General features: G+C 42.3%; 49 protein-coding genes, 3 tRNA genes, 1 rRNA gene and 1 pseudogene. 27 read left to right on the top strand and 27 right to left on the bottom strand.

The features are described from left to right. From rrf to H6G86_RS28650, 4 genes are all read left to right on the top strand, one after another. A 5S ribosomal RNA gene (gene rrf / locus H6G86_RS28635) occupies positions 1 to 102 on the top strand; the annotation flags it as partial. 149 nt (positions 103 to 251) lie between these two features. Continuing rightward, a complete protein-coding gene (locus tag H6G86_RS28640) occupies positions 252 to 1,211 on the top strand; it encodes a ribonuclease Z (protein WP_114084506.1) in 960 nt (319 codons plus the stop codon). A 561-nt stretch (positions 1,212 to 1,772) separates the two neighbouring features. Next, positions 1,773 to 3,989: a GumC family protein gene (locus H6G86_RS28645; protein WP_190937144.1), complete on the top strand. Its 2,217-nt coding sequence runs from the start codon at positions 1,773 to 1,775 to the stop codon at positions 3,987 to 3,989. A gap of 228 nt (positions 3,990 to 4,217) precedes the next feature. Continuing rightward, on the top strand, positions 4,218 to 5,363 hold the full coding sequence (locus H6G86_RS28650; protein ID WP_114084547.1) for a SpoIID/LytB domain-containing protein: 1,146 nt from the start codon (positions 4,218 to 4,220) through the stop codon (positions 5,361 to 5,363). Between the two features lie 159 nt (positions 5,364 to 5,522). On the opposite strand, the gene H6G86_RS28655 is transcribed toward H6G86_RS28650, so the two are convergent. Then, positions 5,523 to 6,821, bottom strand: coding sequence for a hypothetical protein (locus H6G86_RS28655; protein WP_190937145.1), 1,299 nt, complete (start codon positions 6,819 to 6,821; stop codon positions 5,523 to 5,525). Between the two features lie 216 nt (positions 6,822 to 7,037). Here H6G86_RS28655 and H6G86_RS28660 point away from each other — a divergent pair, with 216 nt between their 5' ends. Next, positions 7,038 to 7,517, top strand: coding sequence for a hypothetical protein (locus tag H6G86_RS28660; RefSeq protein ID WP_012411525.1), 480 nt, complete (start codon positions 7,038 to 7,040; stop codon positions 7,515 to 7,517). A gap of 90 nt (positions 7,518 to 7,607) precedes the next feature. On the opposite strand, the gene H6G86_RS28665 is transcribed toward H6G86_RS28660, so the two are convergent. The 7 genes from H6G86_RS28665 to murA all read right to left on the bottom strand — a co-directional run bounded on the left by H6G86_RS28665 (position 7,608) and on the right by murA (position 13,514). Next, positions 7,608 to 7,679: transfer RNA gene (locus H6G86_RS28665), tRNA-Gln, on the bottom strand. Positions 7,680 to 8,043: 364 nt separating this feature from the next. After that, positions 8,044 to 8,841, bottom strand: a complete 798-nt coding sequence (locus H6G86_RS28670; RefSeq protein ID WP_190937146.1) for a WecB/TagA/CpsF family glycosyltransferase — start codon at positions 8,839 to 8,841, stop codon at positions 8,044 to 8,046. Between the two features lie 350 nt (positions 8,842 to 9,191). Next, positions 9,192 to 9,461, bottom strand: coding sequence for a hypothetical protein (locus H6G86_RS28675; protein WP_242065017.1), 270 nt, complete (start codon positions 9,459 to 9,461; stop codon positions 9,192 to 9,194). Positions 9,462 to 9,500: 39 nt separating this feature from the next. Next, positions 9,501 to 9,584, bottom strand: a tRNA-Leu gene (locus H6G86_RS28680). A 109-nt stretch (positions 9,585 to 9,693) separates the two neighbouring features. Then, positions 9,694 to 10,815 carry a glycolate oxidase gene (locus H6G86_RS28685; RefSeq protein WP_190937147.1) on the bottom strand — a complete coding sequence of 374 codons (1,122 nt, stop codon included), beginning with the start codon at positions 10,813 to 10,815 and terminating at the stop codon, positions 9,694 to 9,696. Between the two features lie 116 nt (positions 10,816 to 10,931). Further along, complete coding sequence (locus tag H6G86_RS28690; protein ID WP_190937148.1) at positions 10,932 to 11,810, bottom strand: M48 family metallopeptidase; 879 nt, start codon at positions 11,808 to 11,810, stop codon at positions 10,932 to 10,934. A gap of 336 nt (positions 11,811 to 12,146) precedes the next feature. Continuing rightward, positions 12,147 to 13,514 (bottom strand): UDP-N-acetylglucosamine 1-carboxyvinyltransferase, encoded by a 1,368-nt coding sequence (gene murA, locus H6G86_RS28695; protein ID WP_114084512.1) that lies wholly within the window; start codon positions 13,512 to 13,514, stop codon positions 12,147 to 12,149. A gap of 410 nt (positions 13,515 to 13,924) precedes the next feature. Between murA and H6G86_RS28700 the strand changes: the two genes are divergently transcribed. Next, positions 13,925 to 14,006: transfer RNA gene (locus tag H6G86_RS28700), tRNA-Leu, on the top strand. Between the two features lie 95 nt (positions 14,007 to 14,101). Next, entirely contained in the window at positions 14,102 to 14,890 is a 789-nt protein-coding gene (locus H6G86_RS28705; protein WP_190937149.1) for a TrmH family RNA methyltransferase, read from the top strand. A 24-nt stretch (positions 14,891 to 14,914) separates the two neighbouring features. Here the strand turns inward: H6G86_RS28705 and H6G86_RS28710 are convergent, their stop codons facing one another. Continuing rightward, positions 14,915 to 15,295 (bottom strand): hypothetical protein, encoded by a 381-nt coding sequence (locus tag H6G86_RS28710; protein ID WP_313931478.1) that lies wholly within the window; start codon positions 15,293 to 15,295, stop codon positions 14,915 to 14,917. A 215-nt stretch (positions 15,296 to 15,510) separates the two neighbouring features. Between H6G86_RS28710 and H6G86_RS28715 the strand changes: the two genes are divergently transcribed. Beyond that, on the top strand, positions 15,511 to 16,194 hold the full coding sequence (locus H6G86_RS28715; protein ID WP_190937150.1) for a glutathione S-transferase family protein: 684 nt from the start codon (positions 15,511 to 15,513) through the stop codon (positions 16,192 to 16,194). Between the two features lie 66 nt (positions 16,195 to 16,260). Then, on the top strand, positions 16,261 to 17,112 hold the full coding sequence (locus H6G86_RS28720) for a CmcJ/NvfI family oxidoreductase (protein ID WP_190937151.1): 852 nt from the start codon (positions 16,261 to 16,263) through the stop codon (positions 17,110 to 17,112). Positions 17,113 to 17,200: 88 nt separating this feature from the next. Here H6G86_RS28720 and H6G86_RS28725 read toward each other — a convergent pair whose 3' ends face one another. Both H6G86_RS28725 and H6G86_RS28730 read right to left on the bottom strand, forming a co-directional pair. Next, entirely contained in the window at positions 17,201 to 18,604 is a 1,404-nt protein-coding gene (locus tag H6G86_RS28725; RefSeq protein ID WP_190937152.1) for a tyrosine phenol-lyase, read from the bottom strand. 92 nt (positions 18,605 to 18,696) lie between these two features. Then, positions 18,697 to 18,936, bottom strand: coding sequence for a hypothetical protein (locus tag H6G86_RS28730; RefSeq protein WP_190937153.1), 240 nt, complete (start codon positions 18,934 to 18,936; stop codon positions 18,697 to 18,699). Between the two features lie 635 nt (positions 18,937 to 19,571). On the opposite strand from H6G86_RS28730, the gene H6G86_RS28735 reads away from it, so the two are divergent. Together H6G86_RS28735 and H6G86_RS28740 are read left to right on the top strand one after the other, a co-directional pair. Beyond that, positions 19,572 to 19,886 (top strand): S-layer protein, encoded by a 315-nt coding sequence (locus H6G86_RS28735; RefSeq protein WP_190937154.1) that lies wholly within the window; start codon positions 19,572 to 19,574, stop codon positions 19,884 to 19,886. Positions 19,887 to 19,929: 43 nt separating this feature from the next. Next, the gene (locus H6G86_RS28740; RefSeq protein ID WP_190937155.1) at positions 19,930 to 20,451 is read left to right on the top strand and encodes an NUDIX hydrolase; all 522 of its coding nucleotides are present in this window, start codon (positions 19,930 to 19,932) and stop codon (positions 20,449 to 20,451) included. Here the strand turns inward: H6G86_RS28740 and H6G86_RS28745 are convergent. Beyond that, positions 20,437 to 21,015 carry a Uma2 family endonuclease gene (locus tag H6G86_RS28745; protein WP_190937156.1) on the bottom strand — a complete coding sequence of 193 codons (579 nt, stop codon included), beginning with the start codon at positions 21,013 to 21,015 and terminating at the stop codon, positions 20,437 to 20,439. The genes H6G86_RS28740 and H6G86_RS28745 overlap by 15 nt on opposite strands. A gap of 81 nt (positions 21,016 to 21,096) precedes the next feature. After that, positions 21,097 to 22,209 (bottom strand): 3-dehydroquinate synthase, encoded by a 1,113-nt coding sequence (aroB, locus tag H6G86_RS28750; RefSeq protein WP_190937157.1) that lies wholly within the window; start codon positions 22,207 to 22,209, stop codon positions 21,097 to 21,099. Positions 22,210 to 22,362: 153 nt separating this feature from the next. Between aroB and petL the strand changes: the two genes are divergently transcribed. Then, positions 22,363 to 22,458, top strand: a complete 96-nt coding sequence (gene petL, locus H6G86_RS28755; RefSeq protein WP_094332720.1) for a cytochrome b6-f complex subunit PetL — start codon at positions 22,363 to 22,365, stop codon at positions 22,456 to 22,458. Positions 22,459 to 22,540: 82 nt separating this feature from the next. Here petL and bioB read toward each other — a convergent pair whose 3' ends face one another. Further along, positions 22,541 to 23,548 carry a biotin synthase BioB gene (bioB, locus tag H6G86_RS28760; RefSeq protein ID WP_190937158.1) on the bottom strand — a complete coding sequence of 336 codons (1,008 nt, stop codon included), beginning with the start codon at positions 23,546 to 23,548 and terminating at the stop codon, positions 22,541 to 22,543. A 325-nt stretch (positions 23,549 to 23,873) separates the two neighbouring features. Here bioB and H6G86_RS28765 point away from each other — a divergent pair, with 325 nt between their 5' ends. Further along, complete coding sequence (locus tag H6G86_RS28765; protein ID WP_190937159.1) at positions 23,874 to 24,449, top strand: GNAT family N-acetyltransferase; 576 nt, start codon at positions 23,874 to 23,876, stop codon at positions 24,447 to 24,449. 244 nt (positions 24,450 to 24,693) lie between these two features. Then, complete coding sequence (locus tag H6G86_RS28770) at positions 24,694 to 25,179, top strand: hypothetical protein (RefSeq protein ID WP_190937160.1); 486 nt, start codon at positions 24,694 to 24,696, stop codon at positions 25,177 to 25,179. A gap of 24 nt (positions 25,180 to 25,203) precedes the next feature. Here the strand turns inward: H6G86_RS28770 and H6G86_RS28775 are convergent, their stop codons facing one another. Then, positions 25,204 to 25,863 carry an SMI1/KNR4 family protein gene (locus H6G86_RS28775; RefSeq protein WP_190937161.1) on the bottom strand — a complete coding sequence of 220 codons (660 nt, stop codon included), beginning with the start codon at positions 25,861 to 25,863 and terminating at the stop codon, positions 25,204 to 25,206. A 121-nt stretch (positions 25,864 to 25,984) separates the two neighbouring features. Here H6G86_RS28775 and H6G86_RS28780 point away from each other — a divergent pair, with 121 nt between their 5' ends. The 3 genes from H6G86_RS28780 (at position 25,985) to H6G86_RS39685 (ending at position 29,319) form a co-directional block, all read left to right on the top strand. Further along, entirely contained in the window at positions 25,985 to 27,442 is a 1,458-nt protein-coding gene (locus tag H6G86_RS28780) for a protein adenylyltransferase SelO (protein WP_190937162.1), read from the top strand. A 410-nt stretch (positions 27,443 to 27,852) separates the two neighbouring features. Then, positions 27,853 to 29,046, top strand: a complete 1,194-nt coding sequence (locus H6G86_RS28785; protein ID WP_242065018.1) for a TIR domain-containing protein — start codon at positions 27,853 to 27,855, stop codon at positions 29,044 to 29,046. 150 nt (positions 29,047 to 29,196) lie between these two features. Then, positions 29,197 to 29,319 (top strand): hypothetical protein, encoded by a 123-nt coding sequence (locus H6G86_RS39685; RefSeq protein WP_277883681.1) that lies wholly within the window; start codon positions 29,197 to 29,199, stop codon positions 29,317 to 29,319. Here the strand turns inward: H6G86_RS39685 and H6G86_RS28790 are convergent. Both H6G86_RS28790 and H6G86_RS28795 read right to left on the bottom strand, forming a co-directional pair. Further along, positions 29,292 to 29,930, bottom strand: a complete 639-nt coding sequence (locus tag H6G86_RS28790; protein ID WP_190937164.1) for a histidine phosphatase family protein — start codon at positions 29,928 to 29,930, stop codon at positions 29,292 to 29,294. The two genes, H6G86_RS39685 and H6G86_RS28790, sit on opposite strands and share 28 nt — an antisense overlap. A 161-nt stretch (positions 29,931 to 30,091) precedes the next feature. Further along, on the bottom strand, positions 30,092 to 31,816 hold the full coding sequence (locus tag H6G86_RS28795) for an ABC transporter ATP-binding protein (RefSeq protein ID WP_190937165.1): 1,725 nt from the start codon (positions 31,814 to 31,816) through the stop codon (positions 30,092 to 30,094). Positions 31,817 to 32,094: 278 nt separating this feature from the next. On the opposite strand from H6G86_RS28795, the gene H6G86_RS28800 reads away from it, so the two are divergent. From H6G86_RS28800 to H6G86_RS28810, 3 genes are read left to right on the top strand one after another with little or no spacing between them, the layout of a single operon-like run. Further along, positions 32,095 to 32,289 carry a type II toxin-antitoxin system Phd/YefM family antitoxin gene (locus H6G86_RS28800; protein ID WP_190937180.1) on the top strand — a complete coding sequence of 65 codons (195 nt, stop codon included), beginning with the start codon at positions 32,095 to 32,097 and terminating at the stop codon, positions 32,287 to 32,289. 31 nt (positions 32,290 to 32,320) lie between these two features. Further along, positions 32,321 to 32,560, top strand: coding sequence for a hypothetical protein (locus H6G86_RS28805; RefSeq protein ID WP_190937166.1), 240 nt, complete (start codon positions 32,321 to 32,323; stop codon positions 32,558 to 32,560). Further along, on the top strand, positions 32,557 to 32,823 hold the full coding sequence (locus tag H6G86_RS28810; protein WP_190937167.1) for a type II toxin-antitoxin system RelE family toxin: 267 nt from the start codon (positions 32,557 to 32,559) through the stop codon (positions 32,821 to 32,823). The genes H6G86_RS28805 and H6G86_RS28810 overlap by 4 nt, the downstream gene beginning before the upstream one ends. 295 nt (positions 32,824 to 33,118) lie before the next feature. On the opposite strand, the gene H6G86_RS28815 is transcribed toward H6G86_RS28810, so the two are convergent. The 3 genes from H6G86_RS28815 to H6G86_RS28825 all read right to left on the bottom strand — a co-directional run bounded on the left by H6G86_RS28815 (position 33,119) and on the right by H6G86_RS28825 (position 38,641). Next, complete coding sequence (locus H6G86_RS28815; protein ID WP_190937168.1) at positions 33,119 to 34,114, bottom strand: PRC-barrel domain-containing protein; 996 nt, start codon at positions 34,112 to 34,114, stop codon at positions 33,119 to 33,121. A gap of 58 nt (positions 34,115 to 34,172) precedes the next feature. Next, positions 34,173 to 37,880 carry a chromosome segregation protein SMC gene (gene smc, locus H6G86_RS28820; RefSeq protein ID WP_190937169.1) on the bottom strand — a complete coding sequence of 1,236 codons (3,708 nt, stop codon included), beginning with the start codon at positions 37,878 to 37,880 and terminating at the stop codon, positions 34,173 to 34,175. 302 nt (positions 37,881 to 38,182) lie between these two features. Next, on the bottom strand, positions 38,183 to 38,641 hold the full coding sequence (locus H6G86_RS28825; protein ID WP_190937170.1) for a BON domain-containing protein: 459 nt from the start codon (positions 38,639 to 38,641) through the stop codon (positions 38,183 to 38,185). Between the two features lie 465 nt (positions 38,642 to 39,106). Here H6G86_RS28825 and H6G86_RS28830 point away from each other — a divergent pair, with 465 nt between their 5' ends. Together H6G86_RS28830 and H6G86_RS28835 are read left to right on the top strand one after the other, a co-directional pair. After that, positions 39,107 to 40,027 (top strand): ribonuclease D, encoded by a 921-nt coding sequence (locus tag H6G86_RS28830; protein ID WP_190937171.1) that lies wholly within the window; start codon positions 39,107 to 39,109, stop codon positions 40,025 to 40,027. Between the two features lie 368 nt (positions 40,028 to 40,395). Beyond that, positions 40,396 to 41,238, top strand: a complete 843-nt coding sequence (locus H6G86_RS28835) for a tetratricopeptide repeat protein (protein ID WP_190937172.1) — start codon at positions 40,396 to 40,398, stop codon at positions 41,236 to 41,238. A gap of 597 nt (positions 41,239 to 41,835) precedes the next feature. Here the strand turns inward: H6G86_RS28835 and H6G86_RS39900 are convergent. The 4 genes from H6G86_RS39900 to H6G86_RS28850 all read right to left on the bottom strand — a co-directional run bounded on the left by H6G86_RS39900 (position 41,836) and on the right by H6G86_RS28850 (position 45,881). After that, positions 41,836 to 42,036 (bottom strand): tetratricopeptide repeat protein, encoded by a 201-nt coding sequence (locus H6G86_RS39900; RefSeq protein ID WP_313931479.1) that lies wholly within the window; start codon positions 42,034 to 42,036, stop codon positions 41,836 to 41,838. Between the two features lie 24 nt (positions 42,037 to 42,060). Continuing rightward, positions 42,061 to 42,309 (bottom strand): tetratricopeptide repeat protein, encoded by a 249-nt coding sequence (locus H6G86_RS39905; protein ID WP_313931480.1) that lies wholly within the window; start codon positions 42,307 to 42,309, stop codon positions 42,061 to 42,063. Positions 42,310 to 42,418: 109 nt separating this feature from the next. Next, positions 42,419 to 45,553 carry a tetratricopeptide repeat protein gene (locus H6G86_RS28845; RefSeq protein WP_190937173.1) on the bottom strand — a complete coding sequence of 1,045 codons (3,135 nt, stop codon included), beginning with the start codon at positions 45,551 to 45,553 and terminating at the stop codon, positions 42,419 to 42,421. Between the two features lies 1 nt (position 45,554). Then, positions 45,555 to 45,881 carry a hypothetical protein gene (locus H6G86_RS28850; RefSeq protein WP_190937174.1) on the bottom strand — a complete coding sequence of 109 codons (327 nt, stop codon included), beginning with the start codon at positions 45,879 to 45,881 and terminating at the stop codon, positions 45,555 to 45,557. Positions 45,882 to 46,087: 206 nt separating this feature from the next. Between H6G86_RS28850 and H6G86_RS28855 the strand changes: the two genes are divergently transcribed. After that, a complete protein-coding gene (locus H6G86_RS28855; RefSeq protein ID WP_190937175.1) occupies positions 46,088 to 46,672 on the top strand; it encodes an Npun_F5749 family FMN-dependent PPOX-type flavoprotein in 585 nt (194 codons plus the stop codon). A 222-nt stretch (positions 46,673 to 46,894) separates the two neighbouring features. On the opposite strand, the gene cysE is transcribed toward H6G86_RS28855, so the two are convergent. The 3 genes from cysE to H6G86_RS28870 form a co-directional block, all read right to left on the bottom strand. After that, positions 46,895 to 47,659, bottom strand: a complete 765-nt coding sequence (gene cysE / locus H6G86_RS28860; protein ID WP_190937176.1) for a serine O-acetyltransferase — start codon at positions 47,657 to 47,659, stop codon at positions 46,895 to 46,897. 163 nt (positions 47,660 to 47,822) lie between these two features. Next, positions 47,823 to 48,317, bottom strand: coding sequence for a hypothetical protein (locus H6G86_RS28865; protein ID WP_179073345.1), 495 nt, complete (start codon positions 48,315 to 48,317; stop codon positions 47,823 to 47,825). Between the two features lie 356 nt (positions 48,318 to 48,673). Then, on the bottom strand, positions 48,674 to 50,332 hold the full coding sequence (locus H6G86_RS28870; protein WP_190937177.1) for a DUF3352 domain-containing protein: 1,659 nt from the start codon (positions 50,330 to 50,332) through the stop codon (positions 48,674 to 48,676). A 157-nt stretch (positions 50,333 to 50,489) separates the two neighbouring features. On the opposite strand from H6G86_RS28870, the gene H6G86_RS28875 reads away from it, so the two are divergent. From H6G86_RS28875 to H6G86_RS28890, 4 genes and pseudogenes are all read left to right on the top strand, one after another. After that, entirely contained in the window at positions 50,490 to 50,822 is a 333-nt protein-coding gene (locus tag H6G86_RS28875) for a rhodanese-like domain-containing protein (protein WP_012411996.1), read from the top strand. Positions 50,823 to 51,268: 446 nt separating this feature from the next. Beyond that, on the top strand, positions 51,269 to 52,399 hold the full coding sequence (hrcA, locus tag H6G86_RS28880; protein WP_190937178.1) for a heat-inducible transcriptional repressor HrcA: 1,131 nt from the start codon (positions 51,269 to 51,271) through the stop codon (positions 52,397 to 52,399). A 113-nt stretch (positions 52,400 to 52,512) separates the two neighbouring features. Further along, positions 52,513 to 53,190 (top strand): DUF2834 domain-containing protein, encoded by a 678-nt coding sequence (locus H6G86_RS28885; RefSeq protein ID WP_190937179.1) that lies wholly within the window; start codon positions 52,513 to 52,515, stop codon positions 53,188 to 53,190. A gap of 876 nt (positions 53,191 to 54,066) precedes the next feature. Continuing rightward, positions 54,067 to 54,332 (top strand): annotated as a pseudogene (locus H6G86_RS28890) (photosystem II q(b) protein); the annotation flags it as partial.

Consider the following 54,332-nt stretch of genomic DNA (forward strand, 5'->3'; position numbering starts at 1 on the left):
CGGTGGAACCACACTGATCCCTTCCCGAACTCAGAGGTGAAACGCTGTTGCGGCAACGATAGTTTAGGGGTCGCCCTACGCAAAAATAGCTCGGTGCCAGGGATAATATTACTAATAAAACCCGTTAGCTTATCTAATAGCTATCGGGTTTTTAGTTTTTCTGATTAGGGCTATCAAAAAATAAATCAATAACCGTGTCACTATAGAAAGTAGAGCTGCAATATTGAGCAATAGGAAGACTAAAGAACACTGTGCAGATAACATTCTTAGGGACGAGTTCCGGTGTACCCACGCGATCGCGCAATGTTTCCAGTGTTGCCCTGAGATTACCCCAAAGGGCTGAACTGTGGTTATTCGACTGTGGTGAAGGCACCCAGCATCAAATTATGCGGAGTGAGCTGAAAATCAGTCAACTCTCCCGAATTTTTATCACCCACATGCACGGCGACCACATCTTTGGCTTGATGGGACTTCTTGCTACTTGCGGCTTGGCTGGCAATGTGGAAAGAATTGATATCTATGGACCACCTGGATTAAATGATTATATTCAATCCGCATCACGTTACTCCTACACACACTTTTCTTACCCAATTAAAGTTCACGCTATCCGTCCAGGGGTAATTTATGAAGACGATGACTTCACCGTTAGCTGCGGTAATTTGCATCATAGGATTACAGCTTTCGGCTATCGCGTAGCCGAAAAAGACCGGACAGGACGCTTTGATGTGGAAAAAGCCAAAGCGTTGGAAATTCCTTCTGGTCGTATTTACGGTCAACTCAAGCGTGGTGAAACTGTTACCCTAGACGACGGTCGGGTGATTGATGGCACCCATTTATGCGGGCCTACAGAAATTGGCCGGAAAATTGCCTATTGTACAGACACTATTTATTGTGATGGTGCAGTGGAATTAGCTCATGATGCAGATGTATTAATTCACGAAGCAACCTTTGCCCATCAAGATGCAGATATGGCTTTTCAGCGCTTGCATTCCACAACCACAATGGCAGCGCAAACAGCTTTAGCTGCTGGGGCACATCGACTGATTATGAGTCATTTCAGCCCCCGTTATGCTCCTGGCAATACCTTGGAGTTGAAGGATCTCCTCAAAGAAGCCCGTGCTATTTTTCCCCGCACTGACATGGCTTATGATTTCATGATTCATGAAGTACCCAGACGACGAGAAGTAGAGTTAACCAAGGTAGGCGTTTGATTTTAGATTTTAGATTTTCTATTGAACCCTTCTAATCTACAATCTAAAATTAACCAGGCTCTATCTTGGAGTTTAGTACTCCAAATCATAACGTCCAGCAAATAAACAGCAGTTTGATTTTACAAGTAAGTCAACTAGTTAACCAACAATTTACGGTTAACTAAGTGGAGAAAAAATCTCCAAAGAGTATGGGTTAAATTTTTTTCTCAATGTTTTTTATATTACATGTTATCAAAAGAACTTTAATTTCTATAGTAGTGTTGTAAATTAGATGATTTTATACTTCAATACTTAGACAAAATAATTAATTTTTGGTCAAGATTTTTATCCTTTCAATAAAATATTTACTGAAAATTTATTCTTACAACACTGATTAAGAATTTATATGCATGAATTGATGAACATGAAAGCACCACTTGGCATAATATTGTGCCAAGTGAGCTTGTCATTGTTGGAAGAATAATTAAGTGTGCTATTACGGCTGTAGGTGTAAAAAACATTTTAGATTTCTCATAAATCTTCCAAATAAATATATTGTTTCGATATTAGAGGAGTTTGATAGTGGCTAAGATTAGTCTGAATCAAGAGCAACAAATTACTACTACTTCAGCACAAAGCGCAGTTGACATCAGACAACTATCTACTATTTTGCTTCGCCGACGCTTTTTGATCTTGGGGGTTTCCTGTGTAGTTATGTCTGCTGCTAGCCTCTTGGCTGTCATTGCCAAACCTACTTACCAGAGCAGTATGCAGATATTGGTGAATTCCAATTTATCTCAAGGGGCACAGTCAAATAATATTCCAGTTGTGGCAGATACTCAGGTTACTAATTCTAATTATCAAGTTGTTGATTCCACTACTCAGATGAAACTTATGCTGAGTTCTAAGCTTCTCCAGAAAGCTGTAGATTTAGTTCATTCTGATTATCCTGATATTACCTTAGCGGATATCAATGGTCAAACAAAACAGAACAAAAAAGCACCTCTAGAAGTAACTCCAGAAGAGGGAGGTATAGGAGCTAATAAAGTTTTTAGTCAAGTATTTAAAGTTTCTTTCAATGATGAAGATCCAGTTAAAGCACAAAAATTACTGCAAGCTTTACAAAAAGTTTATCAAAATTACAATAAAGAACAGCAAAAAGAACGCCTGAATCATGGGCTGGCTTTTGTAAATGCTCGCTTACCGGAGATAAAAAAAGAGGTAAGTAAAGCTGATAAAAACTTGGAACAATTTCGCAAAAAACATAAATTACTAAATCCCGAAGTTCAAAGTAAAATCTTGCTAGAATCTCTAGCCGATATTCAAAATCAGCTACAAACTACTCGTGCCAACCTTCAAGATGCAAACGCTCGCTACGATAACCTAGAGCAACAAATAGCGTCTTCATCCCAGCAGAATGAACTAATTTCTTCTCGTTTAAATCAGTCAAGCCGCTATCAAACATTATTGAGTGAAATTCAAAAGACCGAACTAGCATTGGCTAAAGAGCGACTGCGCTATACAGATGATTATCCATCGGTACAAAAGCTAAAGCAACAGCGCCAGAGTCAATTGTCGCTATTACGACAAGAGGTAAAATATATTACTAATAGCAGTAAGGGAGAACCGCTTTCAAAAGGGCAAATAATAGGGGTTGATCCAACGCTAATAGATGAGTTTATTCTGGTGCAGACAACTGTTTTAGGACTAACTGCCAATGAAAAAAATCTAGCTGAATCAGAACAGAGGCTCCGTTCTGAACTAAACAAATACCCAAGCTTAATAGCAGAGTACAATCGTTTACTGCCAAAGGTAGAAACTAGTCATAAAACCCTTGAACAACTCCTTCAAGTACAACAGTCTTTAGGGCTAAAAATTGCTCAGGAAGGATATAATTGGCAAGTTTTAACAGAACCTGCTCTAGGGACTTATATGGGGAATAACAGATTATTCCTTTTGGTTGGAGGAACTCTGATTGGACCGATTTTAGGTATTTTAGCAGCCTTGATTTTTGAAAAGTTTAATGACGCTATTTATTGTGCGGGAGATTTAAAGAAACTGACAAATCTACGTATACTGGGTTCAGTGCCAAAATTGCCGTCGCATAGTGCCAAAAAACGTTGGCTGGGACTGTCTTGGAAGGGGCGGCGCAGATCAAATGACTCTGTAATAGAAGCTACTACTAGATTGCCCGTCCATGAGAACCTGGATATGATCTACCAAAATATTCAGATATTAAAATATCCCTTACCTTTCAAGTCGCTGATGTTTACTTCAGCACTACCAGGGGAGGGGAAGACAACCTTGGTATTAGGGCTTGTAGCTAGCGCTACCCGGATGCACCGACGGGTATTAGTTATTGATGCTAATTTGCACAATCCTAGCTTGCATAAAATCCTGGGACTATCTAATGATTGGGGACTATCTCTGTTATTAGTTGATGAGACAACTACTCATTTTCAAGATTATATCCAGCCTATTCATCCTTCAATTGATATTTTGACTGCTGGCCCGGAACCAGAAGACACGGTGAAGTTGCTCAGTTCTCAACGAATGAAAGAACTAATAGAGTTATTTGAGCAAAGTTATGACTTAGTATTGATAGATGCTCCACCTATTTTAGGTACGGTTGATGCCAGGATTGTGGCATCTTTTTGCAATGCTATTGTGATGGTAGAGCGCATGGGCAAAGTAACCCGAACTGAACTGACTCAAGCTACAGAAATTTTGAGTCAGTTGAATTTAATTGGAATTATCGCTAATGAAGTGAGTAATTCCCAAAAGGTATTGGCATCGTAGGCTGAAGAAGCATTGGGAATTGGAAATTGGGTATTGGAAATAGATATAAAAGAGGAATTGTCTCACTGCCTTCTGGCTTCTTCTCCTGATTTCTAGCTGATAGCTAAAGCAAAATGCATAATTAGTAGGAGGTGGCAACCTCCTACGTTGGAGAAGTGTCTCATCTTAAAGTAGTAGACGTGATAATCCAGAGCGTCAATTAGATACTAGTGTGATTAGATGACCAGCATGAAATTCCAACTTTACTTAGGCTTTTTATTTTCCCAGATTAAAGTACGTCATTGGTGGGTGAGTGTCCTCTTATGGATTGCTTTGGTTGCCCCAGCCCAAGCGTCTGTAATTCTGCGCGTGGCAATTGAGAGGGGCGTTAATCAGGTAAAAGTGGGCAGTTCTACCACTGGGATCGTCAAGGATAGTACCGGACGAACTCTCGGACAGTTACCAGCGATGAGTGCATATTATGCCCAAGCCATTCCTGGCGGAGTTGCTTTAGATAAGTGGCAGTCTGGTTTATTTTGGATTGAGCCAACGGGTAAAGGATTTGTTTATATTGGCGATCGCTGGTATCGGGGTAGAACTCTGGTTGTCCCCACAGAAAAAGGCTTAACGGCTGTTAATTGGGTTGATGACCAAGAATATCTCTACAGCGTTCTTGGTGGCGAAATGGATGCTAGCTGGCCCCAAGAAGCTTTAAAAGCCCAAGCGATCGCAGCTCGCACCTACGCTCTCTACGAACGTGAAAAACAACGGAATAATCCCGTTTACGATTTAGGCAATACCCCAGATCGTTGGCAAATTTACAAAGGTGTCATCAGTGAAGCTCCCGCTACTTACGCCGCAGTGGATTCCACACTAGGGCAGGTATTAACTTACAAAAACCGGATTATTCTCTCAGTCTTTCATGCTTGTTCTGGGGGACACACCGAAAATGTAGAAGATGTTTGGGGAAATACCTTACCCTACCTGCGTGCTGTTCAAGACTACGATCAAAATATCCGCGAGTGTAATTGGGTGAAAAGCTTCTCGCCCAGTGAAATTAGCGCTAAATTTCCTGAAGTTGGCAGTGCGACGGCGATGATTCCAGAGACATACTCGCCTTTTCGCAGTGTTAAAGTCTTGAAAATTGTTGGTAACAAGGGTACGAAGGTGCTACAGGGCGAGGAAGTGCGAACAGCCCTCAAGCTCAAAAGTACTCGCTTTACCGTTACTAAGGGAGCCGATGGTAGTTTTGTACTCCAAGGGCTTGGCTACGGTCATGCTTTAGGTATGAGTCAGTGGGGGGCGTACAATCTGGCTCGGCAAGGAGTAAACCACCTGCAAATTTTGGGACATTATTATCAAGGTGTAGCCCTAACACCAATTCAGGCGAAGTAATTGGGGCATGGGGCAAAACAGTTCCGTTAGCGATAGCGGGGCGTTTAGCCCGTGAAGAGTTAGGAGTTACGAATTTTCTCCCCCTGCTCCCCCTACCTCCCCTGCTTCCCCTGCTTCCTCTGCCCCTCTGCCCCTCTGCTTCCTCTGCCCCTCTGCTTCCTATTCCCCACTCCCACGTTCCAAGCGCCGTTGCCATTCAGCGTCAATTTGTGCAGAACGCTCAACTTCCTGGTCAAGTAAGTCAGTTTCGCTAGAATACACTAAATCTTCCTTGCTAATAACTTTTTCTTGGGCAAATTGTTGAGCATAGTCGATTTTTTGTTGCAAAGGTGCATCAGGACTTGCCAATAGCCTTGACCGATCAAGGCGATCGCGATTGCGATCGCCTATTTTGCGATTACGCCACCGAATCCAGAAGTAACGCAACAACGGTATGCCTAAGAAACCTGCTCCATAAGCCAATAGCAGCCAATAAATTCCTTGCACAAAAGCTACTAGTCCACCTAATTGGGCAGCAACAGTGCCATCTCTCAACAAACTTCCTAGTACTAAAGCACCAACAAAATTTAGTGCCCCCAACCCCGCACTCAACATAATTTGCCCTGAACTTGCGGCACTAAAACGCCAAGGCAATTCCTCTAAGTAAGATGATATTGAATGACGGCGCTTTTTAACCGCACTCACCTGTAACTCTGGGAAGTAATAAACAATTTGCCCTTCTGGACTTACCGCCGGTTGCCCATTAAATCGCGTCAGAACGGGCAGCATGTAATCTTCGTACTCTCTTGTATATCCCTCGCCGATATCATCCAAGTATGGGGCAATTTGTTCTGCTACCACTGCGCCACGATTGCTCCGAATCACCGTAGCAATTTCTTGCCAGCGACGTTCGTCTAAGTTGGCGTTAGGATTCCCATCACCAAACAAAAACGAAAAGACAGCTTCAAAGAAATTCAGATTGCTTTCTTCTCTGGTTTCACGTCGCCTTTCCTGGTAGTAGGTGTCATAATTTGGGCTAAGATACCAGAATAAATTTGGAAAATAAAAGAAACCCCCACCGCCGAAATTACTTCCCCGATTGTCGCCGTCGCGATCGGAATTGGCAGCAGTAATAATTAGGAAGATGGTAACAGTTATCAGGGCGATGGAAACAGTTAAGAAAATTCCAAAAGAAATCCGAATCAGGTAAAACAGAACACTCCAGACTTTTTTCCACCATTCCTGCAATCGTAGCCGGAAGTATTTATTACGCAAAATGGCTCGAAAGTTTTGTGGAAAAAGGAAAACTATATCACCTGAATCCGCTACCTGCAAATGTCCTCCAGCATCAGATGCCAGGGCTAACAAGCTTTGATTAGCTTCAGCGACGTTCAATCCTGCCTGGGTTGCCACATCACCAACGGTGACACGGTAGCCCAGTTTTTCGACAGCTTGCATGATGGTGGGATTGGGAGCCATTGCTCTCCCCTCCTGTTGAAACTTATTCCCGTTTTATTAAGTATAAAGTTTTATTTTGAGCGATTTAGCAGGGTTAAGAATGAAGCATGAAATTATGGAAATTACATCAATTTAGCAACCCAGCAGTGAAATAGATAAACCAACAAAAGACCTGACACACAACATGTTATAATTATTTCCCTCAGCTTGGTTAATCAGCAAATTTTCTGCTCAAATATGGTTCAATATACTCTCGCTCAAAGTCCAGAAATTATCCTTACTGTTTCTGGAAAAGATTCAGCCAAAGCCCGTGATAAAGCAATGGATCAGCTGATGGAACTGATGGATGCAGGTAAGCTACCCACGGAACTGGAAGAAGGATTTGGCCCTCAACAATTAATTGAGGTTAAAGAGTCAACTATTGACACTGCTAGCGGTGAGGATACTATTACACAAGCTGTCCAGGTTTTAAGTAATCTGGCCACACTCAAGCTGAAAGTTCAGGAGTCACGAGCTGAAGCGTTAGAAATTCGCAAAGCGGTTGATGTTCTGTTCACTGACGATTCGGTGACTGAAGAGGAAATTACTCGACTCAAGGAAGGTTTTAAAGTCCTGAAAAATTTTGCCCAAGCTAATGTACGTTATCAAGAAGCACGATCTAAAGCAGAACAGGCTCGGCAAACTTTAGACCAAGCTCTCAAATCGCCTGATAAGTAAGCTCTACAGAATCAGATAGATTAAGTCGAATTTTTAGCTAATTGCATAAAAACTCTAAAAGACAAGCTTAACAACCTGTCTTTAGATATACTGGGGCGCTAGGATTCGAACCTAGGGATGGCGGGACCAAAACCCGCTGCCTTACCACTTGGCTACGCCCCAACAACTTTACTCTAGTTAATATAGCAGTTAATACTAGGTTTGTGTCAAGTACTTTAATAGTTTATTTCAGATAATGGATTTTTACGGTAGGACATTGATTGGTCGAAATCCTTACACTTAAACTCTTTCATGGCTTTGGGGTGAACCCTTGAATCGATGCTTGGCTGTATCGTCGAACTCACTTTAAGGGTAAAGGAATTGCGATCGCGATTCCTTTTGCATCTAAAATCTTCTTCACTTGATTATGAACGGCTTATCATCTGTTCCTGCTTACCAGTGAGACACCTAGCTTTGAATATAAAAACCAGGGGCATCTAGATTATTTCTTTCCATACCAATCACATCTTGCCCTATTTCCTTTTCCTTAATCCCCAGTCTCGTGAAGAAAAACTGCTGCAATCCGACTTGATGATAGTAGTTGCTTGGTAGCCAGCCATATAAATAGTGGAATGGTCTTAGCATAGCGACCGCAAAGTCGGCGTGGTTCTTGAATCCATCGATACAGCCATTCAAGTCCTAAGTCTCTAACTATGCGGGGTGCCCGCTTGTGAATTCCTGCATAAACTGGGAAAACTCCACCCAGTCCAATCATTACAGCTTGTATCTTACCTTTATGTTGAGCTATCCAATTTTCTTGCTTAGGACATCCTAGAGATACAAGGACGGCGCTAGCACCACTAGAATTAATCTTTCGAACCAAGGCTTCGTCTTCAGTTTCAGTCAGGGGACGAAAGGGTAGAGGTTCCATCGCCGCAATCTTCAGTTGGGGAAATTCCTGCTCTAACCTTTTTCGCATCCTAGAAAGAATTTCTGTTTGGGAACCTAAAAAGAAAATACTGAGATTTTGTGTTTGAGTTCGCTGACACAATGCCAAAAAAATATCCATCCCTGCCACACGGTCTTGGTAAATAGCCCCCATTTTTCGCATCATCCATACAAGAGGCATACCATCAGGAGTAACTATATCTGCATTTCGTAATACGGTGGCAAACTGTGGATGCCAATGAGCTTCAATGAGCATGTGTACATTAGCTACGTATACAGTTTTACTCTCACGCTTACCCGCCCACTTCAGTATTGTTTGTATCTGCTCGTCAAAACGTAAAGCAGTAATAGGGAAATCAAGCACTTTTTTAGTAGGTAGAAGCACTCTTGCCACCATCAATAACTCCTATGTCCAAGAAAAAAATCCATAGATTGCTTAGACCATTCCAAATATTGAATAATTCGGATTGGATGACTCCTGACTTTTTATAGGCTTGTGTCATCGTTGGAAGTTAACACATGGAGGTGCAATTGCTTTTTTAGTATGCTTTTAGCTTAATCGGTAATATTATAAGTATTTGGTATTGTGTCCTAGCTTACTGTTTTAAGCTAGGGGTTTTAGATGCTGCTTGGCAAAATTCATACTTTCTTCATAATTAATTTTTGATTGGTTCATGCAAGCATTACAATTACGATAAATTCCTAGTAGAAACTTTATTGCTAGGTAGTATTTTTTACGTAATTAGTTTACATAGAAAAACGAAATACCAGACACTCAGTCTGCCGATTTTGATACGTAATTATGTGCTTAAGAGATAAAAGCCCAAAAAATAAAGGGAAGATAAGCTTATCTTCCCCTGTTCGATTATTTTTGTTATTGTCTGGCTTGTTAGCTTCTTTGAGTTTTTGACGTAACATTTGGCGTTGCTTTTTGAGTTGCCGCTTTCTTGCAGAGCCACCTCTACCTTTGTCATTCCTACCTTCTTTACGGGGAGATTCCCATCTTTTCAGGCGCATGAACTTTTAACCTCTCTATTCTATTTACTTATTTAATAGTGGGCAGGAGGAGAATCGAACTCCTATGACCGCAAGGTCGCCACATTTTGAGTGTGGTGCGTCTACCAATTTCGCCACCCGCCCTTATATCCAACTTAACTATTCTACTATATATGAGCGATTTTGTAACAGGTTTGAAAATTAATTATCAAAGTTTTTCTGGAATAATGATGTCTAAACTATTAGATAAGGCTTAAAAGCGTGGCAACGTCAATAAACTAGGGTTAATATCCTGTAGGTTTGCACAGCCGCTAAGTGCCATCCCCACATTTAGCTCATCTTGTAGCAGTGAGATAACATGAGATACACCAACTTGTCCTGCTACTGCTAGTCCCCACAAAATAGGTCGTCCAATTAGTACCGCTTTTGCTCCTAATGCCAGAGCTTTGAGAATGTCTGTGCCCCTACGAATGCCTCCATCCAGTAGCACTTCTATTTTACCATCCACTGCTGCTACTATTTCAACTAGGGCTTCTATTGAAGCGATCGCACCATCGAGTTGTCTGCCACCATGATTGGAAACAACAATTGCTTTGGCCCCATATTCTACAGCCCGCACAGCATCATCTCCCCGTAAAACTCCTTTGATGACTAAAGGTAATGGAGATAAGGATTGCAACCATGCCAAATCGTCCCAAGTCACTGCTGGATTTAGCTGTTGGGCAAAATAGGTAAATAATCCAGATTCACCTTTTTCGTGGGAAATATCTAGTCCTGAGATGGTGGCCAGATTAGCCAGATGTAAGTCTGTGGGTAAGGCGAACTCATTACGTTTATCTCTTTCGCGTTGTCCGAGAACAGGTGCATCTACAGTTAGACAAAGTGCTTTATAGCCTGCTTTATAAGCTTTTTCTACTAAAGCACGAGTTAATCCCCGGTCTTTATGGATATAAAGCTGGAACCATCGCAGAGAATCTGGGAATTTATCACACGCAGTCGCTACTTCTTCCATGCTCTTGGTGGCCATTGTACTTAATACCATCCCCACACCAGCTGATGCGGCAGCTAGAGCCGTAGCCACTTCTCCATCTGGATGGGCTAGACATTGAAAAGCCATTGGCGCAATTAACAAAGGTAGTTGCAGGGGTTGTCCTAAAATGGAGGTAGTTAAATTGCGATCGCTAACATCGACTAATATCCGAGGTCTTAACTTGACTCGCTCAAAGGCAGCACAATTATCTCGTAATGTGATTTCGTCCCAAGCACCACTGCTATAGTAATCAAGGGTCATTTGAGACAGATGCTCTTTTGCTAGCTTTTCGTACTCAAAGAGATTTATGGGTTGAAAGCGATGGTCGTTGGATACAACTGTCATGGTAGCGGCTGTGGGTTAACCAATAGGATGTTTTTAATCCGATTGTCTGAATTAAACGATTTTTTTAGTAACTGAGTTCTTTTAAAGGAACTGACAGTGCGATCGCATTAGTAACTCTACCAGTTTCGCCAGCCGCCTTTGGGTGCTACTTCATTACTTGTAGATTTCAATCCATGACTTTGGATTAAAGATTGATATTCTGTGCTGCTTGCCCAACGGTCAATTTCTCGCGCCCGCAACACTGGCACTGGATGGGTTAATTGGGCTGTGCGGGCAGTTTTGACCATTTCGCCTAATTCGGTCTTGCTAATGTCATCATAAGCGCGGGCTTGGGCAACAAAAGCATCGAGATTCAGTTGTGGCGCTAAAGTTGGGGAACCACCCGCCAGCTTCATCAACACTGACATGACAACTTTGGAATCTTGGGTTGCTAGTAATGCGGCGCGATCACAGGTAAACTCAGCACAGCGTACCCATTCTAAAAGTTGTGCCTGTATCGCTTGAGCAACGAACGTTCCGACATTGGGCACAATCGCCGCAGCTAATATTAGTAAATTTACTGGGGTCAAGTAAACGCTATGGTCACACTTGAGATGTCCCAACTCATGGGCAATTACTGCCTGGATTTCCTCTGGGGTGAGAATATCAATTAGGGATGTGTGTAGCACTACAAAGGGCTGCTTACCCCGCACAGCAAAAGTATAGGCGTTGGGAGCCGGATGTTGCCGGACGTATAACTGGGGAGGCTCTATATCCAGAATTTCACAAGCGTCTAACAACAGCTTGTATAAATCAGGTAGTTGTTTTTCACCCACCAAAATGCTAGAAGCAATATTTTCTACATAGAAAACCTGCTCTGCCATTGGCCCAAGCCAATTCCGCACCAACATATCTATGCCTGGTATTTGCTTAAGCGTTTTAGTAGCTTCCAGGTCTAATGGATGACGAAATGAGTCAGCTTTTAAACCAATCAGAGGGGTTTTGAAGAAAGACATAGTGCAGCAAGCTATAAAAAACACAACTATGGAATCTGGCTGTTTATTTAACCAGCCACCCACAGTTAGTATAACGATTTAAGCAGGGTGGGCAGGGGAGCCGGGGAGAAAATTCTACCTTGTCTCCCTCATTCCCGCCTAAGTCTCAACTAAGAGGCAGGGGGAACAGGGAAGAGGGCAGAGGGGATGGAAAAGAGGAATTGGGGACAAGGAGAAAGACTTGTTGCAGGTTCTCACCAAAGTAAGCTTGTTACCTTGTGTCTCCCTGCTTCTTCATTCCCCCCGCTCCCTGCTCCCTGCTCCCTGCTCCCTTGCCTCTTATTCAACCTATCAATTTCAACTTGAAAGGCTACTGATACTAGGAGCGATTTCGGCATCTGCTGATGTTTCGCCCACACGAAGGATTTTAGCTCCCAATTGCTGCAACTTCATATCGAGCCGATCATAGCCGCGATCGAGGTGTTGTAATCCTTGAATGGTCGTTTTTCCTTCTGCTGCCAGTCCTGCGATGACTAGCGCTGCTGATGCTCGTAAGTCTGTGCCTAATACTGGTGCGCCAGACAATTTTGGCACTCCCCGAACGAAAGCAGCGTTGCCTTTAACACGAATGTCTGCCCCCAAGCGATTCAACTCTGAGGCATGACGCAAGCGATTTTCAAAGACAGATTCGTTAATCACGCTGTCGCCTTCGGCCAATGTCAGCAAAGACATGAATGGCGCTTGCATATCTGTGGGAAAACCCGGATGATATTGGGTTTCAATATCCGTAGCCTTGAGAGTTTCCGCCGGCAGAATGCGTAAGTGTTCAGGCTTGTCCTCAATTATCGTTACCCCAATATCCCGCAGCTTGGCAATCACTGGTATAAGATGTTCTGGAGCCACTGGCGAAAGAAGAAGTTCGGAACGGGTAATTGCTGCTGCTAGCAAAAATGTTCCGGCCTCAATGCGATCGGGAATGATACTGTAGTCAACAGAATGCAGCTTGGGGACTCCTTCAACAATAATCCTGCTAGTACCCGCCCCTTTAATCTTGGCTCCCATCGCGTTACAGAAGTTAGCTAAATCAACTACTTCCGGTTCTCTGGCAGCATTTTCGATGATCGTTTCCCCTTCTGCCAGGGTAGCAGCCATCATCAAGTTTTCCGTCGCTCCAACGCTGGCGATATCTAAGTAAATCTTCGCACCTTTTAATCTCCGGCTGCTGCCAGGGACGTAGGCATTACAAATGCCATGCTCAATCTGCACCTCAGCCCCCATTGCTTGCAGTCCTCGCACATGCAAGTCAACTGGTCTTGCCCCAATAGCACAACCGCCTGGTAAAGGCATCTGTGCTACTCCCAATCTTGCAAGAATAGCACCAATAGCAAAAAAACTCGCTCTTAGCTGGGTAACTAGTTCGTAGGGAGCTTTTGATGTTTTAATTTCGCTGGCGTTGATGTCTAAAATATCGCCTTGCCGCGTTAAGCTTACACCCAAAGCTGATAACACCTGACCCATCCGGTCTACGTCCGCTAATAAGGGGACGTTGCGGATACGACAATCGCCCGGACACAGCAAGGCTCCAGCCATGATTACCAGTGCTGCATTTTTTGCCCCGCTAATTTTCACATGACCTCGCAAAGGATGCCCACCCCAAATTTGCAAGACTGAGGAGTCTGCTTCTGGAGCAATTTTGGCATCTGGTAAGCTGGTAGAAGGATTAATAAGCCTACCTCCAAAAGTAATACGTATTTTATATGTTTGAAGTTGGTTTTGATTCTACAGTAAAGATTCAAATTGTCCACATTTTAGAACAGCATATTGCATAAAAAAGTTGTTTTTTGGTGAAAAATAATGGCTCAAAGCCAGCAATAGCAATTATTTTGAGCTTTTAAAAAATTTAATAAAAAAGAATGAATAAGTAGTAGTTTTAAGCAAAAATAAATACTCAGTAAAATGACTTAAGTATTCTCTAAAAATCAATGCTCTACTGTTGAGTTAATATTTTGATTCGACCTAATCCCCTGAAAAATTCGTTTCCAGTCTGAGCCTCTTAAATGGAGATATTATGTTTTAACTTGACAAAGTTAAAACATAACGCAATAATATGAAATTGTCGATAAAGACAAGTGCCAGCGGAACTGGCGGAATTGGCAGACGCGCTAGATTCAGGTTCTAGTGCCGCAAGGCTTCCGGGTTCAAGTCCCGGGTTCCGCATAATTTTCAGTTAGGAGTTAAAAGTGAAGAGTTAGAAGTTGAAAGAAAACTAAAATTAACTCCTAACTCCATAATTCCTAACTCGTAACTTTTTAATGTTGACCAGTTTACAAAATTCCTTAGTTAAGCAAATTCGCAAACTCCACTCCACCAAGGAGCGGCACAAGCAGCAGTTATTTTTACTGGAAGGGACGCACCTGTTGGAAGAGGCTTGTGCGGTAAATTACCCACTAGAAACAGTGTGTTGTACTCCAAATTGGCAAGTAGCCCACTCATCACTCTGGGAAGAAGCCTGTAGTAAAAGCGATCGCGCCGAGATTGTCAGCGAGGAAGTCTTAAATGCGATCGCTACTACAGTCCAACCTGATGGTGTGGTAGCAACGGCAAAACGAAGGGATAGCCAAACTCAACTACCATTGACTGGTTTAGTTCTAGCTTTAGAAACGGTGCAAGATCCGGGAAACCTGGGTACGATGATTCGCACTGCAGCGGCGGTGGGAGCATCAGGTTTGTGGGTAAGTGGAGATAGTGTAGATTTAGACAGCCCAAAAGTTCTCCGGGCTTCCGCAGGACAATGGTTTCGCCTAGCAACGTCCGTAACCGAAGATTTAAAAGCAACAGTTCAACAAAGCCAGCAAGCAGGAATGCAGGTAGTGGCAACCTTACCCAGCGCGACTTTAACTTATTGGGATGTAGACTGGCGCAAACCCAGTCTGATTTTACTGGGAAATGAAGGTGCTGGATTGTCAGCAGATTTAGCAGCGATCGCAGATCAACAAGTCAGAATTCCTTTGAGTCCTGGGGTAGAATCTTTGAATGTAGCGATCGCAGCCGCTTTAATGTTGTACGAAGCTCGGCGGCAAATGAGTCAGAGACGCGATTAATCGCGTCTGTACAGGAATTAAAACTCATAACTTTTCTTGGGTTTTTGTCTTTTCTTCAAGATATTGTTCAATATCAGCAACTGCGTCCTCAAGGGCCGCTAAATCAATAGCGATCAAATCTTGATCGACTTCGACTTCACTGAGATTAGTGGTATGCAGTTGGGGGAGTTGTGGAATTTCTTCTTCCTCAGTTGAAATTTCTTGTAAGATATCCTCCAACTGATCGAGGGATTGCTGAAACACTTGATCGGCGACGCGGCGCTGTTGTGGCTGAATTGGCTCCATAATACTGACTTGAAAATCCTGATTTACTGACCTAATTGTGATTGCAGTTTCTACAGATTTAAATTTTGCACTTATAACATCATAGTTGTGTGCTGTATCAACTTTAGCAGTGGTTATCAATAATATCGATACTTGGCTTTGGTCACTTTTGCCAAGTCGTCTCCAATTGTTAGTACTTGTATTTTTGTAAAGGCTGTGGATAATCCCAGAACTTTATACTTTAATTCGACCGATAAACCGTAGTATAATATTCAGTATGCGATTGCACTCTTGCGTCCCCAGTAGTTGGTATTTAGTAGTACTGCGCGTCTACGCATTTACAAGGAAAGTATTTTATGAGCAACATACAACTTTACTTTGCCAAAGCCTCCACCTTTTCCCAAAGAACCCGTGTGGTTTTACTAGAAAAAGGAATTGACTTTAGCAGCACTGAAATTGACTTACAAAACAAACCAGATGGCTACACACAGATTTCGCGCTACGGCAAAGTCCCGGCGATCAAACATGGGGATATCGAAATTTATGAGTCTGCCATCATCAACGAATATCTTGATGAAGTCTTTCCAGAACCACCTTTATTACCCCGCGATCCAGGTGCTAAAGCGATCGCTCGGATCTGGATCGATTATGCCAACACTCGCTTTGTACCCGCCTTTAACAAATTCCTGCGTGGTAAAGATGCTCAAGAACAGGGACAAGGACAAAGAGAGTTTTTGGAAGCATTATTGTACATTGAGCAAGAAGGACTAGGTAAGCTTTCTGGTAATGGCCCTTACTGGTTAGGGGAGCAATTGAGTTTAGTTGATATCAGCTTCTATCCTTGGTTTGAACGCTTGCCCCTTCTAGAACACTTCCGCAATTTCACCTTACCAACAGAAACCCCTCGCTTGCAGAAATGGTGGAATACCCTGCGCGATCACGAGTCAATTCGGGCGGTGGAAAATCCTACAAGCTTCTATTTAGAACGATTTGCTAAGATTCTTGGTGCGCCCACTCCCGTTGCTTCTGCTCAAAAATAGTTAATAGGTTACAGTCCCCTATCCGCCATCACTAAAACATTGTTGAATTCACTGGGAGATTAACCCATGAGCTTAAACAGTCAATTATTCAAAGATATACCGCACGTTGAGGGAGAACTCCATTACCTCACCCCGACAGCAGAAAAACCTGTTAACTACACCTACGAACCACCGCCAGGTATTCCACAGCGAAGTGGGAAGTATGAGGTACATACACTGCCAATCTACGATGCTCGGGCGATCGCAGAAAATGTGTCCTTAGATCAGCAGGGATTCGCCTTGGTCGAACAGCACAGCACTGTTAAAGACTTTTACGATCACGATGAGGTGTGCCGTGTTTACTACCCTGAAGCCGAGGAATTTCTCAAGGATCTGACAGGTGCCCAAAGGGTAATAGTGTTCGATCACAACCTGCGTAATGCCGAACGAGCGAAGCAGGGCGAACAAGGCATAAAGACACCAGTCAGGGGCGTACACAACGACTTCACCGCCAAGTCTGGCTATAGTCGTGCCCGTACCGTGTTGGAAGCAATCGGTACTGAACATCCTGATGAGCTTCTGCGGCATAGATTTAGTGTAGTTAACCTCTGGCGACCGATCGCAGGGCCAGTTCAAGAGTCTCCATTAGCGGTGTGTGATGCCCAAAGTATTGCACCGAATGACCTCGTGGCTACTGACCTTGTATATCGCGATCGCGTTGGCGAAACCTACGCAGTCACGTACAATCCAAAACATCAGTGGTTCTACTTTCCGCAAATGCAACGGGACGAAGCGCTACTTATCAAGTGTTTTGACTCAGAGGAAGAAGTTTTGGCGCGGTTCGCCGCCCACACCGCATTCGACGACCCAACAAGCCAGCCAGATGCCCCACCACGTGAGAGTATCGAGTTGCGGACGTTAGTTTTTTATGCCGCATAATTAGCAGGGGGCAAGGGGGCAGGGGAGCAGGGGGCAGGGAGCAAGGGGGAAAATTCCTCTCCTCTGCCTCTTCAGCCCAATCCTCCTATTACTGCAATTCAAACCTTGCTTGAAAGAAGCGGAGATACTTCGGTTCATAAATCATTTTGAGTCCGCGTAGGCGATCGCGATTATAAAAAACTTCTTCAACGGCTTCAGCAGTTAGATCCATGTGAGCCTGGGTATAAACACGGCGGGGAATAGTTAAACGGACTAGTTCTAACTCTGGATAATAATTATCGCCTGTTTCTTTATTGCGCCCTGCGGAAACGATGCCCCGTTCCATTGCCCGAATGCCTGCCTCTAGATATAGTTCTGCTGCGAGACGTTGTGCCGGAAATTGGTCTTGGGGGATTTGTGGTAAAAAGCGTTTGGCATCTAAATAAATGGCATGACCACCAATCGGCACAACAATTGGAATACCCCAATCTAAAAGCTTTTGTCCGAGGTATTCAACCTGACCGACACGGGCACGAATATGATCGTCTTGAACTGATTCTTCTATACCCCGTGCCATAGCTTCCATATCCCGGCCAGCCATACCACCGTAAGTATGTAAGCCTTCATAAATTACGATTAGGTTACGTGCTTCTTCGTAAAGATTATAGTCATTGAGAGCCAGCCAACCGCCGATGTTAACTAGTGCATCCTTCTTGCCGCTCATGGTGCAACCGTCGGTATAGGAGCAAAATTCGCGTAAGATGGTAGCGATCGCCTGATTGGAATAATCCTCTTCCCTCTGCTGGATAAAGTAAGCGTTTTCTACAGCGCGGGTGGCATCAAGAATAATGCGGATACCGTGGGTTTGAGCTAACTGATGTACCGCCCGCAGGTTAGCCATAGAAATCGGCTGTCCGCCAGCCATATTAACAGTTCCGGCAACGCTAATATAGGGAATGCGTTCTGCCCCAACTCGCTCTATTAGGTCTGTAAGCTTTTGTAAGTCTACATTACCCTTGAATGGATGCAGTGATTGGGCATCGTGGGCTTCATCAATAATCACATCTACAAAAGTACCGCCAGCTAACTCTTGATGCAACCTGGTTGTGGTGAAATACATATTGCCAGGTATGTAGTCTCCTGGTTTGATCAGTATTTGAGAAAGAATATTTTCTGCACCACGCCCTTGGTGAGTGGGTACAATATGGCGATAGCCGTAATACTTTTGGATACTAGCTTCTAAATTATAAAAATTTTTGCTGCCGGCATAAGCTTCATCACCTAGCATCATCCCTGCCCACTGATAATCACTCATCGCTGAAGTGCCGCTATCAGTGAGCAAATCAATATAGACATCTTCAGAACGCAGTAGAAAAGTATTGTAACCGGCTTGTGCGATCGCTTGTTCGCGTTCAGCGCGAGTAGTGATTTTTAATGGCTCAACTACCTTAATTTTATATGGCTCTGCCCAAGAGCGACGGCGGCGCGGAGAAGTTTGCTTGGCATCGGTCATAGATTCATTCCTCCTTCATGCAGGTAAGGCAAATATTTGCATACCATTTTGGGTGCTAATACTTGCTGTTGCCAAGACCGTCATAAGTACTTTTAGCGTTCTTTAGGGGCACACCACTGAGCTATTGGTTCAATTCGTGCTTGCTGGATTAATTCCAAAACTTGTGATTTATTACAACTATAGGTAGATGCTAATAATTCCTCACCTTGTTTTTTAGCATCCTCGGCTGATATACCAAAGGTCATAATTTCTTCGTCTTGGTTAGCTGTAATTCTCTCAACTGGAATAATACAAATATATTGCGGTTCATTATGTCTTATTTGTTGCACCATTATTTACCTACCATTTCACTATTAGTTGTATCTATTTTAAAGTCTAGATAAATCACGAGTGAAAGTGAAACATAATCAGTATTTAAGTAGTTTTTGATTAAAAAAATACTAGTTTTTACACATAGTTAAGGCAACGTTAAGAATTTTCTCAAAATTGCCAAATTTCTAAGTGTAAACAGTTACGTATGGGAAAATAAAGTTAAGCATCAACAAATATCTTTTTGTAAATTTTTGTTTATTAGATCGGTAATGCGTTAAGACACACGCTTTATCGTAAACATCCCTAAACGGATTAATTTAAATCTCTGTTGATTAGTCTTTGGGAATCAGCAAATCAAGGCTGATATTCCTAAAAATGAACTTTTTTTTCTCACTACAGGCTTCATACCTTGAGTAAGTGCAAGTTTAATAAAAATTGGAGGTTATATGGCAATTCGAAATAACTTAGTTAACAATTTCTGGCAAAGAGTACAAAAAGATTCAGTTAGTTGGGGTTCGTTAGCTCTTTGGATCAGTGGATTAGTTGTTCTATTAGTAATGCTTACCATGTTTTCTAACGCTTAGGTTATTCTAGTTTCTGGGCTGTTGCCCAGGAACTAACATAGGGTAGACTTTCATCCCTAGAAAACTAAGTTATGAACTGCAAACTTTTGGTAACAGTCGTAGTGCTAGCTACTACTAGCTTTGTTACTCCTGTTAAATCTCAAGAACCTACTACCGACACACCAGCAAAATCGAATCAAGTTTTGAATGCTTGTATCCAAAATCAAGCAGAAACTTTGCCGAATCCCTTTAGTGATGTGCCAAAAGACCATTGGGCTTTTAAAGCAGTTATGACCATGCACTACTGCGGTGCATTCCGTAAAGCTACGCCACCAGCTTTATTTAATAAATTGCAACCAACAAATAGCCAGCAGCAACCGCAAAAAGAACCGCAGTTTGAAAAATAAAATAGGAGTCTTATAACTATATTAAATAGCAGAAATTAAGCCAATGAGTGAGAAGGATTGCAGAAAGACTGTCATCCAAACAGGTCAAAAAGTCAATTTTGTAGATATTGGCAGTTCATTTTTGCCTGCCTTTGAAAAGATAACGAGTGTTCTAGTCGTACCTTTTACCAAGGATGGTTTAATTGTATGCGCTCTCCTTGACCGTGGTATTGACCTTCCTGGGGGACATGTGCAGATAGGCGAATTTACATATGAGGAAACTGCAAGACGAGAAGTTATGGAGGAGGTAAAAGTAACTCTAGGAGAATTAAAACTTGTAAAATTTATCCAGTCTGATTTTTACGGTAGTCAACCTGAGCAGCTTACATACCTTGTAGTCATGACTGGATTTGTTGAGGAAATAATCTCTAACAATGGCTACGCCTGTCTAAGCTTATGTACACATGAAAGTATGGGAAGAAATATTATAGATATTGATGAATTCATTTCTCAATATCAAGCAGGCAATAAAAATGATATGCGTCAAATTGTGCTAGACGCAAAAAGTGTGCTATTCGGCATTTAATGGTATTTTCGCTTTTTGAAACAGCTGCTCAACAGTAAATTCCAGTCCCTCGAATAGGGAATCTGTGAGTAATTCTTCTCCCATATAAGTTTGTGGTGCTGCATCTGGATAAAAAACAGTAATACTTCTGGCTTTACTATCTAACACCCACACCCGCAGCACCTTAGCATCCAAATAGTCTTTGGCTTTAGCTGCCATTTGTCCAAAGGTTTGTCCGGGTGAAATAATTTCAATCACCAAATCGGGAGGAACAGGACAAGCTTCGTTTTCATCCCAGTTAGTGGGTAAATGTTCATAAGAGATGTACAAAATATCTGGTGTTGGTACCCAATCTCGCCCCCGACGAGTTAATGCAACAGACCATTCCGGGCAAACTTCTCCTTTACCTTCATACAATTCCTCAATCAAGTTGAGAAGAACACGCGTAAGTTTGGCGTGAAAAAATTTTGGTGACATTTTAGGAATTGCTTGACCATCAACAAATTCATAAGTTATATCTCCTTCACCTGGTGAAAGATTTAAGAACTCTTGCAAAGTTAATTGATTTTTGGCTTGGAGTATCATGGCTCATTAATTCGTAATTCGTAATTGAAGAACAGGGCAACTAATTTTTAGTCTTACTCCTAGAATTCTTCTTCAAATTCTTCACATTCCCCGCAAAACTTGCCGAATAATATCTGATGGCACTTCATCGGTAACTGTAACTACACCAATCTGCGTTGGTAAAACAAACCGCACTTTTCCTGCTTTGACTTTTTTATCTAGTTGCAACGCCTCAATAATTCCTTCAATATCCACCCCAGATGGTAACTGAGTCGGTAAACCCGTTTTTTGAATTAAAGCATTTTGACGTTCTGTATCTTCCTTTTGCCACATTCCCAATTCCACAGCAATTTGACCGGCTGCTACCATACCAATAGCCACTGCTTCACCGTGATTCACTAAACGATAACCAGTCAAGCTTTCCACTGCATGACCAATGGTATGTCCATAGTTGAGAATTGCGCGTAATCCGCCTTCTTTCTCATCTTTGCCAACAACATCAGCTTTGGCTTGACAAGAGCGCGTTAATATGGAGTCGATTAGCTCAGGTTTTACATAGCGGAGTTGGTCAAGCCGTTTACTTGCTTCCAACTGGGCAAACAATTCAGCATCCCAAATTACACCGTACTTAATAACTTCAGCCATCCCTGCCCGAAACTCGCGCATCGGAAGGGTTTTTAACACATCTGGGTCAATCAAAACCAAGCGCGGCTGATGGAATGCCCCAATCAAGTTTTTACCGTGGGGATGATTCACGCCAGTTTTGCCACCAATTGCCGAATCTACCATCGCCAAGAGAGTTGTAGGCACTTGGACAACATTAATACCCCGCAACCAGGTTGCGGCTGCAAAGCCAGTCATATCGCCAATCACACCTCCGCCCAAAGCCACCATCGTCGCAGAACGCTCTAGGCGGTTTTCCAAGGCGACATCGTAGAGTTTTTGGATGGAATTAAGGGTTTTGTAACGTTCACCAGGCGGTAGGGTGCAGCTAGCAACATCAAATCCCGCAGATTTCAGGGATGTAATTGCTCTTTCCCCATAATGCTTAAAAATCGTCGGATTAGAAACTAGCAGTACTTTTTTGCCTAGCTTCAGATTGGCCATCTGTTGACCCAGTTGATCTAAACTCGAAGGTGCGTTAGCGCAGCTCAACGAAGTTATCGCAATCTCATAAGACTGCTCTGGTAAATTTACATTAATTAAAGAAGTCATTGCTCAACCCCAAACAAGCGCCCGTGGGCTGTATTCTATCGCAATCTGGGGGATTGAAGTCTGGGGACTGGGTACTGGGGAAGAGTTTTCCAATGCCTAATGCCCAACAACTAATGATTCAATATATTTAGGAAGTATTGTGGAGAAAAATAAATGTTTGCAATTGCAGCTTACATCGGCTTTTTAGCTTTGTTCTTCGGTTTATCTGTCGGTCTGTTGTTCGGTCTGCGGACTGCCAAGATAATTTAACTAAGACTTTTGTGGGGCGGGCATCTTACCTGCCCTCAGTTTATCCAGGGACGGGTGAAACACCCATCCCACAAGAAGATATTTATCCTACAACTGCTGGACTTGCTACCTTCTCCTGTCTTTGGGAAGGTGGACGCATCCCCAAACCGAGTAAATTGAGCATTTCTCGGTCAGTATCGTAATCTGGACAGGGAGTTGTCACCGTCAACATTTTTTTGTCGTCGCTAGAAAAGATAGAATTGGCTCCTGCCATAAAGCAGAAAGCTTGTTCAACTTGAGAAAGTCTAGCCCTACCAGCACTCAGACGCACATCGGAAGCTGGCATTAAAATTCTGGCTGTGGCAATCATTCGCACAATATCCCAAATGGGGACATCAGGTTGATTTTCTAAGGGTGTGCCTGGTACTTGTGAAAGAATATTAATTGGCACTGACTCTGGATGCGGATGTAAGTTTGCCAGAGTTTGTAACATCCCAACTCGGTCATCGACAGTTTCGCCTAAACCAAGGATACCGCCGGAACATACAGTAACATTTGTCTGACGGACATTCTCGATTGTGTTCAAGCGATCGCTATATGTTCTCGTGGTAATAATTGTGTTGTAATATTCTTGCGAGGTATCTAAGTTATGGTTGTAAGCGTAAAGTCCCGCTTCTTCCAGTTTCCTAGCCTGATTTGCTGTCAACATACCCAGAGTGCAACACACTTCTAAGCCCATTGCGGTTACATCCTTGACCATTTCCAGGACTTCCTCAAATTGTGAGTTATCCCGCACTTCGCGCCAAGCAGCACCCATGCAGATGCGACTAACACCAGTTTCTTTAGCTTTCTGGGCGATGTTAACAACGGTTTCCTTTTCGAGGAGTGCTTGTGCCTTTACCTCTGTTTTATAGCGCGAAGATTGGGCGCAGTAGCTACAATCTTCTGGACAACCTCCCGTTTTAATGGATATAAGCTTACAAACTTGTATTTTTGTTGGGTCATGATATTGGCGATGCACACTAGCAGCTTGATAAATAAGCTCTAGAAATGGCATATTGTATATCGTCCGAATCTCTAATTCCTGCCAATCGTAGCGTATTCCCACCACATCACTATCCTTCTTGTAGACTGGGTTAAATCTTGAGCTGTCTTTTGGTTGAATTTCCTGCGGTACAGTGTTTAGGCAAAGCGATTTTATCGAAGTTATGCCGCGTACTGTGCTTTATCACCCATTGGCTCTCAATCCTTGCGCTCTAGATATTAGACATCAGCTTATCAAGATTTTGGTGGAATGGCAGATTACGAGCAAAAATACTCACCCTATCTGTTGTACAGAATATTGGGCAAAGCAGTTCTAACTGCTGCTGCTAAACCGTAGGTATGAGAGAATTTATAAAATTTAGAGAATGTGCTGGGAAGAGATCCCGTCGATTATGATATCAGAACTGCCAATAATTACTAGCGATCGCCTATTATTACGAGCGGCGATTCATGAAGATATACCCCAAATTCTTAAATACTTCATTTATAACAAAACTTATCTCACCCCATTCTACCCTCTATGGGCTGATGGTTTTTTCACTGACGAATATTGGCAATATCAGATAGAGAATAGTTTTCTGGAATTTATTAATGGGCAATCATTAAAGCTATTTATTTTTACAAAAAAAAATCCTACTGTAGTTATTGGAACCGTAAATTTTAGCAATTTTGTAAGAGGAGCCGCTCATTTTTGCTACGTGGGATATAGTCTTGCTGAAAGTAAACAAGGTAAAGGATATATGACAGAAGGGCTAAAAGCCGCAACTCAATATCTATTCCAAGAGTTAAATTTTCACCGAGTTATGGCTAATTATATGCCTCATAATCGGCGCAGTGGCAATGTCTTAAAAAGACTCGGATTTGTCATTGAAGGATACGCTAGAGACTATTTGTTAATTAATGGACAATGGGAAGATCATATTATGACAAGTCTTATAAATACTAATTGGCAAGCACCAAAATTTTAAATAGCTATTTTCTATTAGTGTAGAGATACCGAGCTTATTAAATAAGGTTGGTATCTCTATATTACGTTTATACATAGCTAATTAACAACATTGATACATTAGCTTGCAATATCTATAAATTCATAGTAAATCCATAATAAATACACAACAACTCCATAAGAAAATGCAAGAGTAATATTTGTTCACCATCTGGCTAATGAGCCAATGGACGAATTTCTTTTAGATGATTGAGGAGTTTTTCAAAATGTCTATTAATTCTATAAAGCGTTTATCTGTATTTTCTACTATCTTCGCTTTTACTACCATATTGCACGGAGTTGTTTTGGCAGCACCAGTTCCAACTTCCCCCACTACACCAGCTTTAACAACTCAGAATAGTCCTACAGCACACCAAAAACTTAATATTACAAAGCAACAGCGCTTACAAATCCAGCTTGCTCGCCAGCAAAGAGATAAGAATATTGAAGCTCTATTAAATCAGTCTCAAGCCACTAAATTTAAGGCAGCGTTGCAATCCCGTCAGAGAATTAGAATAGTGTTAAAATCTTTGGATCTGAATCAAGATCAACAAAAACAGGTTCAATCAATTTTGCAAACTTATAACCAACAAGTAAAACAAATTCTATCTTCACAGGCATCACAACCAACATCAAACTCAGTAGGAATTACTTCACCAACATCAAATCCAGTAGAAACTACTCAACCAGTATCGCAACCAATTAAAAAATAAAAAATCAGTTTGATTTAATTAAGCTTAAGTTTCCGAAGACTGGCGGATTTGATGCAAACTTCGGTTAAGCCAGTCTTCATACCAATCATAAAAACTTAAAGGCTGCCCCTGGTCGCTATTTGGATGAGAATCATCAGGGTCGGTATCATGGAAAAAACTACAAAAATCCAAAGAAGCAGGATATATTCCATTATCATTAGTACGGTCATCTATCCAGATTGTTCCTGACTGCTCCCCGGTAATGACTAATATTGCATCCATTCCACAACCATAAGTTGTAATGGTGAGAGTACCCTGGATAAACTTATTGTCAAAGTAAGCATCATTTCTATTGTTGATAATCAAATCTAAATCATTCCACGCTTCTGTTAAAGGAAATGGTTTAGAGAGAATTTCGTACTTCTCTTGGTATAGTTTTTCTGCGATGACATCTTCATATTCAATTCCCGATAGTCCAGATAAGCCGTATCCTGGCCCCGCACCACCATTGCCAATTTCTAACAGAAAGTTTTTATATTCACTTGGTAAGCTAATATTGTATCTAGATTCAAACACTTGAATATCTTTGTTACTCAAGCAAGGTTTTAATTGATATTGGTGTGATTCTGAGCCAAAAACCTCAAATGTAGCGTCTAAAATAGCTAATTGAGTTAATTTTTTCTTTAATTGCAAAACTTTATTCATTATGCGCTCTAGATTTTGATGGTGGCGCTGCCATATTTTAGATATGGTCGCTTTTTGCGTCTATGCTGATGTTGAAGCCAGAGGTAGTATTAAGGGAAGAATGAATTAAGCTTTGCTCGTAATGACTCTGGCTGAAACTCCAAACTACAAAAATTCTAGCAATCCTTTTCTCTCCCTCAACTACGAAAGCGCCTTAGAATCTCTAGGTGATGACTACTATGATGAGGTGGCGGCTGCTGAATTTCCCCAACACCTCTTGCGTTGGCGTAACGATGCACTACTACCTCGTCTGGGTTTAGACCCTCAAGTAGTTAAAGACGAAGATTTCATCACAGCTTTTGGCCAGTTTCAGGGGCGCAAACCCTTGTTAGCACTACGTTACCACGGCTATCAATTTGGTGAATATAACGGACAGTTGGGTGATGGTAGAGGCTTTCTCTATGGACAAGTCCGCGCCACTGATGGCGAATTATACGATTTTGGTACAAAAGGCTCTGGGAGAACGCCCTACTCCCGTGGTGGCGATGGAATGCTCACCCTCAAAGGTGGGGTGCGGGAAGTTCTGGCTGCGGAAGCACTACACCACTTGGGTGTACGTACCTCGCGCTGTTTGAGCATGATTGAAACAGGTTTACCCCTCTGGCGGGGCGATGAACCTTCACCTACCCGCTCATCTGTGATGATTAGAATGAGCAGTTCTCATATTCGGTTTGGCACTTTTGAGCGACTGCACTATTTTCAGCGTCCAGATTTAACTAAGAAGCTGTTAGACCATGTAATTGAGCAATATTATCGACACTTAAGTGCTGAACAAGATAAATATGTCTTGTTTTACGCCGAATTAGTGAAACGAGTTGCAGAACTAGTAGCGCAGTGGATGGCGGCTGGCTTTTGTCATGCAGTCCTAAATACTGACAATATGTCAATCACTGGAGAGAGTTTTGACTATGGCCCTTACGCGTTTATCCCAACTTATAACCCATCCTTTATAGCTGCATATTTTGATTATTATGGACGCTATTGTTATGGCAATCAACCAAGTATTTGTAAGTTGAATTTACAAATGCTACAAGAACCTTTAAAGGCGATTCTTGATAAGGAGGAAATGGAAACGGTATTAGAAAGGTTTGATGAATATTATCAAGCTGAATACAGTTCTTTGATGTTGAAAAGGTTAGGTTTTGTGGAACTGTCACACCCACAAGCTGCGGAACTGTTGAATCTAACGGTTGAATTCTTGAAAGATAGCCAAGTTGGTTATCACCAATTTTTTTATGAGATGGCTCGGACTTTTTCATCAAAATGGCGAGATGAGCCAGGTTTTGTGATGAATAATTCGGATATTGTGCCAGTACCGGGTGCGTCGGGAATTTTTGATGATTGGTGCATATTATACCATAAAATCTTGAATGATTTTGATAGCGACCGCACCGATGTAATTGCCCAAACTCTAGCTGTTCATAATCCCAAAACGGCACTATTAAGACCTGTGATTGAGTCTACTTGGGAAGCAATTGCTCAAGAAGATAATTGGCAACCTTTTTATGAGTTAATCCAGGCGATTCAGTCTAGAAAATAGTAAAATCACACCTATTTTCTTTTTAATCTGGACAGATGATTGAGATTATATCTGGTGTAATTTACACGACGAATAATCTAATAAGAGACGTTGCATTGCAACGTCTCTACAAAAATTTTTAACTAAATTGTATAGACATAACAATCCTAATTAAATTGAATTGCGAGAAAATACGTAGGTAGGTTATCAAATATAAAAGTAAAATTTTATTCAGCCTTAGTGATTAGAAATCACAGCTACACAGACTAAACTCCAAAGTTCTGATGCTCTAAAACCTACCTCATAATTATTTTTGCCTGCGTTGGTTATTTTTTCAGTCTACGTAGATGGACAATAGTTTATGTAGTAGCGAATTTTATTCACTTATTAGTTCTAAATTTCTCTATCGCATCTTAGAAAACCTTAAAAAAATGAATCAGATATACATATCTTATGCATGGAAAGATAACAAGAGTGAATTAGGTAGTCAACGCGAAGAATTAGTGGATAAAATTTGCACCGCACTTATTTCTGAACGTTACAACTTAATTCGCGATCGCAACTATTTAACGCTAGGTAAGAGTATACACGACTTCATGCAGGAAATCGGGCGCGGAAACTATGTAATTGTCGTTGTCAGCGACAAATATTTGCGCTCGGAATACTGTATGTTTGAAGCTGTTGAAATCATGAAACGCAAGGATTATGAACAACAAGTTTTTCCTGTGGTTTTACAGGATGCTAATGTTTATACAAAAGAAGGTAAGACTGAGTATATAAAATATTGGAAGCAACAGAGTGAAACTCTAAAACAACTTATGGGTTCAGAACTATCTGCTTGTGAAGATTCTGCAATGTATAATGTTGCTGAAAAAATTATGGAAATTTCCCAGAAAATTGATGAATTCATGTTTTTTATCTCGGATAAATTAAGCATTGATCCGTCTCAAAACTTTAATGGATTTATCAATCAGCTTACTGATGCTATTAAAAATGATGCTGTTAGACTCAGAAGCAAAAAGAGTATTTTAGTTGCAGGAACAGGATCTTTTGAAATTCCTAATGAAATCAATTGGTGCGCTCAACAACTTGGTGAAAAAATAGCAGAATATAACTATAACTTGATAACAGGTGGATGGGAGGGAGTAGATTATGTTGTTGCTGATAAGTTTGCCGAAAAAATCGCGCAAAAAGATATCCGCCTAACCGATAAGTTAACTCACGTTGTTCCGCGAGGAAAACAACCTGTATTTAAGGGTGGAAAAGTCGAATACACTGAGTCAGGTATTAATGAATGGCTCGATTGTTTACGACATTCAGATTTGGTGATTCTTGTGGGAGGCGTTGGTGGAACTTATGAAACTTATCTATATGCTAAACAAGAAAAAATTCCGGTGATTCCTATTGTCTGTACTAATGGCGATGCCAAAAAAGTATTCGACGAAATGCTGGCAAATTGGGATAGTAAATCAATGGGAAATATCTCACCGGAAAAATTTAAGTCACTAAATCAATATATCAATGACCCTTCAACAGCAGAAGATGTAGTCAATGATGTTATGGATATCGTTAACGAAATTATTTTTGCAAAAACCATGCTAAATACCCAGGGTCAGCTCATCTAATTTGGTATTTTGAAAGGCTGCTATCCCTTTTTGGCAAGTCATGTCAAACCCGGCTTGCATCCCACTCATAATAAAACTTTTTGCCAATTAAACCTCATCTATGTTGAAACCTAGAGTTTTTAAAAGATATATTGATGTAGGTTGGGTGGAGTGAAACGTAACCCAACATTACCACCTTATTTATGTTGGGTTACGCGATCGCTGCACCCAACCTACGAAACTACGGTTCTCAAGGTAGACGAGGTTTATGTTCCCGGACGAGAGCGAATATGATCGGGTATATGATGACGATCGCCTAATATTTCTAACAAAGGGCCATTAACGTCAAATTTAACCATACTTACCGACGCGACCAAAATATTCACCCGATAGCGATAGCGTCCCAAATCAATTCCCAGTAAACTGCAAAGCATAATCCGAATCGTGGCTTTATGGGAAACCACTAAAACATTACCTTGGTGATGTTTTTCTTGAATTTCAGCAATTACAGGCATAGAACGGTTAGCAATATCTACCGCAGTTTCTCCACCTAGTGGTGCATTCCAAGCGGGTTCTGTCAACCATTTTACATAGTTTTCTGCGTAATTCTCTTGGGCAAACGATTTACTCTTCCTTTCCCATTCGCCGTAACTACCTTCTCTAAGTCCGTCACGCAACTGCATATCCATACCGATAGCATCACAAAATGGCTTGGCGGTTGCAATTGTGCGCTTCATCGGGCTAACATAAACAGCTTCCCACTTCAATTTTTGATAAACATCGGCAAAACCGGATGCCATCTGCATCCCCTCTGTTGTCAACTCCGTATCAGTTTCACCGCAGAAATTACCACTTTGACTAAAAGTAGTTTCTCCATGTCGCAGTAAATATAAATTGAGTGTCATGGCTTGTATCGCGATTGGATAAAGGAGTTGGTGCAAAAACAAAGTACCATCAATCTCGGAATCGATTATGTGACACCAGGACAAAGTAATCAACCAAAAAAGTCAATCCAACACAAACTTTTGAAAAGTTCTACTTTTGTCTAACCCTCTGTTCTGTACTGCTAACTAAATTGCTGGGCATAAAACCGCGCGTAGCGATGCTCTAGAGCTAATAATTCTTCATGGGTTCCTGATTCGACAATTTGTCCCTGTTCGAGAACTAAAATACGATCGCACCGTCTCACGGTTGATAAGCGGTGAGCAATAATAAATACTGTGCGTTTTTGCATCAGTCTTTCTAGCGCTTCCTGTACCAGTGCTTCTGATTCAGAGTCTAGTGCTGATGTCGCCTCATCAAGAATCAAGATTTGGGGATTGAGGAGAACCGCACGAGCGATCGCAATTCTTTGTCTTTGTCCTCCTGATAAGTTTACCCCACGTTCACCCACCCAGGTCTGATAACCCTCTGGCAGTTGGCTAATGAACTGATGAGCATTAGCAATTTTCGCCGCCTCTTTAACTGCTTCCATGTCAAAAACATCTTGTCCAAAGGCGATATTTTGGGCAATTGTCCCCGAAAACATGATGGTTTCTTGCGGAACAATCCCAATTTGTCGCCGTAGACTATGCAGTTTCACATCCCGAATATCAACATCGTCAATGAAAATTTGACCAACTTCCGGGTCGTAAAAACGGGGGAGGAGGTTAACAAATGTGGTTTTACCTGCACCCGAAGCACCCACAAGTGCGATCGCTTCACCTGGTGATACCAATAAACTGATATCTTTCAATACGGGTTCACCAGGCTTATAGGCAAAGGAAATATGACGATATTCTATTTTGCCGTTGACTGGAGCCAGAGCGATCGCATTTGTCTTTTCGATCACCGTCGGCTGAATTGCCATCAATTCAAAAACGCGGTCAACAGATGCTTCACCCTGCTTAAATTCGTTGTAGTTGTTAGTAGTATGACCAATGGGATCAATTAACAGCGCCGCCGCCGCCAAATAGCTGAAAAAATTCGCCACTGTCAAGTTATTCTGGGAAATTTGCCACGCTCCCACAATCAGTAACGATAACGCACTTAAGGCTTCCAGAAATCCCACAATGGGAATCTGAATCGCTTTCAGGCGTTCGGCTGAATATTTAGCTTTAAGACTGCGTTCTGCTTCATGGCCAAACCGGGCGATTTCATAATTTTCGGCTGCAAAAGCCTGTACTAAACGAATACCGTTGAAAACTTCCGCAAGGATGGCTGATAAACCCGACACGCGATTTTGACTTTTTAAGGAATACTTGCGTAACCGTTCACCAAACCAGCCAACCAAAATACCCATCAATGGCGCAACTATCACCGTTGCTAATGTCAGTTGCCAATTCAGGTAAATCATGTAAATCGGAATTGCTAGCAACTGCAAAATGCAGGGGATAAAGTCGTGAAATCCTTTATTTACCACTTCGCCAACCCGGTCAACATCTTCCGTGAGGCGGTAAGATAAATCACCTGCTTTTGCGGTTTCAAAATAGCTGAGATTTAGCTTTTGCAGATGGGCGTACACTTGCTGACGGAGATAAAAAGCAACTCTCAAAGAAGCTTTCGCCATGTACATATCTTGTATAGACTGAAACAAGCCTCTGACAAGAAAGACTAAAGCACAGCTACCAGTTATTTGAGCGATCGCTACTACATTACCCTGTGCAAAGGGAATTGCCAATTTACCGGCAAGATTTATCAACACTAATGTCGCCAGCACGTATCCCAAGATACCAATAAGTCCCTTGGTGATGGTTTTCCACTGGAGTCGGATATAAGGCAGTAGTTGCCAGTAATTAGAACGCGTTTTCAAGCTCGAAAGTCCACAACGATATTTTTCCTTTGTTTGACGCTAGCAGCTTTTGGGGAGTTTCTGAACAGTTCACTAATTAGTTACAAACTGTTTTAGCGACTATGTCCAGTCATCAATGAAGCGATCGCCAAATATTTAGATCAAAAAAAAGCCAAAATTCAAGAAGCAATTGAACTGTTAAAAGAATATCGTACAGCCCTCATCACCAACACCGTCACAGGTAAAATAGATGTGCGCCAAGTCCCCATACGCTAACCCCAGAACCCACTACGACACAAATCACCCTTTCCGACCTCCCCGCAACCATCCAAACCCTACTCAACCAAGCTCAAAAAACAGGCGAACCCCTCACTATTACCCAAAACGGTATCCCCTTCGTCATCATTTCCCCCATCAAGAAAAAATCCCTCCTGGAAACCCTTTCTACCCTTGAACCACTGGACGAAGACTTTGCCATAGAATTGATAAATTAATCAAACTTAACAATCTTAAAGAGGCTTAATTATGAAAACCGAACACGAACGCGAACAATTAATCAAAGCTATCAACGTACTGCTAAACCAAGCTTACGACAGTACCCTAGATGAAATTTATGCACTACTTCAAAAAATCGAAGATGAAGAGGACGAAAACGATTTAAGAGCCTATCATGCTGCTAAAAGTGATGTAGAAAATAATAGTCTTATCGCATGGAACGATATTAAAAAGGAAATCGCTAATGAAAGAAAAAAGGACGTAGCGTGACTTACGAAGTTAAATTTACCAAGGGGGCTAGAAAAATGTTTAAAAAACTATCTCAAGAATTACAAGATCGTATTCAACCCAAAATAGATGAGTTGGCTATAGAACCACGGCCCAATGGAGTTAAAAAGTTACAGGGTGAAGAAAACACATATCGAATTAGAGTAGGCGATTATCGAGTTATATACGATATTTTCGATAATATTTTATTGGTAAATGTTATAGATGTCGGGCATCGTAGCAAGGTTTATAAAAATGAAAGTTGACAAACAAAAAAATATTAAAGCTATCGCCTACAGTGTCTTCGCTATAAGTACTTAAACAAAATTAATTACACCCAATTTAGGCATGAAACCCTTGTCCAGACTAAAAATTGTGTATAAATAATTCTGTGCGACTTGCTGTCGCTAGTGCGTTCTAAAAAATTAGCCCCCTCCTTACTTCTAAGGAAAGAGCTAAATTAATCTTCTTTAATTACGAATTACGTTAGCGTAGCGGTAGCGAGTCCGCGATAGCGAAGCGTTAGCGACGCAGGAGCGTCGCGTCATTACGAATTACGAATTAATATCCGCCTTCTTCTTCGTATTCTGGCTGTCTTTCCTTAACTTTCTTAGGAATATTCACAGGCTTCGGCTCATCTTCCCAAGCATCACCTTCTACATCATCATAATCATCGTATTCGTCAACATAAGGCTTGCTGTAAGGCTTGGCTTCATACTTTAGCGGCTGCGGTTGTTGATACCTGTCGTTGCCTGTTGCTTCACTCCAGTTATCTTCTTCCTCGTCTTCTTCGTATTGAATAGATTCATACTGCCGCGCCTTCATTACCTGACGCTGTGGCCTTTCCTCTTCCACATAGTCTTCATTCCATTCCTCTTCCCGCGCTACGGGTTCGGGGGCGCGAACTTTTTGTCTGGGTGGCTGCAATGGCACACCACTAGGGAGTTGATTGGCTGGTGCAACTTGGCGTGGTGGAGTATAGCCGTATTCTTCTTCTGCATCCCTCTCCCAAGGTGCTTTGCCGATACCCAAACGCTCTAGTAAACCAGTTGTCAACTGATTCACCCGTTCTTCGGCTCCCTCAAACACAATTAACCGATTGGGGCCAGTACTGACAATTTCATCTACTGAGAACTCGTAAGTACTCAAAAATTGGTCAGGAATTTGGGGTAATCCTAAAGAAGCGATGACTATAGAGTTAAGCTTACCGGTTTCGCCGTTGAACTTGAAGCCCCGGACTTTGCCTAATACTTCACCTGTTTCGGTAATTACTTCCCAGTTAATCAGATTGCTGAGAGATTCAACTTCGATATCTTCTATTACATCTTCGTTATCAACTAAGATGACATCACCAATCTGGCTGATGTTGTTGAGGTACATGTAGCGCGGTATGCCCGAAATGGAGATCAGGCTGTCTCGCAAACCAAGAGCCACAACCTCTCGTTGATCAATATCAACCCATACTTGACTGATGATGCCTAGCCGCTTGCCGTTGTCGCGGGTAATCACCTGGGTGTTTAATATATCGGAACGTCTAATTATCTGTTCGGAGGTCATTCTATACCGAGTCCTGATCTCGAATCCGGTTTGTCTATACACTATTATTAACAAAAACTCAAGCAGATGTATTGGATGATTGTAATTTAATCCCCAAAACTTGAGTGTAGGCTCCTCGTGCTTGAGTAACGCCAATTGTGCGTTCGGCTGATTCTATCATCGGACGACGCAAACTCACAACTATAAATTGCGCTTGTTGTGACTGTTGCTTAATCATTTTAGCTAATCGTTCTACGTTTGCTCCATCTAAAAACATATCCACTTCGTCAAAGGCGTAAAAGGGCGATGGACGGTAGCGTTGGAGGGCAAAGATAAAGCTCAAGGCTGTAAGTGATTTTTCTCCCCCAGACATGGAAGCTAGGCGCTGTACTGGTTTGCCTTTGGGGTGTGCGACTAAATTGAGTCCACTGCTAAAGGGATCTTCAGGATTTTCAAGTTGCAAGAAGCCGTCGCCGTCGGAAAGAATGGCAAAAATTGATTGAAAGTTTTCGTTGACAGCATCGAACGCTTCTTTAAAGGCAAGTTGCCGCAATGTGGTAAAGTTTTCAATTCGCAAAAGTAGTTCAGTGCGTTCCCCTTCTAGTGTTTCTAATTTTTGCGTCAGTTCTTGGAGGCGGTTTTGGGTGCGTTCGTATTCTTCCAACGCCAGCATATTAACCGGTTCCATCGCTTGTAAGCGTTTGGTAAGCGATCGCAATTCTTTCTGCAATTCTTCCAAATCTACTTTATCTGGAACTTCTGGCAAAGGATTTGGTAATTCTGCTCCCATATCCCGCAACTGGCTTTGCAGTGCAATTAGTTCCTCCCGCCGCTTCTCTTGAGTTTCTTTGAGTTTTTCGATTTCCCATTGCAATTGTTGTTGGCGCAAAAGGTGCGATCGCACTTCCAATTCTGTAGCGTCGCGTTTTTGTTTCTCTTCTCCTAAATTTTGTTCCATTTGGCTCAACGATAAACGAGTTTGGGTGATTTGCTCGTTTATCGTTGTGATTTGTGTGGAGACGTGATGAATCGCGTCTCTACATGAGGTTTGTTGGGTTTCGTATTCGGTAATTCGCGTTTCTGCTTCTTGGATTTTTTCTTGCAAACGTTGTTGCTGATTTTCCAAATTTTTTAATCTTTGTTCAGCTTCGCGTAATGCCGTCTCCCGTTGTTGTAATTGTTGCTCTTGGATTTTAATGGTTGCCTGGATTTGTTGCCATTCACTGGGGGTTTGGGATGCCTCTAACTCTGCTAAGGCGTGTCGCAATTGTTGCAACTCATTTTCTTGTCCCGGTAATTCCCGCTCTAAAATTTCTAATCGGGATTGAGCAATGGCTAACTTTTCGCTGTTTTGGGCGAGTTGCGATCGCGTCCCCTGTAATTGCGCTGTTAAACTCTTAATGTCTTTCTGCAACTGTTCCAATTGCAACTGCTGTTCGCGCCGCGCCTGACGCGCTTCTGTGAGTTCTTGCGTCAGTTTTTTGGCTCTGGCTGACAAAGTTGCGATCGCTTCCGTACAACGCTCTAAAACTCGCTCAATATCCACCAAGCGACTTCTTAAAGCGATCGCTTCATCAGATTCTGCCGCTTCACCCGTACCAAACCGCAACGCTGAACGATTGCTGTTACTACCACCAGTCATTGCACCGCTAGTTTCTAACAACTCCCCGTCTAAGGTGACGATGCGATATAAGCCTAAATTTTTCCGCGCCGCCTCAAGGCTGGCAAATACTACCGTGTTACCAAAAACATAGCTAAATACATCTTTGTAACGGCGATCGCAATCGACTAAATTCACAGCATAGTTAACGAAGCCATTAGCGAAACGCAGCGTTGCATCTTGAGTAAATTTAGGAGCATGAATTTTATTTAGTGGTAAAAAAGTCGCTCTTCCGGCACGTTTCTGTTTGAGCAATTCAATCCCGGCTGCGGCTACACCATCATCTTCCACCACAATATGTCCCAATCGTCCACCGGCAGCCATTTCTAAAGCTAGCTGATGGCGGGGTTCCACCTTTCCCAACTGCACAACTAAGCCACAAAGTCCAGGCATTCCCGATTGTAAAATAACTTTACTAGCTTGGGTTCCTTGTACTTCTTGCTGTGCTTGTGTTTGCGCCTCTATTTTATCCAACTGGCGTTGTTTTTCCCGTTGTTCAAAAAGTAACCGCTTTTGGGTTTCCTGCTGGATTTGCAGTTCTTGTTCTGTGGCTGAGAGATTTTGGGTTAAATTCTGGATGGGTTCGCTAGAGGCGTTAAATTCCGTTTCAACTTGATTACAGTCAGTTTGTTTTTGGGCTAATAGCGGTTCGTCGCGTTCAATTAACTGGGTTTGCTCGGAAATTAATTGCTGTAACTGATTATTCCGTTCTGTGAGTTGTGCTTTTTCTGTGCGTTGCGGTTCTAGAGTATGCAGCAAAGTTTCAATTTGACGATTGAATGCCGTTTGTTGCTGCACCCACGCTTCCGAAGCCGAGGCGATTTCTGCGGCAGCTTCGCGTGAGGTTTCTAAGGCTTGATGCGCTTCGTTTCTTTGTTGTTGGGAAGAGGCGATGAATCGCGTCTCTACAATTTGGGTTTCGGCAATTTCTTCTAGGGAATGTCGGTGTTTTTCAATTTCTTGCTGAGTTTGAAGCAGACGTTTGGCGGTTTCTTGGGAAGCTGTTTCTAATTCCGTTAGCTGACGCTGGAGTTGTTTTCGTTCGGCTTCTTGGGTGGCGAGGGTAGATTGTACCGCCAAAAGTTCATCTTCTCCCAATGCTTTGACATGGGCATTGAGTTGTTCAAGTTCAGCAGTTTTTTGGACAATTTCGGAATTTAGATTTGTGAGTTGAGTTGAGAGTTCACTAGAATTGCGATCGCCTGTTTGAATTTCGTGAACTAACTTTTCTTGTTGTGCTTGTAGTGATCGCCATGATAATACAGCTTCCCAAGATTGTTTCGCTAGAAATTCCGTGCGGAGTTTTTGATATTTCTCAGCTTTAGCACGATCTTGAGAAAGGCGATCGCGCTGTGCAGTTAATTCTGTCTCAATAATCCGACAGCTATCTTCCTTTTCCTTTACCTCATCTAAAGTTGATTTGGCTTGAATGATTTTGCGATCGAACGCCGCCACCCCAGCCAATTCATCAATAATTTCCCGCCGTTCCCGCGCATTCATCGAGATAATGCTGGTGACATCCCCTTGCAGCACCACGTTGTAGCCTTCAGGATAAACCCGCAGGTTACTTAGTTGCTGATGCAATTCTGTCAACGTGCAAGCTTCACCATTGATATAGTAATTCGACGTGTAACTTCCTTGGTGAGTGACTCGCAGCCTTCTAGTAACACTCCACTCTGCCGATTTTGGACTTCGGCTTCGCTCAGTCGAGCCATTTTGAACTTCGGCTTCGCTCAGTCGAACGATTTTGGATTTTGGATTTTCTTCCCCTGCTCCCCCTGTTTCCCCTGCCTCCCCTGCCTCCTCTACCTCCTCAACTTCCTCCCTTTGCGCCTTTGTGTCTTTGTGTGAGATTTCATCTGACAAATCAAACGTCACAGTGACGCTAGCTTCAATAGAAGCGCGTCCTTTAGACGTTTGGGTGTTATTTACCAAATCTGGTAAGCGATCGGCTCGCATTCCCTTAGAACTGGAGAGTCCGAGGCAAAATAGCAGTGCATCGAGAATATTAGATTTACCCGAACCATTTGGCCCAGATATGACAGTACACCCCGGCAGCAAAGGGACTGAAGTAGTACCGCCGAAGGATTTGAAGTTGGTAAGTTCCACGCGCTTGATATGAACCATAGGCGCTGGTTAACTGGGCTAATGAAGAACAAGTGTATCAACTAATTAAAAATTCGCAAGAGGGTAGGGGAGAGAATTCAGGATTATCGTAGACGAGCAGCTTGTCGCAGGCTACCACAGAGGCGCAAAGAACGCGAGGGGGTGAGGAGAATCTTATTTCAAAGAAACGCACAATATTCGAAGGAGTTTAGTCTTTACTACGAACTTGCTTGACAAGAGCAAATAAAAAACAGGGACTTACACAAATGTAAGTCCCTGTTTGGCTTTCATGCCGATGTTAACTGAGAACTTCAGTTATTCTTTTATGGCTTTTTCACAGCTTCAACTTTTGCTTCCACCTTCACAGTCTTCACACCTTGAACTTCCTTAGCCAAAGTTTCAGCTTTCTTGAGTTCTTCAGCAGAAGTCGCTGTGCCTTTGAGGATAATTTCACCCTCTTTGTTTTCAACCTGTAACTTATTGCCTGGTAAGCCTTTGTTCAACTTGGCGCTAACTTCAGTTTTTAAGTCGCTCTTAACTTTTGTTGCTGCCGTTTTTTCAGAACCGGTTTTAACTTTAGTATCTGTGCTAGTTGCTAAAGGAGTTGTTTGTATTCCTGGAACTTTGGCAGCTTCATTTATCTGTGAAGCTGGTTTTGCTGGTACTTGAGCAGCTCCATTGGTAGTGCTAGGAGTTTCCGAACCAGTTTTAGGAGCCTCTTGGCAGCCAAAAGTACCAACTACCAAAATGCTACTAACGATCAATAGAATTAGCTTTTTCATTATCTATCTCCGAATTGATTACTGGAAGCAATTAATTTGTGTGTCATGGTGAGGAGCAGATGTTAAAAAGCAATTAAATGTGAAGTAGCAAAAGTGTCCAAGCAATTACTCAGGTTACTGGAAATTGAAACTTGAACGATTTGTTTAGGCTAAGATTTTGCAGCCATTTGGAGAAGCACCAATTCAATTTTATTGACAGTTGCTTACCAAGATACCTCTATATACGGACTGTAGCTCCTATGAATTTCATGTAGATGCTGAGGAGCTTTTCCAATGATAAACTATGCAGCCTTAAAGTAGTGAATCGATGTTATCAGATTTGGGTCAGTTTGGCGATGTCTACGCCTATGCAGCTCAAAACTTCATGTTTTTGCAATACTGTGCCAGCAAAATTACCAACAAAATGTTACTTTAGAAAACTATGGCTTACTTAAAATGCCCTAAATATTCAGGAAATATCAGCCAATGCCCTACCTCACTTCTGCCAGCGAAATTAGTGCTATTGTCGCTGAATACACCAATGTCAAAACACTGTGGATCGATACAGAAGTAGCTGACTATAAAAGTCGTAATCCTAGACTATCGCTGATTCAGGTGTTAGATAATCCTCAAGATATGAGTGGCGATCGCGTCTATCTTTTAGATGTACTAGACCAACCTAATATCATAGCTGAATTTATTCAAAAAATTATGATAAATTCTGCCATTGAAAAAGTTTTTCATAATGCCAGTTATGATCTAAAATTTCTCGGTAACAAGAAAGCTAAAAATATTACTTGCACTTTAGAAATGGCAAAAAAAATTCCCTACCATATTTTGCCATTACCTAACTATCAACTCAAAACCATAGCTACAGCACTTTGTAGCTTTAACAATATCGATAAACAAGAGCAAACCAGCGATTGGGGAAAACGCCCCCTGACTGAAGAACAGATAGAGTATGCTTATCTAGATTGTATTTATCTGGCTCAAATCCACTCAAATTTATTAGGTTTACAAGCCAAAGCCAACCCAGAACCCGCAACGGAAGATTTAATATCACTAAGTACTAGATACTCACAACTTGAGCAACAATGGAAGTTGTTGAATTCAGAATTTGAGCATTTGCAAGAACGCATGAAAAAAGCAATGCAAGCTCAGAATATATCTGAAACTTCTTATCATAAGCTGACTAGTTACGATCGCACTACAGTCAAAGCTACTTTTTCAGAATTGGCCAGGCTAGCACAAACCCAAGATATTGATTTAGATTTTCCCATCACCCTAACTCAGAAACTCCAAAAAGATTTAGGGTCAAATCTAGAACAACTGTCTGTAGATATTGAAAAAACTACCTCTTGGCGGCTAACTCCCAAAGCTCAAGAGACTGAAACAGAAGATGAGTAAATTGTCCATAAGGCTACAATTGTCAGAATTTATGGAGTTATTGTTTATAGCAAATCTTAAGATTTCAAATATATTTTTTTCAAAAAGTATCTTAAAAAACATGAGCCACAGTAGCTTTCTGTTCAGAAATCCATTGTCAAGAAGTAAAGAGATGACAATAACAAAGAGCCGAATTGACAATTTTTATACTTTATAATTGATGTTTTTCCCTTAATATAACTATTAAATAAATATATTGAATATCTGGTAAATTTGTTAATTGACTTGAAACGTCTATCCAAAGTTAGAATAACCATTGAGTTAAAGAATTAAAATCTAGATTTTGGTTACTAATTACGTTCAGGCGTTATGGCAGTTTATATTAAATTATGAGACGGTGTTTATTTAGACAAAAGCGAACAAGGGTAAATCAAGTATTTACTATAGCTATTTTTACTACATTGACAGCAATTAGCAGTGTTTCTTGTAGCAAGAATGACAGTGTTTTGGTGACAGAAATAGGAGTTAGTACACCTAGCCGTCGTTCAGCTACAGCATCCAGAGGTGGGGAATTCTATCTTCAAGGAAAGAATCAGCATTTAAACGGCGATTTACAAGCTGCGATCGCTTCCTATAGTAAGGCAATTAGTCAAAACTCTCAATATGGCGCTGCCTACAACGGCCGGGGATTAGCCTACTTTGATTTGGGAGACAAAGAAAAAGCGATCGCAGATTACAATCAAGCCCTCCGCATCAACCCTAACGACGCTGAAGCTTACAATAACCTGGGCAATGCCCGCGCCTCACTAGAAGGTAACAGAGAAGCAGTTAAAGATTACAGTGAAGCGATTCGCCTTAATCCCAACTACGCCGAAGCCTACAACAACCGGGGAAATGCCCGCGCCGCCAATGGAGACAGAAAAGGGGCGATAGACGATCTTGGTCAAGCGATTCGCCTTAATCCCAGATATGCGATCGCCTATAATAACCGAGGAAATGCCCGCGCTGCCAATGGAGATCCAAAGGGTGCGATCGCAGATTACAATCAAGCCATTCGCCTCAACCCTAACTTTGCCCCAGCCTACAATAACCGAGGAAATGCCCGCGCCACCAATGGAGATAGACAGGGGGCACTCAAGGATTTAGAAAAAGCAGCGAGCATTTTTCAAAGTCAGGGTAACAACGACTTATACCAACAAGTGATGAAAAACATCAAAGAACTGAGACAGTAGGCAAAAGGATAGCGGGCAGGTGTAGGTTTTAACACCAAAAGCAAAGATGAAATACGCTCAACAACCCCAGCAAGACAAACAACGTGTCCAATTGCTAGCCGAACGGTTGCGATCGCTTGGCATAGATCCTGATTCTCTCACCTGAATTGCTATCAAAATCTATTAATGAAATAAATCCCATAATCACGAAGACGCGATAAATCGCCGTCTCTACAAAGGAATGATTATTGTAGAGACGGCGATTTATCGCGTCTTTTCCGTTAACCGAACAACATTGCGAGGTTCACAAATGAAGCTCCGAGCTTCATCAACGAAGCTCAAAGGTTCACGAACGAAGCTCCGAGGTTCATTAACGGAGTTCAAAGACTCATTCACGAGTATAAAAGACTCATTCACGAGTATAAAAGACTCATCCGCGAGTATCAAAGACTCGTCCACGAGTATCAAAGACTCGTCCACGAGTATCAAAGACTCTCGCGCGAGTATAAAAGACTCGCTCACGAGTATTAAAGACTCATTACAGCAATTTTTATTTATTTAGAAAACACTCTCACGTTCTTCTTTGCGTCTTTGCGTGAGACAAAAATCTTTCAGTAATTACGAATTACGCATTACCCTATCAAGGCTTGCACTCACACTTTCAGCGTGTGGTGACTTCAATCGCTGCAAAATCTCTAAAGCTGGTTGCAGATAGGATATCGCTTTAGTGTATTCACCCTGCTGTTCTGCCAAATGTCCTAACCTCAGCAGAGTCATTGCTTGAGTTCGGACATCACCAATGCGTTGAGTTATTTCCAAAGACTGATTGTAGAGTCTGATCGCTTAATCCACTTCCCCTTTGTTAGCGTAGAGAATTCTCAGTTCGTGCAACGTCCCCGCTATGCCTTGGACATTTCCAATGCGTTTATCTATTTCCAAAGACTGATTGTAGAATGCGATCGCTTCATCCACATCCCCTTTGTTGGCGTAGATACGTCCCAGTTGGTGCAACGTCGCTGCTTTATTTTGGACATCACCAATGCGTTGAGTTATTTCCAAAGACTGATTGTAGAGTGCGATCGCTTCATCCACTTCCCCTTTGTTGGCGTAGATATTCCAGACATTGCAATGTCACTGCTTTGGTTTCGACATCCCCAATGCGTTGAGTTATTTCCAAAGATTGATTGAAAAGTGCGATCGCTTAATCCACTTCCCCTTTATTGGCGTAGAGAATTCCCAATTGGTGTAATGTCGTCGCTTTGCCTTGCACATCACCAATGCGTTCAAATATTTCCAAAGACTGATTGTAGAGTGAAATCGCTTCATCGACTTCCCCTTTGTCAGCGTAGATATATCCCAGATTGTTCAACGTCGCCGCTTTGCCTTGGACATTACCAATGTGTTCAAATATTTCCAAAGACTGATTGAAAAGTGTGATCGCTTGCTCCACTTCCCCTTTGTTAGCGTAGATATATCCCAGATTGTACAAGGTTGCTGCTTTGGTTTGGAAATTACCAATGCGTTCTGTTATTGCCAAAGACTGATTGTAGAATGCGATCGCTTGATCCACATCCCCTTTATTGGCGTAGAGATTTCCTAGACAGTGCAACGTCGCCGCTTTGCCTTGGACATTACCAATGCGTTCATCAAGTGCATCAATTTCCAAAGACTGATTGTAAAATGCGATCGCTTTTTCTACTTCCTCTTTGTTGGCGTAAATAATTCCCATTTGGTGCAACGTCGCCGCTTTGTCTTGGACATTACCAATGCGTTCATCAATTTCCAAAGACTGATTGTAGAGTGCAATCGCTTCTTCTACTTCCCCTTTGTTGGCTTTCAGTATCCCTAAATGATGATAAATTGCTGCTAATTCTCGTTCGTCTTCTGTGGGACAAAGATTTAAGGCTTGTTGGTAATAGTTTAATGCTTGATCAACCCCACCCATCTGATATTCACAAACAGCCATTTGTCTAAGAACAATATGGTTTTTAGTAATTTCTAAGGTTGATTTGCACAGATGTATTGCTTCCCGAAATCGACTTTGATTCCGCAAGTGTCCCGCCAATGAATTACCCATTTTCTCCGCAATATTTTCATCCTTCCCCAACAAAGCCAAGCGATGAATTTCTAACATTTTTGCTTCCGTAGCAGTTTCCGCCTCTTTCCACCACAGACGATACAAAATTTGTGCAGCTTGTTTATACAACTCTTCACCCTTGGGGTTTTCTGGAAACTCTAGCAAAGGTGACAAAATCCGGGGAACACGATACAACCTCTCTGTGTTGTTGGTGAGGGTAACTTCCAACAAACCCAAAATTTCAGCGCGTTGAATATGACTTTCCCAACTTGAGATATCCTCACAAATCGGGGAAATAGCAGCTAGAGGAACAGGTAACTCATACACCAACAACTTCCCCAGCATTTGACGCAAAGCTGGAGTTTGCTGCTTCAGCAATACCTGTGCCAAAATATCCTCACGAAATTCCTTTTCCTTATCTGCCATCTTTTGCAGAATCATCTCAACTCCCCTCTCCGCTTCCGGCGAGTTCTGAGAATTTTGCAAAATCTTATCTAACCATTCCAACAGCCGAGAATTTCCATCTGCTGCTTGTTTGGCACGTTCCGGCAAATCTGGCTGAAATTGCCAACTGCCATTAAAGGAATCCAGACGATTATACTTTTTAATTAAATCTGCCCCACCCAAAGCACCCAGAGGTTCGCGGTACAGACGATGATTCAGTTCCGACAATGTGAAATTGTAGCGACACGTAATAATTACCTTGTGGGGAAGTTGGGAATTTTGCATCGCCTTCAGCAACGCCAGCAGTACATCCACAACTTGTGGTTGCAAGACATAAACCCCATTTCGTAATTCCAAATTAGCCTCAAAGTCATCCAGCACAAAGGCAAAGCGCTGTTCTTTGGTATTCAGTCCTTCAGTGAAAAACTTGGTGAGGCGCTGCATCAACGGTAACTTGCCATTGAGAATTTCATGCCCCCGTTCTTCGGTACATTGTTCAGCAAGGGTTTTGAGCAGTTTGTCCTCATCCAGTTGCCGAAAGTTCACCAGCCTGTGATAGCCAACCATCCTTTCCAGAAGTCGCGCCGTCACAGTACTCTTACCCACACCCCCCAGTCCGTGAATTAGTACCCCTAATGAAGTGCGAATAGCTTTGAGACAACGTTGCAAAGTCCGCCGTCTCCCAACAAACTCAGAGGGTTTCGCCACCCGCACCAGTTGGGTATCGGGATCTAAAAACTGTTGATAAGCAGGTTCCGGCGCAGAGGGTGGCACATCTCCCAACACTTCCACCAACGCACCCGGACATTCTCCCTGGACATATAACCGCAACAAATGCCAGTCACGCACATTCTGTTTAAACAACTGCTGGTAAGTGCTAGCGAGTGCTTCAGCTAATTGATATCCGGCAGCCAATTTGCCATATAGGTGGGCGGCGGCGGCTGTAGCTGTCCGATCTTCCACAGGCCGCCCCCAACTTAAAACTGCCCTAGCCCCTTGTGCAATAAGTGCCTCAGCCATTGAAGGGACAGCCCCTTTATCTGGTGCTTGTCCAGTCCGACACCCAGATAAAAACACCAACTTAGGAAAGCGAAACCGGAAGACTTCGGCAAGTTCTGCGGCTGTAGTTTCGTGGCGTTCCCCGATTTCCGTCTCAGTAATAAAGTAAGGCGTGTAGGGTGCTTCATCTTTAATTGACGCGTGTCCTGTGAGGTGAAACACATCAAAGTCATTAAAATAGCGACTCCACACCTTACCCAACTCGCTAACGCAACCGCTTTCTTCCACCCGCAAATCTAGAGCAAAATCTCGCGTATCAGCCAGAATTCTCGCTTCTTCCTGTTCAAACTCTAACTTTGGTTGCACATCTTCCGGGTCGGTTGCCATAAACAATACTCGCAATTGTCGTGCTTCCACAGAAAACGCTTCCGTTTCTTTCTCAATCCAGCGCAGAGGCAAAACTACCAGATTAACCCGCTTGACCAAAAAATCCTCACCATTATGCAGCACTTCCCAAGGTAGATGTGCCAATTTTTGATCGGTATCAATAGCAATTACCAACCCCTCACCGCGACAGTTAGCAATTCCCCGACTCAACCACCGTCCATCCCCATCCAACCAAAAAAATAACTGCTGCCCGATTCCTGATAAATTGGGCAGCAGTTTATAATAATCGCGATCGCCTTGCTTGAGGAAATCAGCGATTTCTGCCAATTTCAGACGACGTGATTCATAGTGCTTTATTTGAGGTAGCCAATACCTGAGTTCAACTGTTTCCTGCGTACTTTCCCGAAGTTGAATGCGGATAGTTTGCACTTTATTTGCTGAGAGATTTGAGGATTTCCGTGATTTCCTCTATGGTAGCTTCTTCGAGTAAAATCCTGTTTCCAGTAACAGGGTCAAGAATTACCACATCAAATTGCTTCCCAGGATAAGATTTATGCCATTCTTGATACCATTTGCGAATTTGTTCAGCTAAAGCAGCAACACCACCCACAATGCCAATAATAGTAGCAACAGCCGCCAGAGTTCCCTCTTTTTGCGTCGGAACTTCATAGCTTCCCGATATTCCAGGAATTTCTAGCAAAGCCTCGGCTGCGGCTAGTGCGTCTTCCCCTTCAATTCCAACTTGAATTTCTGCCATAGCTCATCTGCGAATTTATACAACATACTGTATATTCTGCGTTGAATTGAGGATAATATTCACGCAAAGACACAGAGACGATTGCAAAATTATTTACTTAGTGTTGTACCAATTGTCTAAAATAAGACAACAGACCCAAACCTGGAAACCCAGATTAAATCTGACTTTCTTCATTTTTAACTTTTAATTTTTAATTTTTAATTGATATGTCTCTTGCTCCTTGGCGAGGTGCGATCGCTCATGCACTCCATCGCAACCGCAGCCTTGTTTATGCCCGTTACCTGCAACTAGCAACAGTGCAACCCAATGGCCGCCCCGCTAATCGTACCCTAGTCTTTCGCGGCTTCCTAGAAGATACAAACCAGCTAAGATTTATCACTGATACTCGTAGCGCCAAAGCCGACCAAATACAGCAACAACCTTGGGCAGAAATTTGCTGGTACTTCCCCAATACACGAGAACAATTCCGCATGGCTGGCGATTTGACCCTAATCAGCAGTGATGATTCTCACCAGAATTTACAACCAGCCCGGATCGCAATGTGGCAAGAATTAAGTGATGCGGCGCGTTTACAGTTTGGTTGGCCCCATCCTGGTAAACCCAGAATCAAAGAAGCAGGAGCCTTTGAGTCATCACCACCCGATCCTATTGAGCCACTTTCTAATTTTTGTCTCCTGCTACTCGATCCGGTGCAAGTAGACCATTTAGAATTACGCGGCGAACCACAAAATCGATGGCTTTACCACCGTAATCAACAGCAAGAGTGGTCTAGCGAAGCAATTAATCCGTGATTTAGCCAAGAGTCAAAAGATTGACCCTACCCCTTCCAAGGTGCGTAAAAATTTTGCTAAATAGATTCCTCTTTAAGCTCTATACTCTGTGTCCTCTGTACCTCTGTGGTTAGAAAAAATTCTTTTAAACCACAGAGGCACAGAGATCGCTGAGAAAAAATAAGAGATTTTACGAGTCACCTTCAAAGGGCTAAAGATTGACCCTTAACCCTTGAATTTTAACTAAATGCCAGCACCATCTAGAAATTGCTGGATGGTCTTATCTTTGAGGTTACACCAGCGAGCATCGTGGGTTGGCTCATCCTCTTTGGTGGCTAAACAACCCACTAAAACAGGAGTTTTTTCTGAAGAATTGGTGCGCTGAAGAGTTTGTATTTGTTCTTCCAACGCCTCAATCCGGTCTACTAAAGCACGAATTACTTGAGCTTCTGAATCTGGTAAGTTATTGTGTTCAAGAGGTGAAACCCGAACTCCAGAACGATACATGATGCGCCCAGGCACCCCTACCACAGTACAGTCTGAAGGTACATCCCTTAGAACAACAGACCCAGCGCCAATACGAACATTATTACCAATTTGGATATTGCCCAGTACCTTTGCTCCAGCCCCGACTACGACGTTTTCACCCACAGTTGGATGACGCTTACCACATTCTTTACCAGTACCCCCAAGGGTAACACCTTGATAAATTAGGGCATAGTCTCCCACGATCGCAGTTTCACCAATTACTACGCCCATACCGTGGTCAATAAACACACTTTTTCCAATTGCTGCACCAGGGTGGATTTCAATTCCAGTCAAAAACCGTGCCAAGTGAGAAATCAGGCGAGGAATAAAAGGAAGACCAACCGTATACAGCCAGTGAGCCAGCCTATGGAATAGCAGGGCTTGCAAACCAGGGTAACAAAATAAAACTTCCAACCAGTTACGGGCAGCTGGGTCACGTTCAAATATGATACGAAAGTCAGCACGCAGTATAGATAGCACGAGATAGCACCCTCGGAAAGCACAACAAGCTACTCTCCCATATTATCGTCTCAGGTGTTACACATAGAAATTGGGAATGGGGAATTGGGCATTGGGCATTGGGCATTGGGCATAAATTCTTCCCAATACACAATACCTAATCGCTAACTCCTAACTCCCCACTTCACTGCTGCTCCACTGCCAGAGTATAATCACGCTTGACCCCAGAATTAAATGTACCTACCCAAATCCGATAAGTACCTCTTTTCCAGTTGCGATCGCTAACGCTAGCATCTTTTCTTTTGCCAGTATCATCGCCGCAGCGAATCGTATTTTGATCTGGACCTTGAATGAGTAAAGTTGTATCGGTATTGTTGCTATCGACTTTGATTGTTAGCTGGGAAAAGTCATTTTCCAAAACCATAATGTGATCTGGATTAGGATCGGCAAAACCAATACAGGCTTTTTGGTCGCGATCGCGGTTACTTATGGCAGACAATGAGTAAGAACCACCTGTAAACCCCTGCACTGTTCCTTGTGCTGGATTAGAGTTTGTTGACACGGTAAAAGTACCAAAATTCGCTGCTGTCTCTGCAATTACAGGTGTAGCTGTGATGGTGGCAAGTATAGCCAACAACCAGCCGCCGCTAAACTCAAGTCGGGGGCGACAAAATTTCATAGTAGCCCTCCAACAGGCTGTTAAATTAGTAATGATATATACATATTCTAATGAAAAAATTCCAGTGAAATTTTCGTTGGTTGTGCCACATTAAAATGTGCCACAATAAAGGATTTTTAAAGCAAACAGCTAATTGCTAGGCTGTCTCTTGATATAAACAGCAGCGACCATTCCCCAACTAATGATTTGGATGTGATTACCTCTGTTGGACGCAGGATCTTGCCTCCTAAAGAAAACCCTTAACGGACGATTTAAATAGCAAATAATACAGTAAATTTACGAAAATCTTACGGAACAGAAAAAGGCAGAAGATAAAATAATTTTTAACCTTCTGCACTTGAGCTTTTATGAAAATCTCATGAATTCTTGAGTTGGAAGAAAACGCCACCTTTGAGCGATCGCGTGTCAGTTCCATAACTGCTAACTGTGAGCGATCGCAAATTATCAAAAAACGGTTTCCCTAAAACTTCCGCTAGCTTGAGAATCGGTACTTGACGCTCTAACAAATTCTGACTCTTTATCCAGTCAAGATATATATAGCCTTGGTTTGGTAAGGGAATTGCAGCAATACTATCTTGGAAATTGGGATTGTCAACTAAGGAGTTATCCTTAGTTGTGAGAATTTCATTTATCGTTTCTAAGTCAGAGGTGAAAATTTCGTAATTTCCTAAAGTTGTATGCAATCCCCGCACTTTTGTTTCAATACTGAAAGATGCTCCTTCTTTAGGATCACTTTTTTTAGTCGCCGTAGTTAACTCTGTCCAAGCAGAGATTTTTTGCTTATCTATAGTCAGGGGATTAATGCTGAGTCCATTGGATGATGCGATCGCATCCAAACGAGCAATACCTTGTTCCACACTCTCAGATTTTTCCACCACAAAAATCCAATGAGGGGTTGTTTGCTCTTTCTCAGGTAACAATGCGATCGCATATTCTCCCTGTACCCAACTAAAAATATCCTCTGGTAAGTTTATACTCCAGCGTTTTTGAACATCTACTAAAGGTTTGGCTAACCGAGAAACCACATCTTCCCCAGAACCATATATAGTAGCTGTTGCTTGTCTCCAGAGTTTGGCTAAATCGCTGTCAGCCAAATTACTCAAATTTGAGCCAGAAATTGCCAAACCTGCCGACGCTGGAACATACTGCAATGCTCCTACAGGTTTAGATAGGGGTGCAGATGGAGTGAGAATTTCTGATGAAGTCAAAAATGTAGTTTCTGCTAGCAATCCTTTGGGATTCAACACCAGAGAAATAATTTCACTGTTATAAAGTTGTTCTGAAAGTTCTAAGCCTTGCCATTTTGCCACAACGGGAAGATTTAAGAACGCTACAGCTAAACCTCCTTTGGGCAGTTCTTTAGTAGCTTTTTGGTATTCGGGGGAGCTAGTCAAATTCAGATCGGGCGCTTGGACGTTATTAATCGCGTCTTTCAAGACTTTCGGATCGTTGGCAAACAACACAAAGCCTTCACCAACAACCGCACCTGCAAGCAAATCCTTCTCTGGTTGGGAATTGTCAGAAATCAGCTTTACGCCTTTATATTGTTCAACAGCTAAGGTTGCGCCAGATAAGGCCCGTTTAGAAAACAACAACTCGACAAACTCGCGGCTTTTCTCAGGTTGCTTGGTTGCTAGTGCTAACAGATATCCTGGCTGCTGTCCGTTTTCTGGATCGCGATCAATATCTAAGGTGGTGATAGCTAATGTAATTTCATTCCCTAACCAGGGTTGAACGTCTTGTTTATAATCTATGCCACTTTTGGCTAATAAACTGGTTTTGAGTTTAGATAGTTCCTCTTCGCGTTCCAACGCCTGCAACCGATCAGGATTCGTCAGCAGTGAAACCATTGCTGGCGAAAGTTTTGATACGAATATGGCTGCACCAGGCTCAGAGGTAGAAGCAATGAGATTAGCCGGATTTTTGGCGAAAAACCAGTAAAAGCCAGCGATCGCAATTAGCAATGCGATCGCTCCTGCTACGATAAAACCAATAAATGAACGTTGCCTATTCACATTAAACCTTTAAAAAAGACGGTTTACAGCCATTTAAGCAGAAAGCCTAACAGAATTTATCAGCCTTCTTGAGAATCGATACTCATGCAAAGGCAGAGATTTTCTGTCACCATAAATAAGATTAGGACTGTTTATAGGGAATTCTTTTAGTCAACCCATGAACCAGATTAGTGTAGAAGAACTGGCACAACGTCTTTCCTCTGGTGATGGAAGTATACAGCTAGTAGATGTCCGAGAACCAGAAGAATTGGCGATCGCTAACATTGAGGGCTTTGTCAACCTACCCTTGAGTCAATTTGCTGAGTGGGGACATGAAATACCTACCCTTTTCAATCCTCAAGCTGAAACCCTTGTGCTATGCCATCACGGTATTCGATCTGCCCAGATGTGTCAGTGGTTAATTGCTCAAGGTTTTACAAATGTGCAAAATATTTCGGGTGGTATTGATGCTTACTCCATCTTAGTAGACCATTCAATTCCCCAATATTAGCTTGTGTTTGGGTGCATTACTCAGATGGAACTTAATTCCATCTGGCTTTTGCTATTGTGAAAATAGCACTAAATTAGTTTAGGGACTCGCCAGAAAAGTTTGTAACTTTCTCCAATGGCTACACAACTTACGCAAATTTTCGACCCTATTCTTAGCTGTAATAGCCGCAAAAATACGTATACAACAATACTTTTCTAAGTGTAGAATTATGCAAAAATAAGGCAGAAAAGAATCTTGTAAATTCAAACTCTTAGCTTTTGATGCAAAGCTTAGATTCTATTGAGAGCGAACTTTTCAAGAATGGTGTACACGAACCTTAAAATTAATTATCACAATATAATTGTATAATTTGTTATCTTAATAAATTATTAATATTCCTTGTTTAAATCAAATCCAGAACTTTCTCCAGACTTTGATTAAAATTTGCCTCTAGCAAAACATATCCTATGGAAGTCCAGTTAACAAATCGGCAACAGCATATACTTTGGGCAACGGTACGTCACTACATTGCTACGGCAGAGCCTGTTGGTTCAAAGGCTTTAGGCGAAGAGTACGACCTGGGTGTAAGTTCAGCCACAATTCGCAATGTGATGGGCGTTTTAGAAAAATCTGGATTACTCTACCAACCACACGCTTCTGCTGGACGTGTACCTTCAGATTCAGGCTATCGCATTTATGTTGACCAGCTAATTACACCTTCTCTGCGTTCGCGCAGCGTGTCGCAGACAGACGCTACGCGGACAGAAACTTTAGGGCGAGAAATAGAGGTGGCATTACAAAAGCATCTCCAGTGGGAAGATCGGAGTTTAGAAACCCTACTGCAAGGAGCCGCGCAGATTTTAGCAACCTTGAGTGGTTGCATTAGCTTGATAACTATGCCGCAAACTACAACAGCACTATTGCGACATCTGCAATTGGTGCAAATTGAAGCTGGGCGGATCATGTTAATAGTTGTTACCGATGGTTATGAGACACATTCCAAGTTAATGGATTTGTCGCCAATATCAGAAGAGACACAACGAGATTCAGAGGTAGTCGATCGCGAGTTGCAGATTGTTTCTAACTTTTTGAATACCCACTTGCGGGGGCGAAGTCTGTTGGAATTAGCCAACCTCAACTGGAGCGAACTTGATCAGGAATTCCAACGCTACGGAGAATTCTTGAAAAATTCAGTTGCCGAATTGACTCGTCGCACTCTTGCGCCGACTACCACACAAATTATGGTTCGGGGTGTGTCAGAAGTTTTGCGCCAGCCAGAATTTTCCCAGTTACAGCAGGTACAAACGATTATCCACCTGCTGGAAGAAGAACAAGACCAACTATGGCGATTAATATTTGAGGAACCAGAACCGGAGGATGCTGGTAAGTCAAGGGTAACGGTTCGCATTGGCGCAGAAAATCCATTAGAACCGATACGCACCTGCACTTTAATTTCTTCTACCTATCGCCGAGGTTCAATACCTGTAGGAAGTGTGGGAGTTTTGGGGCCAACGCGCTTAGATTATGAAAGTGCGATCGCAGTTGTAGCATCTGCTGCTGATTACCTCTCAGAAGCCTTCAGTTATTTCAATCCTTAAGGTAAAGTTTAGGAATAAGCTGCTACGAGTCTAGACGAATGAATAGTGCGATCGCAGGTAGATAGCCCAATTTGTAGTGGCAAAATTAATAATTAATCCTACTTAAATATTTCATGGTTAGAAAAATTGCCTTTGGCTTCCTGTGGTTAGGATTCGTTATTTATGCTTTTTTCCTCGCACCTCCTGAGCAACCTGGTACATTCGAGTTAATTAAAAACCTTTCGACTGGACAGTGGGAAGGCGTTAACCCATTAGTAATAGCACTATTCAACCTCATGGGTATCTGGCCTCTCATCTACAGTGCAGTAGTATTTATTGATGGTAGAGGGCAAAAAATACCTGCTTGGTTATTTGCTACTGCCTCTTTCGGAGTCGGGATATTTGCCTTGTTACCCTACTTAGCCCTTAGAGAACCAAATAATCAGTTTGTTGGTAAAAAGAATATCTTACTCAAGCTGCTAGATTCTCGTGTGACTGGGATTGTGTTGACTGTAGCCACAGTTCTTCTAATTGCCTACGGTTTAAGAGGAGGAGATTGGGGCAGTTTTGTGCAAGAGTGGCAAACCAATCGCTTTATCAATGTAATGAGTTTAGATTTTTCCCTGCTTTGTCTCTTATTTCCTGCATTACTAGGGGATGATATGGCGCGTCGCAGTTGGAAAAATCCACAGACATTCTGGTTAATAGCGTTGATACCGCTATTCGGGCCATTGATTTATTTGTGTGTGCGTCCACCTTTACCAGAAGTGGGCGTAGAGGCAATACCCAGTCAGCAGCCAGCTGCAAATTAAAGCACTTTTTAATTCGTAATTAAAGAAAGTTTCAGCCGGGGATTTAGACCAATTCTCACGAAAATCCTGATATATATAGATTTCTCGTAGGGGTATGGCATTGTCCATTGATGTCAACTTAAGAAGATAAAGCCATATTTGTTGGGTGTAAGCCTCAATCTCTCAATGGCGCTTACGCCTAGTTTTTACTAATCCAAGTAATGCAATGTGCAACTTATTGTTAGAACCCCACTTCCATTCCTCTCCCCCACAGGGCTACGGTGTAAACACAAGTCAGATCCAGTTTTAGTTTTATCCCAATACGCTTGGGATAAGCCAGAAAGCCCTCATGTAGAGACGCGATTTATCGCGTCTAAAAGACTGACACGTTAGAGAGAGGCTTTGATTCTTGCTCCCCAACGCTAGTAGGGAAAGGGTTGGGGGTTAGGTTTGAGAGAAAGTTTCACAGGGCGTTAAGTAAGTTGGCACAATAAAATCAAACTATGTAAAGAAAAATGAACTAGCCTAAAACCCTTCTACCTATTGCCTTATCCCAACGACAATTATTTACGTCAACTTACTTAATATTTTAAGCAAGCTATTTTTCAATGAGTTAGGGATTTTCCACGCAGGGCGCGTCAATTCTCAGGACTTACGCAAGCGCAAGCAAAATTTGTTATTGCGACCGAAACGTATTGTGGGAAGCAATGCCAGAGTTTTAGGTGAATACGTCGCTATCGCTTGTAATGACGCAATTACGTGAATTTTGCCTTAGTCCTAATTCTAAGAGAAAGTTTTTTCTGAAAGTACTTTACAAAACGCAATAAATTCTTTAAGATGTGTAACAGGTAGTCAAACCTACCTAATTCATCCGCAAATAATCGCATTTATAAAACAATGACAACAACCTTACAACAGCGCTCAAGCGCCAACGTATGGGATCGATTCTGTGAGTGGATCACCAGCACCAACAACCGGATTTACATCGGCTGGTTCGGCGTAGTCATGATCCCCACCTTGCTAGCAGCTACCGCTTGCTTCGTAATCGCCTTCATCGCCGCTCCTCCAGTAGACATCGATGGTATCCGTGAACCAGTAGCAGGTTCCTTGATCTACGGAAACAACATCATCTCTGGTGCAGTTGTTCCTTCCTCCAACGCTAT

This window comes from Nostoc sp. FACHB-133 (assembly GCF_014698055.1).
In the GTDB taxonomy this organism is placed as follows: domain Bacteria; phylum Cyanobacteriota; class Cyanobacteriia; order Cyanobacteriales; family Nostocaceae; genus Nostoc.

What these genes read in the sequence shown, in the direction of transcription:
- H6G86_RS28650 (WP_114084547.1), top strand. Translation starts at nt 4,218, where the DNA reads ATGAAATTCCAACTTTACTTAGGCTTTTTATTTTCCCAGATTAAAGTA.
- H6G86_RS28655 (WP_190937145.1), bottom strand. Translation starts at nt 6,821, where the DNA reads ATGGCTCCCAATCCCACCATCATGCAAGCTGTCGAAAAACTGGGCTAC.
- H6G86_RS28660 (WP_012411525.1), top strand. Translation starts at nt 7,038, where the DNA reads ATGGTTCAATATACTCTCGCTCAAAGTCCAGAAATTATCCTTACTGTT.
- H6G86_RS28670 (WP_190937146.1), bottom strand. Translation starts at nt 8,841, where the DNA reads ATGGTGGCAAGAGTGCTTCTACCTACTAAAAAAGTGCTTGATTTCCCT.
- H6G86_RS28675 (WP_242065017.1), bottom strand. Translation starts at nt 9,461, where the DNA reads ATGCGCCTGAAAAGATGGGAATCTCCCCGTAAAGAAGGTAGGAATGAC.
- H6G86_RS28685 (WP_190937147.1), bottom strand. Translation starts at nt 10,815, where the DNA reads ATGACAGTTGTATCCAACGACCATCGCTTTCAACCCATAAATCTCTTT.
- H6G86_RS28690 (WP_190937148.1), bottom strand. Translation starts at nt 11,810, where the DNA reads ATGTCTTTCTTCAAAACCCCTCTGATTGGTTTAAAAGCTGACTCATTT.
- H6G86_RS28705 (WP_190937149.1), top strand. Translation starts at nt 14,102, where the DNA reads ATGTTGACCAGTTTACAAAATTCCTTAGTTAAGCAAATTCGCAAACTC.
- H6G86_RS28715 (WP_190937150.1), top strand. Translation starts at nt 15,511, where the DNA reads ATGAGCAACATACAACTTTACTTTGCCAAAGCCTCCACCTTTTCCCAA.
- H6G86_RS28720 (WP_190937151.1), top strand. Translation starts at nt 16,261, where the DNA reads ATGAGCTTAAACAGTCAATTATTCAAAGATATACCGCACGTTGAGGGA.
- H6G86_RS28725 (WP_190937152.1), bottom strand. Translation starts at nt 18,604, where the DNA reads ATGACCGATGCCAAGCAAACTTCTCCGCGCCGCCGTCGCTCTTGGGCA.
- H6G86_RS28730 (WP_190937153.1), bottom strand. Translation starts at nt 18,936, where the DNA reads ATGGTGCAACAAATAAGACATAATGAACCGCAATATATTTGTATTATT.
- H6G86_RS28735 (WP_190937154.1), top strand. Translation starts at nt 19,572, where the DNA reads ATGAACTGCAAACTTTTGGTAACAGTCGTAGTGCTAGCTACTACTAGC.
- H6G86_RS28740 (WP_190937155.1), top strand. Translation starts at nt 19,930, where the DNA reads ATGAGTGAGAAGGATTGCAGAAAGACTGTCATCCAAACAGGTCAAAAA.
- H6G86_RS28745 (WP_190937156.1), bottom strand. Translation starts at nt 21,015, where the DNA reads ATGATACTCCAAGCCAAAAATCAATTAACTTTGCAAGAGTTCTTAAAT.
- aroB (WP_190937157.1), bottom strand. Translation starts at nt 22,209, where the DNA reads ATGACTTCTTTAATTAATGTAAATTTACCAGAGCAGTCTTATGAGATT.
- petL (WP_094332720.1), top strand. Translation starts at nt 22,363, where the DNA reads ATGTTTGCAATTGCAGCTTACATCGGCTTTTTAGCTTTGTTCTTCGGT.
- H6G86_RS28765 (WP_190937159.1), top strand. Translation starts at nt 23,874, where the DNA reads ATGATATCAGAACTGCCAATAATTACTAGCGATCGCCTATTATTACGA.
- H6G86_RS28770 (WP_190937160.1), top strand. Translation starts at nt 24,694, where the DNA reads ATGTCTATTAATTCTATAAAGCGTTTATCTGTATTTTCTACTATCTTC.
- H6G86_RS28775 (WP_190937161.1), bottom strand. Translation starts at nt 25,863, where the DNA reads ATGAATAAAGTTTTGCAATTAAAGAAAAAATTAACTCAATTAGCTATT.
- H6G86_RS28780 (WP_190937162.1), top strand. Translation starts at nt 25,985, where the DNA reads ATGACTCTGGCTGAAACTCCAAACTACAAAAATTCTAGCAATCCTTTT.
- H6G86_RS28785 (WP_242065018.1), top strand. Translation starts at nt 27,853, where the DNA reads ATGAATCAGATATACATATCTTATGCATGGAAAGATAACAAGAGTGAA.
- H6G86_RS28790 (WP_190937164.1), bottom strand. Translation starts at nt 29,930, where the DNA reads ATGACACTCAATTTATATTTACTGCGACATGGAGAAACTACTTTTAGT.
- H6G86_RS28805 (WP_190937166.1), top strand. Translation starts at nt 32,321, where the DNA reads ATGAAAACCGAACACGAACGCGAACAATTAATCAAAGCTATCAACGTA.
- H6G86_RS28815 (WP_190937168.1), bottom strand. Translation starts at nt 34,114, where the DNA reads ATGACCTCCGAACAGATAATTAGACGTTCCGATATATTAAACACCCAG.
- smc (WP_190937169.1), bottom strand. Translation starts at nt 37,880, where the DNA reads ATGGTTCATATCAAGCGCGTGGAACTTACCAACTTCAAATCCTTCGGC.
- H6G86_RS28825 (WP_190937170.1), bottom strand. Translation starts at nt 38,641, where the DNA reads ATGAAAAAGCTAATTCTATTGATCGTTAGTAGCATTTTGGTAGTTGGT.
- H6G86_RS28830 (WP_190937171.1), top strand. Translation starts at nt 39,107, where the DNA reads ATGCCCTACCTCACTTCTGCCAGCGAAATTAGTGCTATTGTCGCTGAA.
- H6G86_RS28835 (WP_190937172.1), top strand. Translation starts at nt 40,396, where the DNA reads ATGAGACGGTGTTTATTTAGACAAAAGCGAACAAGGGTAAATCAAGTA.
- H6G86_RS28850 (WP_190937174.1), bottom strand. Translation starts at nt 45,881, where the DNA reads ATGGCAGAAATTCAAGTTGGAATTGAAGGGGAAGACGCACTAGCCGCA.
- H6G86_RS28855 (WP_190937175.1), top strand. Translation starts at nt 46,088, where the DNA reads ATGTCTCTTGCTCCTTGGCGAGGTGCGATCGCTCATGCACTCCATCGC.
- H6G86_RS28865 (WP_179073345.1), bottom strand. Translation starts at nt 48,317, where the DNA reads ATGAAATTTTGTCGCCCCCGACTTGAGTTTAGCGGCGGCTGGTTGTTG.
- H6G86_RS28875 (WP_012411996.1), top strand. Translation starts at nt 50,490, where the DNA reads ATGAACCAGATTAGTGTAGAAGAACTGGCACAACGTCTTTCCTCTGGT.
- hrcA (WP_190937178.1), top strand. Translation starts at nt 51,269, where the DNA reads ATGGAAGTCCAGTTAACAAATCGGCAACAGCATATACTTTGGGCAACG.
- H6G86_RS28885 (WP_190937179.1), top strand. Translation starts at nt 52,513, where the DNA reads ATGGTTAGAAAAATTGCCTTTGGCTTCCTGTGGTTAGGATTCGTTATT.